Source organism: Pseudoalteromonas sp. RB2-MNA-CIBAN-0110 (genome assembly GCF_040309305.1).
In the GTDB taxonomy this organism is placed as follows: domain Bacteria; phylum Pseudomonadota; class Gammaproteobacteria; order Enterobacterales; family Alteromonadaceae; genus Pseudoalteromonas; species Pseudoalteromonas arctica.
Map to the genome: position 1 here is coordinate 57672 of NZ_JBEOOQ010000011.1, position 45362 is coordinate 103033.

At 38.1% G+C, this 45362-nt stretch carries 37 protein-coding genes (1 of these 37 only partly in view); 6 read left to right on the forward strand and 31 right to left on the reverse strand.

Annotated elements, in window-relative coordinates; genetic code table 11:
* The 4 genes in view from AAEY68_RS07810 to sdhC are tightly spaced (at most 10 nt apart) and all read right to left on the reverse strand, a layout consistent with a single transcriptional unit that may run on beyond the window.
* A protein-coding gene (locus AAEY68_RS07810; RefSeq protein ID WP_007375751.1) for a succinate dehydrogenase iron-sulfur subunit crosses the window boundary here: on the reverse strand, nucleotides 1-188 show its start. 529 nt of this gene lie to the left of the window's left edge; the window shows 188 of its 717 coding nt (coding positions 1-188); the start codon lies at nucleotides 186-188; its stop codon lies off the left edge, out of view.
* 10 nt (nucleotides 189-198) lie between these two features.
* Entirely contained in the window at nucleotides 199-1971 is a 1773-nt protein-coding gene (sdhA, locus tag AAEY68_RS07815) for a succinate dehydrogenase flavoprotein subunit (protein WP_007375750.1), read from the reverse strand.
* Nucleotides 1972-2319: a succinate dehydrogenase, hydrophobic membrane anchor protein gene (gene sdhD, locus AAEY68_RS07820; protein ID WP_007586873.1), complete on the reverse strand. Its 348-nt coding sequence runs from the start codon at nucleotides 2317-2319 to the stop codon at nucleotides 1972-1974. It lies immediately after the preceding gene.
* Nucleotides 2310-2687, reverse strand: coding sequence for a succinate dehydrogenase, cytochrome b556 subunit (sdhC, locus tag AAEY68_RS07825; protein ID WP_076914908.1), 378 nt, complete (start codon nucleotides 2685-2687; stop codon nucleotides 2310-2312). Before sdhC ends, sdhD begins: the two co-directional genes overlap by 10 nt.
* A 420-nt stretch (nucleotides 2688-3107) precedes the next feature.
* Here sdhC and AAEY68_RS07830 point away from each other — a divergent pair, with 420 nt between their 5' ends.
* The 3 genes from AAEY68_RS07830 to AAEY68_RS07840 all read left to right on the forward strand — a co-directional run bounded on the left by AAEY68_RS07830 (nucleotide 3108) and on the right by AAEY68_RS07840 (nucleotide 6186).
* Complete coding sequence (locus AAEY68_RS07830; RefSeq protein ID WP_007586875.1) at nucleotides 3108-4394, forward strand: citrate synthase; 1287 nt, start codon at nucleotides 3108-3110, stop codon at nucleotides 4392-4394.
* A 115-nt stretch (nucleotides 4395-4509) separates the two neighbouring features.
* A complete protein-coding gene (locus AAEY68_RS07835; protein ID WP_024592580.1) occupies nucleotides 4510-5736 on the forward strand; it encodes a SufS family cysteine desulfurase in 1227 nt (408 codons plus the stop codon).
* 33 nt (nucleotides 5737-5769) lie between these two features.
* Nucleotides 5770-6186 (forward strand): SufE family protein, encoded by a 417-nt coding sequence (locus AAEY68_RS07840; protein ID WP_007586879.1) that lies wholly within the window; start codon nucleotides 5770-5772, stop codon nucleotides 6184-6186.
* Nucleotides 6187-6192: 6 nt separating this feature from the next.
* On the opposite strand, the gene tcdA is transcribed toward AAEY68_RS07840, so the two are convergent.
* The 7 genes from tcdA to AAEY68_RS07875 are packed head-to-tail and all read right to left on the reverse strand — an operon-like array spanning nucleotide 6193 to nucleotide 13654.
* Nucleotides 6193-6990 (reverse strand): tRNA cyclic N6-threonylcarbamoyladenosine(37) synthase TcdA, encoded by a 798-nt coding sequence (gene tcdA, locus AAEY68_RS07845; RefSeq protein WP_024592579.1) that lies wholly within the window; start codon nucleotides 6988-6990, stop codon nucleotides 6193-6195.
* Nucleotides 6991-7671: a TIGR01621 family pseudouridine synthase gene (locus AAEY68_RS07850; protein ID WP_024592578.1), complete on the reverse strand. Its 681-nt coding sequence runs from the start codon at nucleotides 7669-7671 to the stop codon at nucleotides 6991-6993.
* On the reverse strand, nucleotides 7668-8429 hold the full coding sequence (kdsB, locus tag AAEY68_RS07855; protein WP_024592577.1) for a 3-deoxy-manno-octulosonate cytidylyltransferase: 762 nt from the start codon (nucleotides 8427-8429) through the stop codon (nucleotides 7668-7670). The genes AAEY68_RS07850 and kdsB overlap by 4 nt, the downstream gene beginning before the upstream one ends.
* The gene (locus tag AAEY68_RS07860; protein ID WP_002961789.1) at nucleotides 8417-8614 is read right to left on the reverse strand and encodes a Trm112 family protein; all 198 of its coding nucleotides are present in this window, start codon (nucleotides 8612-8614) and stop codon (nucleotides 8417-8419) included. The genes kdsB and AAEY68_RS07860 overlap by 13 nt, the downstream gene beginning before the upstream one ends.
* Entirely contained in the window at nucleotides 8604-9584 is a 981-nt protein-coding gene (gene lpxK, locus AAEY68_RS07865; protein ID WP_024592576.1) for a tetraacyldisaccharide 4'-kinase, read from the reverse strand. The genes AAEY68_RS07860 and lpxK overlap by 11 nt, the downstream gene beginning before the upstream one ends.
* Nucleotides 9581-11326: a lipid A export permease/ATP-binding protein MsbA gene (gene msbA / locus AAEY68_RS07870; RefSeq protein WP_033027175.1), complete on the reverse strand. Its 1746-nt coding sequence runs from the start codon at nucleotides 11324-11326 to the stop codon at nucleotides 9581-9583. Before msbA ends, lpxK begins: the two co-directional genes overlap by 4 nt.
* A gap of 60 nt (nucleotides 11327-11386) precedes the next feature.
* Nucleotides 11387-13654, reverse strand: a complete 2268-nt coding sequence (locus tag AAEY68_RS07875) for a DNA internalization-related competence protein ComEC/Rec2 (RefSeq protein WP_024592573.1) — start codon at nucleotides 13652-13654, stop codon at nucleotides 11387-11389.
* On the opposite strand from AAEY68_RS07875, the gene AAEY68_RS07880 reads away from it, so the two are divergent.
* Nucleotides 13634-14140, forward strand: a complete 507-nt coding sequence (locus AAEY68_RS07880; RefSeq protein WP_007586895.1) for a DUF2062 domain-containing protein — start codon at nucleotides 13634-13636, stop codon at nucleotides 14138-14140. The two genes, AAEY68_RS07875 and AAEY68_RS07880, sit on opposite strands and share 21 nt — an antisense overlap.
* 121 nt (nucleotides 14141-14261) lie before the next feature.
* Here the strand turns inward: AAEY68_RS07880 and AAEY68_RS07885 are convergent, their stop codons facing one another.
* The 20 genes from AAEY68_RS07885 to AAEY68_RS07980 all read right to left on the reverse strand — a co-directional run bounded on the left by AAEY68_RS07885 (nucleotide 14262) and on the right by AAEY68_RS07980 (nucleotide 43935).
* Nucleotides 14262-16007: a DUF3466 family protein gene (locus AAEY68_RS07885; RefSeq protein WP_024592572.1), complete on the reverse strand. Its 1746-nt coding sequence runs from the start codon at nucleotides 16005-16007 to the stop codon at nucleotides 14262-14264.
* Between the two features lie 11 nt (nucleotides 16008-16018).
* Nucleotides 16019-17932: an ATP-binding cassette ATPase Uup gene (gene uup / locus AAEY68_RS07890; protein WP_024592571.1), complete on the reverse strand. Its 1914-nt coding sequence runs from the start codon at nucleotides 17930-17932 to the stop codon at nucleotides 16019-16021.
* A gap of 15 nt (nucleotides 17933-17947) precedes the next feature.
* The gene (locus AAEY68_RS07895) at nucleotides 17948-18187 is read right to left on the reverse strand and encodes a glutaredoxin family protein (protein WP_024592570.1); all 240 of its coding nucleotides are present in this window, start codon (nucleotides 18185-18187) and stop codon (nucleotides 17948-17950) included.
* Nucleotides 18180-20297, reverse strand: coding sequence for a bifunctional 23S rRNA (guanine(2069)-N(7))-methyltransferase RlmK/23S rRNA (guanine(2445)-N(2))-methyltransferase RlmL (rlmKL, locus tag AAEY68_RS07900; protein ID WP_170070828.1), 2118 nt, complete (start codon nucleotides 20295-20297; stop codon nucleotides 18180-18182). The genes AAEY68_RS07895 and rlmKL overlap by 8 nt, the downstream gene beginning before the upstream one ends.
* 91 nt (nucleotides 20298-20388) lie before the next feature.
* The gene (locus tag AAEY68_RS07905) at nucleotides 20389-20919 is read right to left on the reverse strand and encodes a cell division protein ZapC (RefSeq protein ID WP_007586900.1); all 531 of its coding nucleotides are present in this window, start codon (nucleotides 20917-20919) and stop codon (nucleotides 20389-20391) included.
* 117 nt (nucleotides 20920-21036) lie between these two features.
* Nucleotides 21037-22047 (reverse strand): quinone-dependent dihydroorotate dehydrogenase, encoded by a 1011-nt coding sequence (gene pyrD, locus AAEY68_RS07910; protein ID WP_010552659.1) that lies wholly within the window; start codon nucleotides 22045-22047, stop codon nucleotides 21037-21039.
* A gap of 120 nt (nucleotides 22048-22167) precedes the next feature.
* Nucleotides 22168-27009, reverse strand: coding sequence for an NAD-glutamate dehydrogenase (locus AAEY68_RS07915; RefSeq protein WP_024592568.1), 4842 nt, complete (start codon nucleotides 27007-27009; stop codon nucleotides 22168-22170).
* Between the two features lie 208 nt (nucleotides 27010-27217).
* Nucleotides 27218-29539 (reverse strand): efflux RND transporter permease subunit, encoded by a 2322-nt coding sequence (locus tag AAEY68_RS07920; RefSeq protein WP_007586903.1) that lies wholly within the window; start codon nucleotides 29537-29539, stop codon nucleotides 27218-27220.
* A complete protein-coding gene (locus tag AAEY68_RS07925; protein ID WP_007586906.1) occupies nucleotides 29539-30534 on the reverse strand; it encodes a WD40/YVTN/BNR-like repeat-containing protein in 996 nt (331 codons plus the stop codon). Before AAEY68_RS07925 ends, AAEY68_RS07920 begins: the two co-directional genes overlap by 1 nt.
* Nucleotides 30535-30660: 126 nt before the next feature.
* Nucleotides 30661-32025 carry a DUF1329 domain-containing protein gene (locus AAEY68_RS07930; RefSeq protein WP_024592567.1) on the reverse strand — a complete coding sequence of 455 codons (1365 nt, stop codon included), beginning with the start codon at nucleotides 32023-32025 and terminating at the stop codon, nucleotides 30661-30663.
* A 13-nt stretch (nucleotides 32026-32038) separates the two neighbouring features.
* Nucleotides 32039-34138, reverse strand: a complete 2100-nt coding sequence (locus tag AAEY68_RS07935; protein WP_024592566.1) for a DUF1302 domain-containing protein — start codon at nucleotides 34136-34138, stop codon at nucleotides 32039-32041.
* 252 nt (nucleotides 34139-34390) lie between these two features.
* A complete protein-coding gene (locus AAEY68_RS07940) occupies nucleotides 34391-34612 on the reverse strand; it encodes a DUF2835 family protein (RefSeq protein ID WP_010552655.1) in 222 nt (73 codons plus the stop codon).
* Nucleotides 34613-37207 (reverse strand): aminopeptidase N, encoded by a 2595-nt coding sequence (gene pepN / locus AAEY68_RS07945; protein ID WP_024592565.1) that lies wholly within the window; start codon nucleotides 37205-37207, stop codon nucleotides 34613-34615. It abuts the gene before it with no gap.
* Nucleotides 37208-37254: 47 nt separating this feature from the next.
* Nucleotides 37255-38718 carry a Na+/H+ antiporter NhaC gene (nhaC, locus tag AAEY68_RS07950; protein ID WP_007586912.1) on the reverse strand — a complete coding sequence of 488 codons (1464 nt, stop codon included), beginning with the start codon at nucleotides 38716-38718 and terminating at the stop codon, nucleotides 37255-37257.
* 181 nt (nucleotides 38719-38899) lie between these two features.
* Complete coding sequence (prc, locus tag AAEY68_RS07955) at nucleotides 38900-40924, reverse strand: carboxy terminal-processing peptidase (RefSeq protein WP_350585771.1); 2025 nt, start codon at nucleotides 40922-40924, stop codon at nucleotides 38900-38902.
* 26 nt (nucleotides 40925-40950) lie between these two features.
* Entirely contained in the window at nucleotides 40951-41601 is a 651-nt protein-coding gene (gene proQ / locus AAEY68_RS07960; protein WP_007586916.1) for an RNA chaperone ProQ, read from the reverse strand.
* A 15-nt stretch (nucleotides 41602-41616) separates the two neighbouring features.
* The gene (locus tag AAEY68_RS07965; RefSeq protein ID WP_002961910.1) at nucleotides 41617-41895 is read right to left on the reverse strand and encodes a hypothetical protein; all 279 of its coding nucleotides are present in this window, start codon (nucleotides 41893-41895) and stop codon (nucleotides 41617-41619) included.
* Nucleotides 41895-42353 (reverse strand): free L-methionine (R)-S-oxide reductase MsrC, encoded by a 459-nt coding sequence (gene msrC, locus AAEY68_RS07970; RefSeq protein WP_007586917.1) that lies wholly within the window; start codon nucleotides 42351-42353, stop codon nucleotides 41895-41897. The genes AAEY68_RS07965 and msrC overlap by 1 nt, the downstream gene beginning before the upstream one ends.
* A 128-nt stretch (nucleotides 42354-42481) precedes the next feature.
* Nucleotides 42482-42862, reverse strand: a complete 381-nt coding sequence (locus AAEY68_RS07975) for a hypothetical protein (protein ID WP_007586920.1) — start codon at nucleotides 42860-42862, stop codon at nucleotides 42482-42484.
* A gap of 287 nt (nucleotides 42863-43149) precedes the next feature.
* Nucleotides 43150-43935, reverse strand: coding sequence for a PRC-barrel domain containing protein (locus AAEY68_RS07980; RefSeq protein WP_350585772.1), 786 nt, complete (start codon nucleotides 43933-43935; stop codon nucleotides 43150-43152).
* A gap of 173 nt (nucleotides 43936-44108) precedes the next feature.
* Here AAEY68_RS07980 and AAEY68_RS07985 point away from each other — a divergent pair, with 173 nt between their 5' ends.
* The gene (locus AAEY68_RS07985; RefSeq protein ID WP_024589178.1) at nucleotides 44109-44294 is read left to right on the forward strand and encodes a hypothetical protein; all 186 of its coding nucleotides are present in this window, start codon (nucleotides 44109-44111) and stop codon (nucleotides 44292-44294) included.
* Nucleotides 44295-44502: 208 nt separating this feature from the next.
* Complete coding sequence (locus tag AAEY68_RS07990) at nucleotides 44503-45066, forward strand: peroxiredoxin family protein (RefSeq protein WP_231621046.1); 564 nt, start codon at nucleotides 44503-44505, stop codon at nucleotides 45064-45066.
* Nucleotides 45067-45362: the final 296 nt, after the last annotated feature.

Sequence of the window (45362 nt, forward strand, 5' to 3'; positions counted from 1 at the left end):
GATCCACACACACCTTCACGGCATGAACGACGGAAAGATAATGTAGGATCTTGTTCTTTTAGAAGAATAAGTGCATCCAACACCATCATGTCGTGACCTTCCTCTGTTTGCAAGGTGTATTCTTGCATACGAGGAGCGTTGTCAACATCTGGATTATAACGATAAACTGAAAATTGTACTTGTGCCATCGTCTATCTCCTAGTAAACACGTGCTTTAGGTGGGAAAGCTTCACGCGTTTTAGGCGCATAGTTTACATCACGCTTACTCATTTCATCCGTTACAGGATTGAATACTGAGTGACATAACCAGTTTTCGTCATCACGATCTGGGTAGTCAAAGCGAGAATGTGCACCACGGCTTTCTGTACGGAAGTTTGCAGCTACTGCAGTCGAGTAAGCTGTTTCCATTAAGTTGTCTAGTTCAAGACATTCGATACGCTGCGTATTGAAGTCTGATGATTTATCATCAAGACGAGCATGTTGCAGACGTTCGCGAATTTCTTTAAGTTCTTGAAGACCTGCAGCCATTGAGTCACCTTCACGGAATACCGAGAAGTTAAGCTGCATACATTGTTGTAGGTCTTTTTTGATTTGAACTGGATCTTCACCTTGGCCAGCCGTTGAATTTTCCCAACGATTGTAACGTGCAAGAGACGCTTCTAAGTCTGATTCTGAAGCAGCTTTAGATATTTCAACGTCATTTAGGTACTTACCTAAGAAGTTACCCGCAGCACGACCAAACACAACTAAATCAAGTAATGAGTTACCACCTAAGCGGTTTGCACCGTGTACAGATACACATGCAATCTCACCTACTGCAAATAAACCTTGAACTACTGTTTCGTTGCCTTGAGCATCGATTTGTAGCGCTTGTCCATTTACATTAGTAGGAACACCACCCATCATATAATGACAAGTTGGAATTACTGGAATTGGCTCTTTTGCAGGGTCAACGTGAGCAAATGTTTTAGCAAGGTCACATACGCCAGGAAGACGTAAGTTAAGTGTTTCTTCACCCAAATGGTCAAGTTTTAACTTAAGATGTGGACCCCAAGGACCATCACAACCACGACCTTCACGGATTTCAGTCATCATTGAACGTGCAACAACGTCGCGAGACGCTAAGTCTTTTGCGTTTGGTGCGTAACGTTCCATGAAGCGTTCGCCATCTTTATTTAAAAGATAACCGCCTTCACCACGACAACCTTCAGTTACTAGCGTACCAGCACCTGCGATACCCGTTGGGTGGAACTGCCACATTTCCATGTCTTGCATAGAAATACCGGCACGTGTTGCCATACCAACACCGTCACCAGTGTTAATGTGAGCATTAGTGGTTGATGCAAATATACGACCTGCACCACCAGTAGCTAATACAACAGCTTTAGATTTGAAGAAGGTAACTTCACCTGTCTCAATCTCAATTGCAGTACACCCTACTACATCACCATTATCGTTTTTAACTAAATCAAGTGCATACCATTCAGAGAATACATTTGTTTTGTTTTTAACGTTTTGTTGATATAGAAGGTGTAATAAAGCATGACCAGTACGGTCAGCAGCTGCTGCAGTACGCGCGGCTTGTTCACCACCAAAGTTTTTCGATTGACCACCGAAAGGACGTTGGTAAACACGGCCATTTTCAAAACGAGAAAATGGTAAACCCATGTTTTCTAATTCGGTAATAGCTTCTGGGCCAGTTTGACACATGTATTCAATAGCGTCTTGGTCACCGATAAAATCGGAACCTTTAACGGTATCGTACATATGCCATTCCCAGTTATCTTCGTGTGAATTACCAAGCGCAACCGTAATACCGCCTTGAGCAGATACAGTGTGTGAGCGCGTTGGGAATACTTTAGATATTAATGCACACGTTTTGCCAGATTCTGTAATTGCTAAAGCAGCGCGCATACCTGCACCACCTGCACCAATTACTACGGCGTCAAATTCACGAACAGAATATTTCACTTAAACACCCCATAATACGATTAGACCAATAGCTACGTAAGCAACGGCCATTAGGTTTAATACAAAACCTAAAACTGCACGAAGCTTTGCGCACTTAACATAGTCTGTAAGAACTTGCCAAAGGCCAATGCGGGTATGAACCATAATGCAAACAAGGGTAATTAACGTAAACCCTTTCATTGCTAGGTTAGAGAAGAGGCCTGTCCAGGCTTCGAAAGTGACTTCTGGCGTCGCTAAAAAATAGCCTATAATAAAAATCGCGTAAGCGCTGATTATTAATGCCGTGGTACGTAAAGATACGAAATCTTGTACACCATCACGTTTTAGAGTTGCTTGATTTAAAACCATATCCACACCCCTGCCAATACGGCAAACACAACACCAAGAGCCATTGAAACTTTAGCGCTGAGGTTACCTGATTCAAGTTCTTCCCAATGTCCCATATCCATAATCATATGACGGATACCACCAATAAGGTGATAACCTAATACAGAAACAGTGCCCCAAGCTATAAATTTGGCAATGAATCCGTTAAACAGACCCTTGACGAATTCAAAACTTTCAGCTGAAGAGAGAGACTCAGACCAAGCCCAAATGACAAACGTTAAAGCAAAAAATAATGCAACACCGGTGACGCGGTGAAAAATTGAAGCTTTAGCCGTTGCCGGCATAGATATAGTTGTTAGATCTAGATTTACAGGTCTTTGCTTTTTCACAGTTACTTGCCCATCTTTGCTCACAGTGGAGCTCATCTACTTGTTTTTCTAAAAACCCACCAAATATTACTGATGGAACTATCAAAATAAACGTACCAAAACAATTAAAGTTCACAAACCTGTAAATTTTAAGCTGTTAAGAATATGTTTACCCAAATACAATACGGTTTAAAACCACCGTTAGTATATATACCCACAGGGCTTTTTACAATTCTTGTTTATTTAGAGATGTTTGCGAATTAGCCAATAGTATTATATTTAATTAATACCGAATATTTATTATACATATATGCATAATGTTTATAAAAATTGACTTTAACCCCCTCTTTCACGTTAAAATGAGAAGATGTGCTTAAAACAGATTTCAGAACTTTAAAATCTAAAAATCAGAATAGATATCTTAATAGGAGATACATAACGATGGCAGATAAAAAAGCCACAGTCCAAATTGATGGACTAGATCCAATCGAACTTCCAATTTATCAAGGCACTGCTGGCCAAGATGTAATCGACGTACGTACGTTAGGTTCACACGGTCACTTTACTTATGACCCAGGTTTCATGTCGACTGGTTCTTGTGAATCTGCAATCACCTATATTGATGGTGGTAAAGGTGTACTACTTCACCGTGGTTACCCAATTGAGCAATTAGCTGAAGACTCAAATTACATTGAACTTTGTTACTTACTTTTAAATGGTGAGTTACCTTCTAAAGAACAATATGAAGTTTTTAAGAATGAAATCACTACAAGCACTATGCTTGACGAGAAGATTGCTAACTTTTTCCAAGGTTTCCGCTTTGACGCTCACCCAATGGCAATGCTTTGTGGCGTAGTAGGTGCATTATCATCTTTCTATCATGAAGACCTTGATATTACTGATGCTGAACAACGTAAAACAAGCGCAGTTAAGCTTGTTGCTAAGTTACCAACAATCGCGGCAATGGCTTATAAAACAAATATCGGCCAACCGTTTGTATACCCACGTAACGATTTAAGCTACGCAGAAAACTTCTTACACATGATGTTCTCTGTACCTGCTGAAGAATATAAAGTTAATCCAGTAACTGCAAAAGCGATGGATAAAATCTTTATGCTTCATGCAGATCATGAACAAAATGCATCAACTTCAACAGTTCGTCTTGCTGGTTCATCTGGTGCTAACCCGTATGCATGTATTGCAGCTGGTATTGCATCTTTATGGGGCCCTGCTCACGGCGGCGCTAATGAAGCATGTTTAAACATGTTAGAAGAGATTGGCTCTGTTGACCGTATTGATGAATACGTAGCTAAAGCTAAAGATAAAGCTGACCCGTTCCGCCTTATGGGCTTTGGACACCGTGTTTACAAAAACTTTGACCCACGCGCTACAGTAATGCGTCAAACGTGTCACGAAGTTTTAGCTGAGCTGAATATCCAAGATCCACTTCTTGATATTGCTATGAAGCTTGAGCAAATTGCGCTTGAAGACCCATACTTTGTAGAGAAAAAACTATACCCTAATGTAGATTTCTACTCTGGTATTATCTTAAAAGCGATTGGTATTCCAACAAGCATGTTCACTGTAATCTTTGCAATGGCACGTACTGTTGGTTGGATCACTCACTGGGATGAGATGCTATCTCAACCTGGTCATAAGATCAGCCGTCCTCGTCAACTTTATACTGGTTACACTCAACGTGACTACGTATCAACTGACAAGCGTTAATTAACGTTGGTTAGTTTAAAAAGGCCGCATTTTGCGGCCTTTTTTATTAACAACACTTGAGAATTATCATAAACCGATTACAATTCCTGCCTTAAAAACACTATGTAGATGAGCCATGCTTGCTTTAAAGTTTGATATAAATAAAATTAGAAACGACTTCCCAACATTAAATCAAACAATAAAGGGCTGCCCGCTTGTTTATTTAGACTCAGCAGCAACCTCACAAAAGCCTCAATCAGTTATAGATACAATTACTGAATTCTATACGTTTCAAAACGCTAATGTACACCGTGGACGCCATACACTTAGCGAGCAAGCAACTTATGCATATGAACAAGTACGGGATAAAACTGCAGAGTATTTCAATGTATTTAGTAAAGAGATTGTATGGACTAAAGGCGCTACAGAAGCCATTAACTTGGTCGCTAACGGATTAAAAAAGCGCTTAAATGAAAGTCATACCATAATGATATCTCCGCTTGAGCATCATGCAAACATAGTGCCTTGGCAAATAGTGAGTCAACAAACGGGTGCTAAATTAATAGCGCTTCCACTAAATAAAAATGGCACGCTGAACACCAAAGAATGCTGTGAATTTATAAAAGAAACAAAACCTGCCCTATTAGCTATTACACAAGCATCTAACACACTGGGTAATATAACCGATTTAAAACCACTAATTAGAGCTGCAAAAGACGTCAATTCTCTTGTTTTAGTCGATGGTGCACAAGGTGCACTGCATTTAAAACCCGATTTACGTGAATTAAACTGTGACTTTTATGTCTGCTCAAGCCATAAAATGCTCGGCCCAACAGGATTAGGTGTGCTTTATGGTCGATATGAGCAATTAAATACCCTTGAGATTTACCAATCAGGTGGGGAAATGATCGATAAAGTGTACTTAACTCACAGTACTTATCGTCCTGCGCCTGCAAAATTTGAAACTGGAACACCAAATATCTCTGGAGTTTTAGGCTTTGGTGCCGCATTAGACTATTTAAATGAATTAGATCACGCAAAAATCCAGCAATATGAGCAAAAATTGTTTAGTTATGCCGCTCAAAAATTGGTAAAGGTTGATGGTATTACAATATATAGCAACCTATCTGACAATATTGGTACACTCTGCTTCAACTTAAATGATGAACATCCTTATGATTTGGCAACTTTACTTGACGGGTACGGGGTTGCAGTAAGGAGTGGACACCATTGTACACAGCCATTAATGACACATTTAGGGCTTAATGGAACGCTAAGAGCGAGCTTTTGTTTTTATAATACCTATGAAGATGTAGATATATTCATTGATTCACTTAAAAAATGTATCGCTTTACTGGACTAAACGTCACTTTAATAGAATTAATTAGGATAACTCATGACAAATACGTTTAACAAAGTCACAGAATCTATAAAAAATGCGCCCGCTTGGCAGCAAAAATATCGTGAGATAATGCTTTTAGGAAAAACTTTACCTGTTTTAGCTGATGTTTTGAAGACTGATGATGCACTTGTACCAGGCTGTGAAAGCAAAGTATGGATGTTTGTTGAATTTGATTTAACAGAAAATACACTTGTTGTAATTGGTGACTCAGATACACGTATAGTAAAAGGATTATTAGCCATTATTTTAGCGCTTTACAATGGCCTCACACCAGAGCAAGTAGTGAATAAAAATGCGTATGAAGAATTTGAAAAGCTCGGCCTTATAAGCCACTTAAGCGCATCACGTGGTAATGGTATTAAAGCCATGGTTGATAAAATACAAACCATGGCACAACAAAAGCTTAGTTAGCAAAAACTAAGCTTGCGAGCGTTGTTTTTTATCTAGATATTTACGCACCGCTTTTGCCGCAACAAAAAAGCCGAAGCTTCCTGTGATCATAGTCACAGATCCAAAACCATTATTACAATCCATATTCATCGAGCCATCAGCACTTTGCTTAGCATGACATACGCTGCCATCGCTTCCTGGGTAAACCAATTGCTCTGTTGAGTAAACACAATCAATATTAAACTTACGTTTAGGATTATTACTAAAATTATACTGCTTACGCAAAATATAACGTACTTTTGCAAGTAATGGGTCTTGCGTAGTTTTAGCTACATCACCAAAAGTTATTTGGCTAGGATCTGTTTGCCCGCCAGCACCACCGGTAGTAATTATAGGAAGTTTATTACGTTTACAGTGAGCAATTAATGCTGCTTTTTCTTTAACTGCATCAATACAATCAATCACATAATCAAAACCTTGAATATGCTCTTGAATATTATCAAGTGTAATAAAGTCATCTATTACATTAACTTGGCACTGTGGATTAATAAGCTCGCAGCGCGCTTTCATTGCATCTACTTTAGCTTGACCAATAGTGCCCGTTAACGCATGAATTTGTCTATTGACGTTAGTCGCGCAAATATCATCCAAATCAATCAATGTTATTTTACCAACACCAGTACGTGCAAGTGCTTCTGCTGTCCAGCTCCCTACACCACCAATCCCTACTACACAAAAATGTGCTTCTTGAAGCCAATCAAACTGTTGATGACCATATAAACGTTTAATACCACCAAAACGTATATCTGTAACTTTTTCGCTCATTTACCAATCCAGTTGCCATGGCGATTGCCATGCTTGAAAATCTTGATGTTTAATTAACGCCAAATACTCATCACCACTATCGGGTAATAAAGTTAGCTGTATTTGTTCACCTTGCCATAAAAAGCTTAACGCATATGCATGTAAATAGGTACGATTTGAAGGCGTGCCTGAATACATAGCATCGCCAAAAATAGCTGCGCCCACACTTTTTAGTGCCACTCTTAATTGATGCGTCTTTCCTGAATAAGGTTTTAAAATATACCCTCTAAATCCTGGCTTATAACTCAGAGAATAGAATCGGGTGATTGCAGGGTTAAGTGTACTCGTTAGTAACTTAAATGAGCCACGGCGAGATTTAGCCATATCGCCTTTTATCCACCCTTGCTTCTTTTTAGGTTTAGCATCACTAATCGCTAAATAAAATTTATTAATCGCATGCTCAGTGAACATAACAGTAAAGGCGGCTGCAGAGGCTTTGTTTCTTGCTAAAATAATAAGCCCTGATGTCACTTTATCTAAACGATGAACGGCATAAAGCTTTTGAGATAATTGTTGTTCGGCTAACACAACAAAGCCGGGACCATCTTCTGAATGAAAATTAAGACCTGCTGGCTTTTCTAAAATATAAAAATCGTTATGTGTATAAACAACGTTTAATATCTTACTTACTTGTTCACTCACACGTTTTTACTTTTAATATGCGCTATCACTTTAGCTAAGTCATCGGGCGTATCGACACCTGCATGAGGGGCTATTTGAGCTTGCTCTATTTTGATTTTATAACCATGATACAACACACGTAACTGCTCAAGCGATTCAAGTAGCTCAAGTGGCGATACGCTCAATTCTATATATTGTTTAATAAAACCCGCTCTGTACGCATAAATACCTACGTGGCGCTGAAATGGCGCTAAATTAAGAGCACTGCTGTCATTCATCATTGTGCTTCTATCAAACGGAATACTTGCACGAGAAAAATACAGCGCATTTTTATTTATATCGCTAACCACTTTAACGGCATTAGGATTAAATACTTCATCACGCTCTTCAATAGCAACACTTAACGTTGCCATTGGTGCTGTTGAATCACTTAATAGTGCAGCAACTTGGGATACATTTTCTGGCGCAAGTAAGGGCTCATCGCCTTGTACATTAACCACAATTGTATTGCTGTCGAGATCAAGTAAATCAACTACTTCGGCTAAACGCTCAGTACCCGATTGGTGATCTTCGCGAGTCATTACAACATCACTAGTAAATAAACTTACTGCATCAAACACTTTTTGATGATCGGTTGCTATAACCACTTTACTTGCACCTGATAAACATGCTTTTTCGTAAACATGTTGAACCATTGGCTTACCGCAAATATCAGCAAGCGGCTTACCCGGTAGTCGAGTTGATGCAAAACGTGCAGGAATTACAACTACGAATTCCACTTTTCAACCTCTTCTAAAGATAACTCACGTGCTTCGTTTTCAAGCAATACTGGAATATCATCTTGAACGGGGTAAGCAAGCTTAGCTGCAGTACTAATTAGTTCGTTGTTTTCTCTATCAAAGCGTAATTTACCCTTACAAACTGGGCAAGCAATTATCTCGAGTAATTTTGTATCAAAGGCCATTGAGTATTCCTTTTTCTTTTAATAATGAATTTAATGTGTTTATTACGCTATCGGAAGGCTCTGCATCTACAGGTAAATAATACCAATTAGGTTTTGCAAAGGACTTACATTTAACCGCGTCTTTTTCGGTCATTATAATGCAATCATCACCAAACTGGGTAAAATCATCTGCTGTATAAGCATAATGATCTCTAAAATGATGAGTCGACAATAGCTTAATATTTTGTGCTTCTAATGAGTTTTCAAACCGTTTAGGGTTCCCAATTGCACTTATTGCATGTGCCTCGCTTACGTTACTTTTTGCGTCATCACTTGAATTAACTAAGCGAAGGTTACTTACTTGCAGCACGTAGCTATTATTAGCCTCACCGCCATTTTCAATTACTATATCAACACTTTGTAAGCGTTTAGTTGTTTCGCGTAGTGGCCCTGCGGGCATAACAAAACCATTACCAAAGCGGCGTTCACTATCAACAATACAACACTCAATGCTACGAGGCATTTTATAATGCTGCATCCCATCATCAGAAATAATGACATCTAGCGTATAATTTTTTTCTAATAAATCGATATTGTGTTGTCTATTAGGGCCAACAGCTATTGGGCACTTTAAACGATGGTATAAAAGCACAGGCTCATCTCCAGCCTGTTGGGCGTCAACAACTGAAGTGACTAACAGCGGGTAATTATCTGATTGCCCACCATAACCTCTACTAATAATACCCACTGATAAACCTTGCTCGGTCAGATACTCATACAACCACAAAACAAAAGGTGTTTTACCATTGCCGCCTACGCTTATATTGCCGACTACAATAACAGGCGTTTTGCACTCAAAAGGTTTAAGTATTTTAGCGCTGTACAAGAGTTTTCGAAATGCCGATACAACCCAAAACAAAGCACTTAATGGTAATAACAATAAAGTAATTAGACCAAATGGTTTATACCAGCTTTGCTCTATTTTGCTCATGCCTGATCACCAAACTGCATTTTACAAAGTGCTGAATAAGTACCGTCATTTGCTAATAAGCTACTATGATCGCCACTTTCTATCACACGACCGTTATCAATAACATAAATTCGGTCACTGTTTTCAATAGTAGATAAGCGATGTGCTATAACAATAGAGGTTTTATCTTTCATTAACGTTTCTAATGCTTGCTGAATAAGCTTTTCAGATTCGGTATCAAGTGCTGACGTTGCCTCATCTAAAATCAAAATAGGTGCATCTTTTAATATTGCACGCGCTATCGCTATTCGCTGGCGTTGACCACCTGAGAGCATTACCCCATTTTCGCCTACCATGGTGTTTAATTGCTCTGGCAGGTCTTTAACAAATTCCCACACGTGCGCTTGTTTGGCAACTTGTTCTAACTCTTCAACAGAGACATCGTGCTTTATGCCATAACAAATATTATTGGCAATCGTATCGTTAAATAACACAACTTGCTGAGACACTAAAGCAAATTGGCGACGCAGATCAGTTAATTTATAATCCTGCAGTGCTATGCCATCAAGTAAAATTTCACTCGGTAGTTCTAAATCATAATAGCGGGGTAACAAGTTAGAAATTGTTGACTTACCAGAGCCTGAGCGCCCAACTAAGGCAATACTTTCACCCGCCTCAATCGTTAGCGACAAATCGTTTAATACGGCTTCATCTTTCGTTGGGTACTTAAAGGTTACGTTCTTAACTTCAATTAAACCTTTAACTTTATCAACCGAAACAGTGCCTGTATCTTTTTCCATTTCTTCGTCTAAAACTAAAAATATACTTTGCGCTGCAGAGATACCACGTTGCATATCACTATTCACATTGGCAAGTTGTTTTAGCGGACGCAGTAACATCATCATTGAGGCAATTAATGCCATGAAGTCACCAGATGTAATCGTATCAATCATTGATGGCAACGACACCGCCCACAAAATAACTGCCATGGCACTTGCCGCTAAAATTTGAATTATAGACACACTAAGCGCTTTAGTTGCGTCCATTTTAATACGTTGCTGACGATTATGATTATTAATTTTCGAGAAGTGATTAATCTCTTGATCTTGACCACCAAAACCATGAATAACTTTATGTCCGCTCAGCATTTGTTCTGAGCTACGGGTAACTTGCCCCATGGCAGATTGAATGTTTTTAGAAATGTGGCGAAAACGTTTAGAGACGACGGCGACAATAATAGCAACAAGTGGGATGATCACTAAAAATATCAGTGATAGTTGCCAACTGGTATAGAACATTACCGCAAGTAAAAATACAACAAATGCCCCTTCACGTACAACTATTAGCAAGGCTTTAGTAATCGCTTGTTGAACTTGTTCTGTATCAAATGTGATTTTTGAAATTAAATCTCCCGTTGAGTTTTTGTCATGAAAAGAAACGGGTAAGTGCAATATGTGCTCAAATAACTCTTGGCGTAAAGAACGTACAACTTGGGAGCCTACATAACTTAAGCAGTAAGAAGACATAAAGTTAAAAACACCACGCCCTAGAACTAACGCGATAACGACAAAAGGAGCGTACTTTAAAACTTCTGTATTACGCTGGTTCAAACCTTGATCAATAAACGGCTTCATTAATTGAATAAATAAAGCATCCATTGCTGAATAGCCTATCATCCCAATAATTGCGACAAATGCGACGCTTTTGTAGGTGCCAACATATGAGACAAGACGTTTATAAATTTGTGTAGTACTTTGATCCATAACACTCTCTAAATACAGTAACAATCTGTATTGTATCCTCCGATGAGATAAAACTAAACGTCAATCTTTGATAAACCAGTAACTTTCCTGCCCTCTTGCTGTTTCTATAGCCAAATTCTTTGCATAAAATTTAATACTAATTTGCCCTTCAACGCCTGTCGTAAATTGCTGAGCGTTTATTTGGTTATAACGTTCGACGACAAGAGGCTTGGGGAATTCCCATTGTCCTTTATAGGCACTTGAATGAATGACTACTTGGGGAGCAACGTTATATATAAAATTAACACTTGATGATGTATCGCTGCCATGATGCGGGCTTAACATTACTGTACTTTTCAACGATTTATTATCCGCTAATAGCGATGCTTCACGCGCCTTTGATATATCACCGGTAAATAACACGCTATGAGTATTATCTGATACCCTAACAACGCATGAATCATCATTTTCATTTCCAAACCCTTTTGTACTAAAGCTTTGTACTTTTAATCCAGCAAAATCAATGTTTATGACTTCACATACATTATGTGTATTTTTAGGATGAAATTGTTGTAATGTTTCACCAAAGCCAGCATCTATGAAATGTTGTAATCCTCCAGCGTGATCATTATCTTCATGACTTAGAATCGCCGTTTTCACTGTTAAATCATTTGCTTTAATATAAGGCAATAAAATACTTCGCGTACGGCTAAAGCGATTGAAATAACTGGGGCCAAAATCATAAATAAGCACTTGTTTATCTTTTTCAATTAATGCCATAAGTCCATGCCCTACATCAAATACATGTAGTTGCCACTTAGACTTTTCTATTAGCCAATAATTTAATAAAAGCGTTATTGCTGGAATAAAAGCGAGCCATTTATAAGGAAGAAAATAAACCATCAACATAATAATATAAGTAAAAACGACAAATATTGAGTCAATTCTGCCAGTCGTTATCCACCTTAACGATTCTGGTATTTCATTAAGCAATTTAAATAGCGCATATAAGCCAGTATCAAACAGGTTTATTAAAATACTTATATCTAAGAAAATACTCAGTAATGTAAAAACAATTAAAAAAGGTAAGATAATGATTGAAAGCAGCGGTATAGCAATTAAGTTTATTATCAAACCTGCAATACTTACCCCATTAAAAAAATAGAGTGAAAGTGGCAATAAACCAATAAATAACGCTATTTGAATAACAAACAGTGAAATAACTTTGTTTTTTATGCGAGTGTTTAATATTGGTAATTTATTAATAACTGTAAAAATGATAGCAACCGCTAAAAATGAAAAGTAGAGACCTGGATTGAGTAAATTAAATGGGTTAACAATAAGAACAATAACCAAGGCAAATAAAATGCTCCGCCAACGCAGCGGCTGCTTAGCAAGAAAATACAATAATAAATAACAACCCAGCATGATAAGCGCTCGCGTTGCCGATACTAAAAAGTCACTTAAGTACACATAAACCAAGGCTACTAAAAATCCGCATGAACTGTAATAAAGAGTCAGGTTGAATGATTGCCAGATCGAAGAATTAATTTTTGCAAAAATGAATCGAGTAAATAGATAACCGAAGCTAAAAATCAAACCAATATGTAACCCCGATATAGCAAGTAAATGACTTAGCCCAAGAGATTGCATTAATTGTTTATCAGCGTAGCTCATCAAAGATTTTTCACCGCTAAGCAATGCATAATAGAGCCACTGTAGTTTTGTATCCGTATAAGTGTTTTTAAGGAAGTGTTGATAATCTAAAATTATGCTTTGTTTGTCGCTATTTATAATATTAAGATTTTTATTAAGCACTTTACCTTTAAATAATATTCTACTTATAAAAGCATAACGTTCATTATCAAATACATTAAAATTTTTATTACTACGAAAATGTTTTAAATGAATTAAAGCAGAAAATTCATCACCTACTATTAAAGGCTGTGCAGAATTAACACTGAGCATTGCTTTGGGTGCTCTAAAATCCGAAAAATTACTCCCTTCTAATGCCACTATTTTAACTTTAATATATTGAGGTTTTTTGTCAGAAATAACCTCTTCAACAATTAATGTAGAATCAAGTGCATACTTTTCATCCGGTTTTGGTATTTCAAAACTATAAAAAACGTAAAAATGCAGACCAACGAAGCAAATTGCACAAATAAAGCCTAACAATACATTTAAAAACGGCTTAAAATAAGCGCTCACTATAACAATGAAAATTGTGAATACTGTAAATTCGAGAGTTTGATAATAAAATACGGTTGCTATACAGCCAATTACAAACCCAAGACTTATCCACACTGATGTAAATGGTTGCTTTAAATGGCTAAAAAAACGATCCAAAGATTTTTACCTGATCCAAATAAAATTAGACATCATAAATCACTAAGAATATTTGGACGCCTTTTACAAGATGCAAATCTTTGGCATTTAAATAGACGTTCTGCTCGAGGTGCATTTGCAGTCGGGTTATTTTTTGCTTTCATCCCTGTTCCTTTTCAAATGGTTTTAGCAGCAGCCGGCGCTATATTATTTAGAGTTAATTTACCTATCTCAGTAGCATTAGTATGGCTTACAAACCCTCTAACTATGCCACCTATTTTTTATGGCTCATACTTAGTGGGTACATTAATACTTAATCAGCCTGAGCAACACTTTGTATTTGAAGCTAGTTGGTCTTGGTTTCTAGAGAGCATAGAAACTATTGGCCCTGCATTTTTACTAGGTTCGTTAGTATGTGCTTCTATTGCATCAATTATCGGCTATTTTGGTATTGATATTATTTGGCGCCGTTCTGTTAAAAAGGCATGGTTATCGCGAAATAATTAGTAGCGTTAAAGCTAAATAATAATTATAAGATTCATGGCAATCCTAATCTTATAAAATATTATAGACGAAAAAAAACCAACTTTATTAAGTTGGTTTTTTTTATAATCAATATTAGTAAACTTTAAAAGCGAAATATACGTCTTAAGCCAACTAATGGTAATAGCAATAATGTATACCAAGGAAAGCTAGCAGAGTTACGCTCATACACTTCTGCTTCTACTGGAGCACAGTTTTCTACTTCACCATTTGCAATTGGCGTTAACTTAACTGCAACTGCGATACTTTCGTATTCAATTTCACCATTGATATCAGTTACAACACCGCCTAAAGAATCAAGTTTTTCAACTGTCTTAGTCGCAGTACCAAATATTTCATTATTTTCATTAATAGCTGTTGCTTCAACCATTGAGTAAGCGTAGTCAGTTTCGCCATCAGTGTCATAACAAGGCAGTAAATCATTTAGATTAGTTATTTTGTCTTCACCAATTTTGTAAATAAAGGCTTCTTTGAGTCGTGAGCTATCAGAAACACCTACTTCCCCTTCGCCTACAATATATCCTTGATTATTTATATCGTTGCCATAAGAACTTGAGCTTGAAAAATAATCAGTTGGGAAAACTGTATTACCCGTTTCGATGTCATGATAGAAGAATTTATTACGAAGAGTACCTTCAATACGCTTTGTCGCATAACCTGTAATTACATCATTATCATTAATAGCGATTGATTTACCAGCCTGCCAATCGTCTTCTTGATCAATAAAATCAGTAACTGCACCGTCTTTAAAATAAACTGGCATTGTAAGAATCGTATCATCATTTTTGTAATAACGCGTATTTGATGAACCAACTACAGTGCCTATTGCATTAATAGCTAAAGCTGTACTTGTAAATGCGTCATCTTCCGTTTCACCTTCATCAGGTGTAAGTGCCATACCAAGCTCTTCAACAGAAATAACATTCAGTGATTCGTCAAGTTCCCATTTAACAGCACGCTTATTAAATAAGCCTCGTGAAATATTAGAATTTAATAAATTGATACACACTGATGTTGGTTCGTCTTCATTATCACAGTTATCATCAATATTATCTTGTCTGTCATCAGGAGTACTTGTAGAGATATTACCTACAACAGTGTAACCACTATTTGTTTTGACTATATCGTTAGCGCGGCTTGTGCCACCGTATTCATTAAACTCTGGTTCTAATGGAACTTTGATCATGCCATCAGCACTTATTACAATCCCACGTTCTATAAACTCATGTGTGAACCACGTTTCTGCATCATCTTCACCATCAGGTGTAAAAGACACTTTATCGTAAGGAGCACCGCCCCAACCAACAGTAACGCCGTCTTCACTTACAGCATTAAAAAGGTTAATAGTTGAACGCGTTAAGCCATCATAATCAACAGATGCAACATCAAATAACGGTTGCTCTGTTACTTGTGTGTCATTGTACTTTATGCCAACTAATGAGCTTAATTTTTGATATTCAAAATTTGTAGAAATTGAAGATAAAAAACTAACCATGAAAGTATGTGCATCAGAATTAGTAAGTACTGCATCATTATTTTCAATGTCATCAAGTGTAAAGGTAATCTCTTTATCACTTAAATCAAATGCAGCCTCTGTATTATCGTAGCTATTTTCAATAATATTTTCAGTAAAATCTATATAGCTGATATCAATAGGTAAATTGTATAAACCATTTGCGAAACCAATAATGTGCCCGCTTTCGCTTACATCTGTTACATAAGAATATTTAGCGTCTTCAAGAGTCCCTAATTCACTTAACTGGTACGTCGCACTTGTTGCTGAAGTGCTTAATGTCGCTAAAATACTGGCAGCGAGTAATTTATATTTCATTTTAGTCCTTACTACTGATTCTGTAATTCTTCAAGTTCTTCCCAGCGCTCAAGCGCAGCTTCAAGGTCAGACTCAAGTTGTGCCAAATGGTTCAATGCTTTAGTTGTTACATCACTCTCTTGTTTAAAAAAGTCTGAGTCACTAACTACAGCTTGTTGAGCTTCAATTTCAGCTTCTAGTTTTTCCATTTTATTCGGTAGTTGCTCTAATTCAAGTTTTAATTTGTAAGAGAGTTTATTTGTCTTAGCTGCAGGTTTAGCAACTGGAGCGACTACTTTTTCAACTTTTTTTACTGGTTGTTGTTGCGTTTTTTTTTCTTGTTCAGCTAAATAGTTAACGTAAGCCTCATAGTCGCTATAGCCACCTACAATATCTGTAACTTTACCGTTACCTTCAAACGCCCATACACTTGAACAAGTATTATCAATAAATTCACGGTCATGGCTTACAATCAGCACTGTACCTTGGTATTGATTAATGATGTCCTCTAGTAACTCTAACGTTTCAATGTCTAAGTCATTTGTTGGCTCATCGAGAACAAGGATATTAGACGGTTTTAAAAACAATTTAGCTAATAGTAATCTGTTTTTTTCACCACCAGAGAGTGCTTTAACAGGAGTTCGAGCACGTGCTGGCGGGAATAAGAAGTCTTGTAAATAACCTAAAACATGACGTGAGCGTCCGCCCATCATCACTTCTTGTTTACCTTCGGCGACGTTATCTTGAACTGTTGCTTCTTCATCAAGTTTTTCACGATATTGGTCAAAGTAAGCAAATTCTAAATTAACACCTTGCTTAGTTATGCCGCTATCAGGTGCTAAATTACCAAACATTAGTTTTAACAGTGTGGTTTTACCAATACCATTTGGACCTACAAGGCCTATTCTGTCACCACGCATTACCAGCGTAGAAAAATCATCAGCAATAACTTTGTCTTTAAATGCATGACAAAGATGTTGAGCTTCAAATACTAACTTACCAGAGCGATCTGCTGTTTCAATATTGAAATCAGTTTTACCAACTTGGTCAACACGTTGCTTACGCTCTGTACGAAGCTGTTTTAACTCACGAACTCGACCTTCATTACGGGTTCTTCGCGCTTTAACACCTTGGCGGATCCACGTTTCTTCTTCGGCTAAACGCTTATCGAACAATGCATTTTGGCTTTCTTCTACTTTTAAATCATGGGCTTTTTGCTCTAAGTACGTAGCGTAATCACCAGGATACGAAATAAGCTTACCACGGTCTAAATCTAAAATACGCGTAGCAACAGCACGAATAAACGCACGGTCATGCGATATAAATACGATTCCGCCTTTAAACTCTTTTAAAAATTGCTCAAGCCACATAACACTTGCCATGTCTAAATGGTTTGTAGGCTCATCAAGCAATAATAAATCAGGCTCACTAACAAGTGCACGTGCAAGTGCTACTTTACGTAACCAACCACCAGAAAGAGACTCAAGTTTAGCCTCTGGCGTTAATTCTAATTGTGTCAAAACTAATTGAATTCGGCTATCAAAGCGCCAGCCATCAGCCGCCTCTAGTTGATTTGATAAACGTTCAAGTTTGTTTAATAACTTATCGTTACACTCTGTTTGAAGCTCATTACTTACATGATGAAAATCAATGAGTAAGTTTGCAATCTCAGGCATACCTTGCGCAACATAATCAAATACAGTGCCATTTGCGCCTTTTGGTGGATCTTGTTCTAAACGAGAAATTCTAATCCCGCCTAGCTGATTTATTTCACCATCATCTAAAACAACTTCGCCATCAAGCACTTTTAATAGAGTTGACTTACCCGCGCCATTTCGACCAACAACACACACTCTTTCGCCACTTTCTATAACGGCATCTGCTTTGTTAAGCAAAGCATGTGTACCAAAAGCAAGCTGTGCTTTTAAAATTCTAATTAAATCCATAGTTCTTATTTGCTCTTATTCTGCTTGTGCTAAAAATTCGCGCACAGTGTGTAAAGTAAAAGGCCAAAATAATTGCTCGCCTTTTTCACTTTTTAATACAGGAATAGTAATTTGATACTCAGCTATAAGCTGCTCATCAGTCATAATATCGATTAGTAATAACTCACTCGTATTACCAAGTACCTCAGTGATAAGTTGCTCAGCTTGCTCGCACAAGTGGCAACCATCAGTGTGGTATAAAACCCATTTAGCCATGCGTGATTAGCCAGCTATTATGGATTTTTTTATTACGTTTAAAGTCTGGTGATAACGTTTTATCTGAAATATTAACGGCTTTTAAACCTAGACCAATCAGGCCAACTTCATCTATTACAAAGCCACGTTTGTTATTAGAGAAAATTAAGGTACCTGATGGGCTTAAAATCTTTTTAACCCACGTTAATAATTTAATGTGATCGCTCTGCACATCGAATGCATCTTTCATACGTTTTGAGTTTGAAAACGTTGGAGGATCTAAAAATATCAGATCATATTGCGCCGTTGCGTGCTCTAACCATTTTAAACAATCTGCTTGTTCAAAGCGGTATCGTGTATTACTAATACCATTTAAATCAAAGTTATCTTGGCCCCATTTTAAGTAGGTCTTTGATAAATCGACTGTAGTAATGGCTTTAGCACCACCAAGAGCAGCATGTACAGAAGCTGTACCTGTATATGCAAAAAGGTTTAAGAAACGTTTATCTTTAGCATTTTCTTGAATATAACGGCGCATTAAGCGATGGTCTAAAAACAAGCCTGTGTCTAAGTAGTCAAATAAATTAACTTTGAACTTAGCACCAAACTCTTCAACAACCATAGTACGGTTTTGTTTAGACATAGCGGTGTATTGATCTTCGCCCTTCTGCTTTTTACGTACTTTTACAGCAATGTTTTCAGGTGAAATCTCAAGCTGTTGAGCCGTTAAACTTATTACATCTTGCAGGCGTTTTTCTGATGTTTTTTCGTCTATTTCTTTAGGCGCTGCATATTCAAAAATTACAGCAGAGTCACCGTAAATATCTACAGCAACATTGTATTCAGGAATATCCGCTTCATAGACGCGATAAGCGTCTATTTTATTTTGTTTAAGCCAGTTTTTTAAGCCTTGCTTATTTTTTTTCAATCTATTTGCGAATGACGTTGAGCCTTCAAAATTGAGTGCTTTTTTATCATCTGTAGTCAAGCTTACTTGCTTATCATCTAGTTGATATAAGTTAAGCTCAACATCTAATGGGCCATTTTTAAATTTATAGCGCTTAAGACGCACAAGTTTTAAAAGTTTAAATAAGCTCTCGTCCATACCAAGTAGGGCAAGTTTCCAGTGATTAAAGTGCTTTTTAAAGCCAACACCTAAATTACGGTGTAAATCAACAAGCTCAGCCATAGAGCCAATACGCTCACCATACGGTAAGTTTGAAATTACAACACCCGGTAATTTTGCAACAGCTGTAAGTTTAGTTGCATCACTTTGCTTAAACTTAATCACGTCGTCAAGCTCTGCACGTTTAGCATTATCAATCGCTTTACTTAATACTTGCTCATCGTAATCGTGGCCAATTAACCACAATTTAGGATCGGTGATATTAGCGAGTAACTCTTCTTTAAGCTCTTTAAACTTAGCGGCTCTAAAACTGGGTAAACGCTCAAAAGCAAAACCTTCACGGAATAATCCTGGCGCTTCGTTTCGCGCCATACCGGCAGCTTCTATCAAAATAGTACCCGCACCACAACATGGATCGAATAAAGGCTGTTTTACATTTTCAAGCCAGCCACTTCGCTTAATTAATGCAGCAGCTAAGTGCTCTTTAATTGGCGCTTTACCTTGGCCTTGGCGGTAACCACGTTCTGACAAACGAGGACCTGAATAGTCAATATACATCGATACGCCGTAACGATTTAATCGTGCAACTACGCGCACGTTAGCATCTTGCTTATCAACGTTAGGACGTTGCTCGTATAAATCATTAAAATAGTCAACAATTGCATCTTTGATTACAAGACCCGAAAATTGCGTGTTTTTTAATGAGTCATTGGTACCATTGAAGTCGACAGCGAATGTTTGCGTAGGCCCAAACCATTCTTGCCAAGGTTGCGAGCGCGCAAAATTATACAGGCTATTTTTGTCATCTACGCCTTCTTTTTCTTCAATAAGCATAAGCACACGCGTTGCAAAACGAGTTGATAAACAAACCTTTTGCGCAAGTAATGAGTCAGCCTCAAAACGAACAGAACCAACAGTTTGCTTAGACACGGTTGCGCCAAGTTCTGTTAGTTCATCAACCAATAAATTTTCGATTCCGATAGAAGTAAGTGCGATAAATTGCAAAGTAATAACCCTTAATAGCTAATTGCGCAGGATTATAACATAGGTTGGGCGACAAACACGCCATAAAGACACGCTTAAGACTTAAATTTGGTTAGGCGGTTTGACTTTGATATTGCTGATTTAGGATGGGGTGGACTCGATTATTCAAAATACGGATTACCTCAAATTGCGCTAAAGATAAGTTTTCGTCTAATTTAAAGGTTTCACTTAAATTCAAACAAATAGATGCATCAGGACAATGCTCTACAATTAAAAAATCACCTGACTGCGCTTTAGATGTTAATTTTACTATTGCCTCTACGCTTGGTTCTGTCCCTGTGTATTCTTCAAAAAACCAACTTTTTGCTAAAACGGGTTTTAAGTGATACTTAACAGCAGTCGCATTTAATGATATTTGACAAATTTGTGCCGCAGACCACAATTCAAATCCATCCAGATAATTATAAACTTGTTCGTAAAATGCAGCATCTTCGAGACTAAAACGTGGATTTTTAAAAACAGAATCGGTGAGCTGTCTTAATTTATAAGGCGTGCATAGTTGCATGTCGTCATTTAAATCAAGTAACAAACGATTTTTATCAGGACAAGTAATCCACTGCCATTGCTTTGATGCTTGTAACATTTACTCCTCCTTGGGTATGTTGAATAATTATTGCTCAGAGTATAACCGCTTTTGACCACTTTTAAAATGTTTGCTTAGAACATTTAGCTAACGATCAAAAGCTTAGATAACTGATCCTTATAAGCCGTTAACGATCGACTTTACCAATTGTGGACCTTTGTAGATGAACCCAGTATAAACCTGAACTAAATTTGCGCCTGCATCTAACTTTTCTTTTGCAGATGTAGCATCATCAATACCGCCGACTCCGATGATTGGTAGCTTACCTTGTGTTAAGCGTTTTAGTTCACTTACTACCTCTGTAGAGCGCATTCTAACAGGGTGACCTGATAAACCGCCCGCCTCTTGTGCATATTGCTGCCCCATGACTGCGGCTCGTTCAAGCGTTGTGTTTGTGGCAATTACACCATCAATTTTATTATTTAAAAGTGACTCACTTACTTGCTCTATTTGTATTTGATCGAGATCCGGTGCAATTTTTACAAGCATAGGAACTTGCTTATTATGCTTTGCAATTAAATCTAACTGTTCATTTTTAAGACTTTGCAATAAATCGTCAAGTGCAGCACCATATTGTAAATCACGAAGCCCTGGGGTATTTGGTGATGAAATATTTACCGTAATGTATGAGGCATGCTCAAATACTTTACGCATACAATGAATATAGTCATCTTTACCTTGCTCGTTAGGTGTATCTTTATTTTTACCAATATTGATACCGAGTATGCCACTGTACTTTGCTGCTTTTACATTTTCGACTAAATTATCAACACCTTTATTATTAAAACCCATACGGTTAATAATTGCGTTTGACTCTGGAAGTCTAAAAATACGTGGCTTGTCATTACCAACTTGAGGACGCGGTGTAACCGTTCCAACTTCAATAAAACCAAATCCCATTTGACTAAATGCATCTATACATTCTGCATTTTTATCCAGGCCAGCGGCAAGCCCTACTGGATTTTTAAATTCAAGACCTAAAAAGTTTACGGGTTTATCTGAAACACTTTGTGACCAAGCTATATTTAGAGGCGTATTAGCAAAACGACGAAGATTATTAAGTGCAAACTCATGCGCCCACTCCGCATCACGGGTAAACATAAAACGGCGAGCTAAATCATAAAACATCAATATAATCCTCTTTTTAAATTTCAGACAAAAAAATACCTCAGACAAGGCTGAGGTATTGTATAACAATTTTAACAATCAGTTATTTATTTACTAAACAAATAACTGATTAAAGCTAAATTATTTTCCTGATGTATCACAGTTGTGACTTAATAACATAAGTTCACGAAGTGCAACTGAGAACTTAGCAAAGTCGTGGCTTTGTGATGTTTTAAACTCAGCCAACATTTGTTTCCAACGCTGAAGTAATAAATCTTGGCTATCCATCCACTCATCTATTTGACTATCAACATCGCTCTCGTCACCTTCAAAGCTATTTAGCACCACTTCAGATAACGTACGTTGCTGCCAATCAAGCTCTTCACGGTAAGATGAACGAGCAAGTGCTTGCCAATGATTTGCTACTGGTTGCTTAGTTATTTGCTCTAAGAACCAATGCAGACCCATTCTCGCGCCTAGTTTAAAGTAAGTATTCGATACCATCGAAATACTCTTACCTGAATTATTAGCAACCTCAGCTAAATCCATCACAGAGAATAAGCTTGATAACGAAACAATACGCTTAGCTATATCTGCAGGAACGCCGGCATCAATTAACTTATTAGCTTCAATTACAATACGATCATTTTCTTTTTCAATCATGTACGAATTTAAATTATCGCTTAAATCTTTAAATGTTGGCGCAAAGAATTCAATTCCTTGTTCAATCGTTTGTGACTTATTACGATGACGTAAGAACCAGCGCGTAGTACGGCGAACAGTACGACGAAGTTGGTAAAGCATTTCAGTTTGTACCGCTGCTGGTATTTTATTATCCAGTGCGCTGATAGAAGACCATGTATCGCGCATTTCAAATATTTCGCTAGCAATTGAGTAACACATTGCAATTTCAGCTTCGTTGGCACCGGTTTCTTCATGCATACGTACCATGAAGTTTAAACCCATATCATTAACAATGCTGTTAGCGAGCTTAGTAGCGATAATTTCTTTGCGTAATGGGTGATTATCCATCGCATCGTTAAACTTCTCACGTAATGGACGTGGGAACGATTTAACTAATAACTGACGGTAGTAAGGATTCTCAGTAATTTCATCACTGACTAAAGACTCTTTCAATACCATTTTAGCGTATGAAACAAGCACTGAAAGCTCAGGGCGAGTTAAGTCTTTACCCGCTGCTGCGCGCTCTGCCAACTCTTCATCACTTGGAATGAACTCGATAGCACGGTTCAATTTACCATCTTTTTCAAGAGCATGGATGAAACGAATCTTCTCTTTAAGCGTTGAAGTGCCCTTAGATTGCGTAATTGAAATAGTATGTGTTTGACGGTAACAGTCCTTTAATACTAATTGAGATACTTCATCAGTCATTGAGTAAAGTAGCTCATCACGTTGCTTACGCGTTAAATCACCTTCAGCTACTAGGCCATTAAGTAAAATCTTTATATTTACTTCGTTATCTGAACACGCAACACCACCAACATTATCAATAAAGTCCGTGTTTACGCGCCCGCCTTTAGCTGCAAATTCAATTCTGCCAAGTTGAGTAGTACCTAAGTTACCCCCCTCACCTAAAACTTTAGCGCCTAAATCTCTACCATTAATACGTAACGCATCGTTTGCACGGTCCCCTACATCGGCATCAGTTTCTTTAGAGTTTTTGATATACGTTCCGATACCGCCATTCCACAGTAAATCAAACTCCATCATTAACGATGCTTTTATTAATTCGTTTGGCGTCATACTCGCTTTTTTAGTGCCCAACATTTTTTTCATTTCAGGGCTAAGCGTAATTGATTTAGCTGCACGAGAGAAAACACCACCACCGGCAGAAATTAACTCTTTGTTATAATCATCCCACGATGAACGCGGCATATTGAATAAACGTTCGCGCTCAGGGTAAGAAGTAGCAGCATCTGGGTTTGGATCAACAAAAATGTGCATATGGTTAAAGGCAACTTGTAAACGAATATGCTTAGATAACAACATACCATTACCAAATACGTCACCCGCCATATCGCCAATTGCCACTGCTGTAAAGTCAGTCGTTTGACAATCGATGTCCATTTCACGGAAATGACGTTTAACTGATTCCCATGCACCTTTAGCTGTAATACCCATTTTCTTGTGATCGTAACCAACCGAGCCACCTGATGCGAATGCATCACCTAACCAGAAATTGTATTCATTAGCTATGCCGTTTGCGATATCAGAGAAAGTCGCGGTTCCTTTATCGGCAGCAACTACTAAGTAAGCATCATCTTCATCGTGGCGAACAACATCACGAGCTGGCACTACTTCACCGCGCTCTATGTTATCTGTAATATCTAGAAGACCACGGATAAAGATTTTGTAACACTCTTGGCCTTCTTTGATAAACGCTTCGCGCTCACTAGGTAGTTGTTTACATACAAAACCACCTTTAGAACCAACAGGTACAATTACTGTATTTTTAACTTGTTGTGCTTTAACTAGGCCAAGTACTTCAGTACGGAAATCTTCACGACGGTCAGACCAACGCAGACCACCACGCGCTACTTTACCGTAACGTAAATGCACACCTTCAACGCGCGGAGAGTATACAAAAATCTCAAACGCAGGAAGAGGAAGCGGTACGTCAGGAATTAAGCTAGGGCGTATTTTAAACGATATATACGCTTTAAACTGACCTGCATCATCTTTTTGGAAATAGTTAGTACGTAGCGTAGCAACAATCATATCTACGTATAAACGTATAATGCGGTCATCATCAAGGTTTGCTACATTTTCAAGTTCTAAGTAAATTTGCGTACTTAACTTTTCAAGTGTTTTAGCACTTGCTGGGCTCTTAACTGAGAACTTTTTAGCAAATAAATTAACAATTTGCGCAGCAATGTTTGGATAATTTGCAAATGTACTTTCTATGTAACTTTGTGAGAACGTTACACCAATTTGACGCATGTACTTAGCGTAAGCACGTAAAATAGAGGCTTCGCGGCCAGTTAGGCCACCCATTAACACTAAACGGTTAAAACCATCATTTTCAAGGCGGTTGCCCCAAACATTTGTTAATGCAGCTCGAAAACGCGCTGAAATTTTATCAAAGTCTGCCATCCCTTTGCTGTCAATAAGCATCGAGAAGTCCATGATCCAGTTAATACGACCATCGCTAGTTTTAACTGAATATGGTGTTTCACCAACAACGCGCAGACCAAAGTTTTCAAGCATTGGCATAACATCAGATAAGTGAATTGGCTCATCTTTATGGAATAAGCTTAATCGTACAATATTACTGTTTGCTTCTTCTTGAGGACGGTAGAACAGCATTTCTAGCTTGTTTTCATCGCTAAGTAGTTCTAACTTTTCGATATCAACAACCGCTGCACTTGGAAGCACTTCGTCTTTGTATGAGCGTGCAAACGCATTACAGTATTTACGATTTAAATCGTTACCACGTGCTTCACCCGCAGACTCTAAAAGTGCAGATTGAAGTTTATCTTCCCACGTACGTGCAGCTTCTACTAAATTGTTTTCGATGTCTTTCACGTTATATTCGATCTTGTTGTCGGTCACACGAACGGTGTAATGAGTACGCGCCAGTGTTGACTCAGAGAAATAAGTAGTAAATTCGACTTTATCGTCAGAATTAAATGCATTAGCTAATATATCTTGCGTTTCACGACGAAGAGCCGTGTTATAGCGTTCGCGAGGAACATAAACCATGCAAGATAAAAAGCGACCATACGCATCTTTACGTACAAACAAGCGACACATATCGCGCTCTTGTACTTGTAAAACACCCATAGCAACTTCAAGTAGCTCACTTTCGCGCGCTTGAACTAGCTCATCACGTGGGTAGGTTTCTAAAATATTTAAAACAGCTTTGTAAGCGTGTGTACCTTTAGCAAAATCACACATTTCCATAATGCGGTTGATTTTACTTTTTAAAACAGGCACATCAGTAGCACTGTTATTGTAAAAGCTTGATGAGAACAAACCAATAAAGCGGTCTTCACCAATTACATTGCCTTCATCGTCAAAACGCTTAATACCTACGTAATCAATGTAAGCTGGACGGTGAACGCGAGAAACAGAGTTTGTTTTTGTCAAGATCAGTAGATTGCTGCTGCGTGCTTCTTGGCGAGCAACTTCTGGTAATTCTGATAATAATCGTGTGTGTTCTTCAGTCGAGTTTTTCATCAAGCCAAGGCTTGATTCCATTTTACCTTTTAATTGGTAATCACCTTGAACTGGGCTTAGCTCATATTCACGGTAACCCATTAGAGTAAAGTTATCTTTCGCTAACCAATCTAAAAACTCAGTTGTTTCTGAAACTTCTTCTGTCGTTTTATTATGATGACGTTTAGGTAACTCTTTGGTTACTGCAATCAATTTTTTACGAATTGGCTGCCAATCATCAACAGCAACTGATACATCAACAAGAACCGACTCTAACTCTTTCTTGAAAGACTCAATCACAGAAGAATCTGTTTGACGGTCAATTTCAATAAAAAATACTGTTTTAGTAGATGAGGATTCTTGCTCTGCTTTTAAATTTGATAATCCAGAAATTTTAGCGTTTTCATCGCGCTTAATTTTTAATGGGCAGTGAAGTAATAAGTGAGAGGCGATATTTTCACGAGTCATGGCCATACGAACAGAATCAACTAAAAACGGCATGTCTTTAGTAATAATCTCTACGATTGTATGTGATGACTGCCAGCCATCTTTTGCCACTTCAGGGTTGAAAACGCGGATAACAGCGTCGTCGGTAGTATTTTTTTCTAGCGAGTTCCAAAGGCTTAATGCTGCGCCATATAGGTCACTATCGTTGCGGTTTGCCAAATCCTCTTTAGACATATTGCTGTACAAGGCTTTGGCGAATTTCTCAACGAGTAACACATTATCAGCGCGAACTTTTTTCTGGATCAGCTTACAGACATTATCTAGGATAACCGAGGCTTGGCCTTCATTTCGTGTCATTGTATGTTCCTTAATCTATTACTGCTCAGGAGCAGGAATTTGTACAGCTATTCATTAGCGTGGAGTCAACCAAATTCTAACCCTTTTACAGTTAATAAACAGCCCTTTCGATGAAAACATTTTAACCATTTCAGCTATTTGGTCATCTATTCACAAATTGTAGATATAAATGGCCTTTACAGGCCATTTAGGAGCAAAATTATTCACATTATTTTTTCTGGTCGGTCCAGAGAAGGCTACCAATAGCGGGTAATAACAACACTGCACCTAACATATTTACTAAAAACATGAAGGTTAACAGTATACCCATATCAACTTGGAATTTAAGATCTGAGAATATCCACGTACTCACACCAATCGCAAGTGTAATACCGGTAAATAGAACCGCACTGCCACGTTCAACAAGCGCATTTCGATAAGCAACACTTAATGGTACATTTTGCTTAAGCTGCCCCATCATCGACGACAGTATATAAATGCCGTAATCGACCCCAATACCTACACCTAGAGCAATAACTGGCAAAGTAGAAACGGTTAAGCCTATTTCTAATTGCACCATAAGTGCTTGTGCAAGTGTTGATACGATATAAAGCGGCAATACCACAGCAATCGTTGCTTTTACGCTTCTAAAGCTCATTAAACATAAGATGATAACGGCACCATAAACATAAAGCATCATTGGTATTTGCGCTTCTGCAACTGACTCATTAGTCGCGGCCATTACACCAACAGGTCCTGACGCTAATTTAAATGCTAATTTATCAGTGCCCTCTTCTTGCGCAAATTGCTTAACACTCTTAATTACAGTATCGATAGTTTGTGCTTTATGATCATCTAAAAATATAATCACTGGCATAACTGAACAATCACCGTTAAGTAAACCTGTACTAGTTTCAACTCGAGACGTTGACTGCACTAAACTTGCTGAATTTCGTGGCAAGCTTTGCCATTTCAAATTACCTTCGTTGTAGCCTGCGTTAACCGATTGAGCTACAGAGCTCAAACTTACAGCAGACTGCACACCTGCTACATTCTCTACTTTGTATTGAAAACGGCTTATACGCTCCATCACATCATGCTCAGTACATGCTGCAGGATACGCTTCTACAATTACCTTTAAGATATCAGACGAGATAGTGTACTTGTCTGATATTAAAAACGTGTCTTGATTATAACGGGCATCTTGATGCAGTGATGGCGCGCCTGCATGTAAGTCACCTATACGCATTTTATCTGCTTGCCAGTAACCTAAAGCAAATAGAACAAGGGTAAAACCAATAATCATTTTAGCTACTTTAGGATCAGTCGCTTTAACAAGTAAGTCGCGGATTTTATCGAGCATGTTTGGTTTTGCTGCATCACCAGATTGAATATGTACACTGTTTTCAAAGTTCATGTACGAAGCCCAAACTGGCAATAAGATTAAATTAGTAAATATAATTACTGCTACACCTAAACTCGCTGTAATGGCAAGTTCACGGATAATACCAATATCGATGGTAAGTAATGTTAAGAAGCCTACGGTGTCTGAAAGCAGTGCAATACCGCCTGGCACTAATAAAGCCCTAAAACTTGACTGACAACAAATACGTGTTGTTTTACCTTCACCTACTTTTTTACCAATCGCATTTATCATCTGCACACCATGGCTTACACCAATAGCAAATACTAAAAACGGTACCAAAATAGACATAGGATCAAGGCCAAAACCTAAACTTGAAAGCAGGCCTAATTGCCAAATAACAGCAATAATGGAACATGCGATAGGCAAAATAGTTAGCTTTAAACTGCCACAAAATAGCCAGACCATAATAAAGGTAAAAGCGATAGCAATGGCAAAAAATACAACCACCCCTTTTGCACCTTCAGCTATATCACCAGCCATTTTTGCAAAGCCAATAATATGAATACTTACTTTGTCCGTACTTAAAGGTTCTCTTAAATCACTTTCTAGCTTTTGTGCAAAAGCTAATGTGTCTAATTTTTGTTGTGTTTGAGGATCAGTTTCTAAAAGTTGAGCAGTTACCATTGCACACGAATAATCGCTGGCAATCATACGTCCTACAACTTTTGCTTTTTCAATATTTTCCTTTACTACACCTAAACCACGCTTATCTGCTTTAAAGTTAGCAGGAATAATTGGACCGCCTGCAAAGCCATCCTCGACTACTTCAACAAAACGAGCACTGGGTGAAAATATTGAGTTAACTAATGGACGATTTACGCCAGGAATGAAATAAAGCTGATCGTGAACCGCTTTTAATTGAGTAAAGAACTCTGGATTAAATATATCACCACTGTCATCACACACTGAAATCAAAATACTGTTTGCACCACCAAACTGCTTTTCATGCTTGGTATACACTTTCATATAATCGTGGTTTAACGGGATATTTTTATTAAACGATGCATCTAATTGAATTTGAGTCGCTTTGAATACAAGTAAACAGGTTATAAGTGCAAAACTTATAAGCATAATTAAGCGATGTCTAAAAATCGCCTTTTCAATAAAATCGAGTAGTTTATGCATTAAGGGGTTAACTCCTTCACTTTAATGCCATCTTCTGTAGCCATGATCAGCCTGTTATCTAAAATTACACCATCAAGAATCGCTTTACCGTCAGCAAGCTGCTCATGGGTGAGTAACCCATCTTGAAGATGAAAAATAACGCCACTGTTGGCAAGCATAAGCCATTGTTTGTTATTATAATTAATGATGTTGTTGATCGTCGCTGTTTTAACATTTTCGAAATGCTGCCACTGCTGTTCACCATTTTGCTTTGCAAAAACATTACCTCGAAGCCCTGCCACAATTTCTTGTGTGCTATCTGATGCAACTGCAAAAAATGAGCCAGGATAAATTTCTTCTATCCTTTGCCAAGTTTGACCATCATCAATGCTTCTGGCCATCAAGCCCATCTCACCAACCAGCATTAAACCATTATCTGTTTTTTCGATTCGATTAAAGTGCGGTAAAATTGAAGCAGTTTCGGCTTCGTATCCTTCGGGGTCATTTTCTTTTAAATCGTTCAAGTAATCACGATCATCACTAAATAATAGCGAATCTAAAAAGCGTTTTTGCCAATGTTTACCACCATCGGTGGTTTGATAAAACATGCCATATGCGCCCACTGCAAAACCTTTTAAATCATCTTCAAATAGAATATCTAAACATGGTTTGTCTAATTTTGGTTGTGCTTGTTGTAGTTGCCAATTAACACCACCGTCAGTAGTATTTATTATTGTTGCATCGTGGCCACACGCCCATCCATTATTTTCATTACTAAAATCAACGGCAGTTAATAGCACTTGAGTTGGGACTAGCTCAGCTTGTTGCCATTTATCACCCGAGATACTTTTAATAACAGTACCGTGTTTACCTACTGCAATTAGACCATTGCCTGTGTTGGTTATGTCGGTGAGTAAGGTTTTAGCTGCATTTGTTGCACTGATTGCATTGTTAGGGGCTTCTTGTGCAACACTCGCACCGCTTATTATCAGGCTGGCATATACCAAATACTTCATAAATTTTAATCGCCTTGTACGAGAGAGTTGTTTGTCTTTTTACTGGGGAAAGCGTTGCGCGCTGTAAGACAAACGCGATGAGAAAGGAAAAGGCACTTAACAAATTGTTAAGTGCCTAGTTTAATACTATCTACCTGCGCGACGTAAAGCGCTTGAAGTAAATTCGTTATCGTTAAATGACTGTGAAAAATCGTACATTTTTTCTTGATTATCTAAACCAATTGCTAAATAACGACGAGAATTCAAATCATGATAAACCTCAAGCGTACTCCACTGTGTAGGTACTTCGTAGTAGTTAAGGCCATAAGCCATTGCTACACGGTAAAGTTGGTCGCGGTTATCATAAATATCAGTAACCTGTACTTGCCAGCTATCTTCATCGATGTAAAACACACGTTTTTTATAGATATGACGTGTATCATCTTTTAAGTTAGCTTCAACAACCCAAACACGGTGTTTTTCGTAACGTGTATGTTCTGGGTTAATATGGCCAGGCATTAAAATATCATCGTACTCTAGCTTATCACTATGAAGTTTATAGCTGTTGTAAGGTATATATAACTCTTGCTTGCCTTTTAGTGTCCAGTTGTAACGATTTGGCGAGCCATTAAACATATCAAAATCATCGGTAGTACGCAGGCTATCTGCAGCTGTGCCTGGTGCATCATATGCAACATTAGGTGCACGACGAACACGACGTTGTCCCGAGTTATAAGTCCATGCTTGGCGCGGCGTTAATATTTGATCCATTGTTTCATGAACTAATAATGCAGTACCCGCTAAACGAGCCGGTTCTGTAACGCTTTGTTTAAACTTAAACAAAATATTTGAGTCTTGCAGCTCTGCTGGTGTTGCACTAGGGTCTGAGTATTTAACTAATAACTGCTCATCAAAGCCAACATAGTTATAAGAACCAGATGCAGTCGGTGCAGCTTGACCACCAAAACGCTCAATAGACTGGCCACGGTAACGTAATAAGTGATTCCAAATTGCCTCTAAACCCGTTTTAGGAATAGGGAAAGGAATACCAATCGCCGTATTTTTAATACCGTTACCGCCTTCGATTAATTCAGCAGTTGGTGCAAACTTTTTAGTCGCATCATATACAAACTGAGGGTAAGACGCAGAACGACGTGTTTCATACACAGGCATTTTAAATGTGTCTGGATATGCTTCAAATAAAGCAATTTGACCCGGACTTAAATTGGCTTTGTACTTTTCAATATTACTTTTATCAATAGTGAAAAGCACTTTATCAGCTGTAAATGGGTCAAGGTGATGCATACCAGCTTCATAACCTGCTGGTGCAGAAGTAATGCCATTATTCCATGCTGGAATAGAGCCATCAGCATTAGCTGCTTTTTCTGCGCCCATTGGCGTTAAGTTTTGACCTAATTGAGCAACTTCATCAGCGTTTAATTTAGCTAAAGCTGCGCTGCTTGCAAACAAGCTACAAAAAGCTGTAGCGATGAGGGTAGGTTTTTTAATCATAATAATGTTACCCCTAAATAGAATATTTTAAGTTAAAAGAAACGTAATCGCGATCCGAGAAAGTATTAATATCGCCGCCGCCCCAAAACGAGTTATAGCTCACATCAAGTGACCACGCATTTTGGTAGTTAAAGTTCATGGTTGCACCTAAAGATTTACGATCTTCAATAAATAAGAACATAGGATCTGGTGTATTACCATTTACGTCATGAGAAAATACAAAACGTGGAGAGAAGTTAATACCTTTGTAAAGGTTAAAATAATCACCTTTAGCAATTAGGCGGTAACCCCAAGAAGATGCTGTGGCGAATGATTTTTCTTCAGCGCCATTTGATAAACCAAGTTGCAATGTTGAATAATCAGTAGTACCTGGGCCTGTAATTGTGCCACTACGGCCAGTACCGGATACATTTAAACGCATTTCGTCATATTCTGGCATGTTATGAATTTTTACAGCACCCACTTCACCAACAACAGCCCAACTATCAGCCCCTAATGAAGGTCCAAATAAATGAGTAGCCGTAAATTGAATTTGAGATGTATCACGTTCAATATAACCCTTGGCAACTTCACCCGCTCCAACAGAGCTTATAGCATCGCCAAAACTCATTTGCGAAATACCCGCAAAATCAGGACGAATACCGGCAAGCGCCAATTGCTCAGGCATAGCTGTATAAAGTAACTCTACGTCATCAATTTGCAGTGGTTCATCTTGACGAAACGCAAACTCACCCGCAAAAGCTGTTTCACCAATAGTGGTGTTAAAGCTTAAACCGTATAGTTTAATATCTTCAGGGTAGTCGTTTTCAGCTTTAGAAAAAGCAGTTAAATCAGCAACATTATCTGACGTAATTTCTGTTGTCATAATCATCGCTAAATCTTGAGCTATTGCTGCCTGCGAAAAGTTTGATACACGACCAGATATAAGCGGACGACGACTGTGGTAGTTCACGTGGTATAACGCAATTTCAGTATCATTAAATTCAGGTAAAAATATACCTAAACGTAAACCGTACTGGCCGCCATCTTCAGGTTCTGTTTTACCATTATCCCCTTTGCCTTTTAATGCAACCTTAGTTGGGTAAGCAAGATACATTTGGGCTAATAAAGCGCTTCCTTCAGCACTTGAAGGATCAATACCTTGAGCAGCTGCTGCTAATGCAAAATCAGATGTTAGGTTATTTAAACTATCCGTTAAAAAAGCAACATCAATATCAGGATTAGACGTAAAGCCTAATTGAACATTCTGCTGATAACCATTTTCTGCTGCAAAGTCATTAGTAGAAAAGTATGTACCTGCTGCTGGTAAACGTGTTTCTTGCCATTGATATTGGTAGAAACCTTCAAGCGTAATATTCTCAGTAATTCCGAGCGATGCCCAAAGCATACCGATTGGTATAAATGCTTCTTTTAGCTCAGCGCCAGGTGCTTTTAATCGATCTATATCAACTGGGTTTACGTTAATACCATGAGATATAAGCGTACTTTCACCCCAGTTAACTACTTGCTGGCCTAAACGGACAGATAAAGGGTTATTACCATCATTTAAATCAAAATCGGCCCATACAAACGCGTCTAATAAACGTATGTCGGCACAACTTTGTGCTTTGGTGTCTTTATCGTCACATGGATCAACACCCTGCCCTGATGTAGGATTTGAATATGCATGATTGCCATCCATCAACGCAAAGTCATAAAAATACATGAAGCGAGTGAACAAACCGTAGTTATCTTTATTTATTGAAAGGTCGTGTGTGCCCTTCAATAGTTTTGAGAAGGAGTCACCACTATCAAAATTTAAATTACCCGCATCACCATTGTTTGAGTAAGAGCCCGGTTGTGCCCATACATCTTGTGATGAGTAAATAGTATTACTTAGCGCTGGGTTGTATCCTGTCCAATCAAATGCTGGGTTATTACTTTTGCCAATTAGGTTAAAGTCTCTGTCTTCTACGCGAACACTTTGCCCATATGAAAAGGTTGAATCGAAGGTAATATCAAAACCTCCAGCTTCAAATGTTACAGCTTGAGTACTTGCTGCAGATAAACCTAAACTAGCGGCTGCTAAACCTATAGCGATTCTATTTTTAACAAAAAGCGATCTTCTTATCATTTTGGTTCCCCCCTGTCGCGGGTCATTTTGTGTGATCAAGTTATTGTTTTTAGTGTAATCATAACGATAGAAGCGAATCAGTGAAATTACAAATACTCGCTTTAATCTGTCATATACTTTTTATTCTGGTTAACGCTTACGTATTGGTAAGACGTCGTACCAGATAATTTATACACGTAATTTAACAATAGGACAAATTGAAATTAACAAAAATACAATATTTTTATGTATATATAACATAAAAACCGAGTGTCAGGCCACTCGCTCTAGGCGGATGAACTTGTTTTCGGGGGTTAATAAGAGTCTAAAACGGCCACGTACACCCAAGCTCGAAATGAAGGGCCTCAAATGCGTAGCAGCAAAACGAATTGTTTTACCGCCATCCTCTACAACTTGTAAAGAGCTAAAACGGCCATGGTAGTAATCCATGCACTCGTTATAGCTCAATCTTAAGGTAAAATAATACTCAATCATTTATGCGAGCGCTTTTTCAACCTTTTCATACAAGTCAGCACTTAGGCCATCTAAGTTGGCTAAGCGTTGTAATTGCAGCTTCATTGCTTGTGAGCGTACATCATCGTAACGCTTCCACGACATAAACGGTGTTAACATACGAGATGCATTTTGTGGATTAATTGCATTAAGTTTTATTAATAAATCACCTAATAACGCATAGCCTTGAGCATCTGCTCGATGAAATTGTGCTGTATTAAAGTGGCTAAAACTTCCTACAAGTGCACGTACACGGTTAGGATTTGAAAAATCAAAACACGGGTGTTCGTAAAGTGCCTTAATATCATCTATAGCAGTACTGCCTGATTGCATAGCTTGTAGTGCAAACCACTTATCCATGACTAAAACATCATGACGCCACTGACTATCAAAATGACTCAAAAGCTCATCTCTAACAGGGTGTGAAGCTTTTACCACAGCGCTTAAGGCACCAAGTACATTAGTCATATTAGTCGAGCTTGCAGCTTCTTGAATAAAGGTTACAGCTTCTGGACTTTGTGTTTTAGCAAGGTAGTGCAGACATATTTGCTTTAAAGCACGATTCGCAACAGCGCTTGCACTTATACTGCCATCATCTTCAAGAGATTCGTAACAACTAAGCAGCTCATCAGCAAGTTCATCAGCAATTTGTTGCTCAAACTTTTCTGTTATTTCAATAATGTCATCTACAGGTATTACATCAAATTCAGCAGCTAACGTGTCAAAACTCGGCAATTTAAACAGCTCTGCAATTAAAGCTAAATCGCCCTCTTTGGTGTTTATAAGTACACGTAGCGCATTTATAATTTCGCTGCTTAATACGCTATTCGTTGCATCGGTGATTTGAGATTTAATCGCCTTAATGAATAGCTGCTGTTGTGCATCCCAACGTGAAAAATCACTGCGCGCAAAACGCATAATATGCAATAGTTCGGGCTCTGTTGTTTGCTGGTTTAAAATACAAGGTGCAGAAAAGTCTTCGAGTAAAACCGCAACAGGCTTTTCTAAAATATTATCAAAGCTAAATGTTTGAGTCGCATTAGTTACATCGAGTACATGATCTAGCTTTTTACCTTTATATTGCAGAGCAATACTTTGTCCATTGGCATCAAGTAGTTCAATAGCAAAAGGTATATGAAGCTTTTTATTCTCTGGCTGATTAGCTGGCGCTGTTTGCTCGATTGTCAAAGTGTATGTATTTGAGCTGCTATCAAATTCTTGAATTGCATTTAAACGCGGTGTACCTGATTGGCTGTACCATTGTTTAAATTGCTCTAAATCAACACCTGATGCATCGCTCATCGCACTTACAAAGTCATCACATGTAACTGCTTGCCCATCGTGGCGCTCAAAGTAAAGCGTCATCCCTTTTTGAAAGTTAGTTTCACCCAGTAATGTGTGCATCATACGGATAACTTCAGCACCTTTATCGTATACAGTTACTGTATAAAAGTTATTCATTTCAATAACTTTCTCAGGGCGAATTGGGTGAGCCATAGGGCCTGCATCTTCGCTAAACTGATGCGTACGCATAACTTTGACCGCATCAATTCGGTTAAGTGCACGAGAGCCTAAATCACTACTGAACTCTTGGTCTCTAAATACAGTTAACCCTTCTTTTAGCGATAACTGAAACCAATCTCTACAAGTAACTCGGTTACCTGTCCAGTTATGAAAGTACTCATGCCCTACAATGGATTCAATCGTATGGTAGTCTTTATCTGTGGCTGTTTCTTGATTAGCTAATACGCATTTACTATTAAAAACGTTTAGCCCTTTATTTTCCATCGCGCCCATGTTGAAAAAATCGACGGCTACAATCATATAAATATCAAGGTCATACTCTAAATTAAAGCGTTCTTCATCCCACTGCATTGCCTTTTTGAGTGAGGCAATAGCATGGGGGGTTTTAGATAAATTACCTTTATCAACAAACAATGCTAATTCTACATTTCTGCCGCTTTTAGTCGTGTACGTATCTTTTAAAACATCAAAATCGCCCGCTACAAGTGCAAATAAATAGCTCGGCTTTTTAAATGGGTCTTGCCATTTAACAAAATGACGACCATCTTGTGTTTCACCACTGTCTACTTGATTACCATTAGAAAGAAGTTGTAGATACTTTTTATCGGCAATAATAGTTACATCAAACGTGGCAAGTACATCAGGGCGATCCATGTAATAGGTGATCTTTCTAAAACCCTGCGCTTCACACTGTGTACAATACGCACCGCCAGATAAATACAAACCCTCTAAAGAAGTATTCGTCTCAGGCGATATCTCGGTCACAATACTTAATTGGCAACTATCCGGTAGGTTATTAATTATTAGCTGCTCGCCAATAATTTCATAATCAGTTATATCAACCGTATCAATAGATAAAGACAGTAAGCGTAAATCAATACCATCAAGCACTAAAGGTGCTTTTTTATCACCAACACGCGTAAGCGTTAGCAAAGAGCTTACTTTTGTTGATAATGGCTGTAAGTCAAAGGTTAGCTCTGTGTGGTCAATTAAAAAATCAGGAGCTTTATAGTCTTTAAGATATTGTACTTGAGGTTTACTTGATTCAGTCATAGATACTCCAAAACAGCTCCTTTTAAGTTAAAAGGAGCTGTTTAAAATTAGGCGGATTGTTTTGGCTTAATACGTAAAATTTTAATGCCCAAATAGGCATAAACCACCGCTAAAACAGGGTTAATTAAGTTAAAGAAAGCGTAGAGTGCATAATCAAAAGGATTTATTAGTAAAACGCTTTGCATATATGCGCCACACGTGTTCCATGGAATTAGTGGGCTGGTAATTGTACCGCCATCTTCCAATGTACGAGATAAGTTAACAGGCTTCAAACCACGTTTTTCATATTCATCTTTAAACATACGACCAGGTACAACAATTGCAATATATTGATCGGCCGCTATCACGTTAGTACCAATACACGTTGCTATTGTTGCCGCAATTAACGATCCCGTACTTTTAGCTATTTTCAGTATACTTTTAACAAAAATATCCAAAAGGCCTGTTTTTTCCATAATGGCACCAAACATCAGGGCAGTCATAATAAGCCATGTGGTTGTAAGCATTCCGGACATACCGCCACCACTGAGTAGGGAGTCCATTTTGTCATCGCCTGTACTTATGCTAAAACCATCAAAAAACGTCGTCCAAACAAGCTTAAAATAGCCAACTAGCTGCCCTTGAGAAACATCAATTTGGCTAGCAATTAAATCAGATTGAAACAACATGGCCCAAACAGCGCCCACAACAGCACCGATAGAGATAGCAGGAAAGGCTGGCATTTTTTTAATCGCTAAAACTAAAAGTACAATTAGCGGGATTAGCATTTCAAAACCAATATTAAAGTTTTGCTGTAAAATAGCCGTTATTTCATCAATGCGCCCCGCTTCGCTTGAAGCAGTTGCGTTAAAGCCCATGAATATAAATATAATCAGTGCAATTACAAAACTTGGTACTGTCGTCCACAGCATATGTTGAATATGCTCAAATAAATCAGCGCCTACAACTGCTGGCGCTAGATTGGTTGTTTCTGACAGCGGGCTTAACTTATCACCAAAGTACGCGCCAGATATAACAGCGCCTGCTGTAACTGTTTGTTCAAGTCCAAGACCCGTTGCAACGCCTAATAAAGCAACACCTATCGTAGCGGCAGTAGTCCAAGAACTACCTATACTCATAGCTACAATGCCACAAATTAAACAACTCGCTGCATAAAACCAACTTGGGTTTATAACTTGCAAGCCATAATAAATTAAAGTTGGTACAGTTCCAGAAAGTAGCCAAGTGCCAATTAACGCACCTACCATAAGTAAAATTAGGATAGCGCCAAGTGAAAGCGTTATACCTTCGATCATAGCTTGTTCTAATTTTTTCCATGTATAACCGTTTTTAAGCCCAATTAAAGCCGCTGCAAAAGTAGCAAATAAAAGTGCAATTTGGTTAGGGCCTGATGAAGAGTTATCACCAAATAAGTAAACTGCAGCACCAAGTAAACAAATTAATACAGAGATAGGAATTAATGCATCAAAAAACGAGGCGGGCTTGATTGGTTTGTCATCCAATAGCTTCAAAGTAGAGACTCCTAGACACACTTACTGTGTGTTTAATTATTATTTTTAGCACGTAAAGCGCATTAATTGAGCATGATTGATCTAGCTCAACTTTATGTAATCAAGGATTATAACAATTTAGTAAATTTTAGGTAGTAAAAAAGGCGCTAAAGCGCCTTTTTTATAGAGGTAAAACCAGTTGTTACTTCTTAGCTATACGACCATAATTAATATAATCTTGAGTAATTAATGCAGCTTCTTCCAAAAATGGGTCAAGCTCTTCAATTACTTCAGGTAAATCGTCTAAGTTTTCTACCGGATCTTTACCTAAACGCTTAAGACGTTCGTTAGTACGTACAAGTGCACGTGCTTCACCTTCATCTTTTTCTTTAATACGCGTAGCTTCAACTAAAGAGATAGTTTTACGGTCTTTCTCTTCGTTGTATAAGGTAATGTCATTAAATACATAACCAAATTCTGGTTCTGATTTAATTCGTACTTCGTGTTGTTTCTCAAGGTACGTAATAATAGGTGTTAAATTACCTAATTTTTTGTATTTCGCTTTAACAATGCTGTCCCAAGGAAGTGCATTATCTTGCTTACTTTCGCCCCACTCTGCAGGATCGATTGCTGATGGAAACGAAATATCAGGGATCACACCTTTATGTTGCGTACTACCACCGTTAATACGATAAAACTTAGCAATCGTATATTGTACGCTACCCAGCGCATTATCGTATAAATCGTAAGCGCGGCCTAAGCCTTTGTGCTGCTGTACTGTACCTTTACCAAAAGTTTGTTCGCCAATAATAACTGCACGACCATAATCTTGCATAGCTGCTGCAAATATTTCAGAAGCAGAGGCACTGTAACGGTCAACTAAAACAGTTAAAGGACCATCGTAATAAGTTATACCATCACGATCTTTTTGCTCTTCAATACGGTTATTTAAGGTATGAATTTGAACAACTGGACCTTGGTCAAAAAACAAACCAGACAGTTGTGTTGCTTCATATAAAGAACCACCACCATTTTGGCGTAAGTCGATAATAATACCATCAACTTTTTCTTCTTTAAGCTTAGCCAGCTCAACTTTTACATCTTTCGAAAGATTATTGTAAAAGCCTGGAATTTCAATCACGCCAACTTTACTTGTTAAATCAGAGTATTTTGCTTCAAATACTTCTGATTTAGCCGCTCTATCTTCAAGTCGAATTTTATCACGCGTGATTTCAACAACTTTAGGTGCGCCGTGAGCGTCAACACCTTTTAAATACTGTAGACGTACTTTAGTCCCTTTAGGACCTTTAATTAAATCAACTACGTCATCTAAACGCCAGCCAATTACGTCTACAAATTCTTCGCCATCTTGGGCAACACCAATAATGCGGTCATCAGCTTTAATTTGGTCTGTTTTATCTGCAGGGCCTCCCGGCACTAAGCTGCGAATAACAGTGTAGTCTTCATCTGGGCTTAGTACGGCACCAATGCCCTCAAGCTCTAAGTCCATATCCATTTTGAATTGCTCTGCACGACGTGGCGATAAATAAGACGTATGCGCCTCAATACTACGTGCTAGCGAATTCATAACAATTTGAAAAGCATCTTCTGAATTAGATTGTACTAAACGTTTTTCTGCATTTCTATAGCGTTTGGTCAGCACTTCTTTAATGCCTTCCCAATCTTTACCCGTCATTTTTAAACGCAGTGCGTCGTACTTTACACGCTCACGCCAAATTTCATCAAGCTCAGCTTGTGACACAGGCCATGCTGAATCTTCACGGTCAAAAAAGTATTCATCTTCTTTATCAAACGTCATTTCTTTTTCAAGTAAAGTAAGTGAATACTCGTAACGTTCAAAACGGCGTTTAAGACTTAAGTTAAAAATATCAAACGTAAAGTCTAATTTACCGGTAGTAATAGCGTTATCAAAGTCATCACGATATTGCTCAAAAGAAGCAATATCGCTGGCTAAGAAAACGCTTTTATTAAAATCAAGGGATTCGATATAACGATCGTACACTTTACTAGAAAGCTCATCGTTAAATCGAACCGGTGTATAGTGTGAACGAGCAAATAAGCTAGCCACTCGTTTGCTAGCAGTACCATGTTGACTCTCTTGCTTAAGCTGGGGTAAATCGTCAATTGTAACGGCTTCTACAGCAGCAAATAATGAACCTGAAAACAGGGCAGCAACTAACGGAATGAGCGTAAACTTTTTACTCATACACAACTCCTTAATTTATTTACAACTTAAACGATGTATAAGCTGTCAGCTTTGGTTTTAACTTGCATACCTGTCACTAATTCAACATGAACGTCATCTTTGTTCACTTCAGTGATTACTGCATTTACAAGTGCTTGGCCAAGTTTAACCTTAACCTTATTATTAACCTTGACCTCAGTTGCTGGTAAAGGTTCAATTTTTCCTGAACGTTTAACTGGCGCTGCTTTAGCAGGTTTGTTAGCTGCAGGTGCGTTTTTATCGCCTGCTTTGCTAGCATGAGCTGGTTTTTTCTTGAAAGATTTAGAATCAGAATCTTGGCGAGGACGCTGTTGTTTTTTGCGTTTTGCCATTTTAGCGCGGCTTTCTTCCAATGCTTTTTGTGCATGGTCGATATGCTCTTGCTCAACTTTTTCACCTTGATTACCATCAAGATCAATACGAAACTCTGACTTTGTCACAGCTTCTAAATAACGCCAATTAGACGTGTATTTTCTAAGCGCTTGACGAACTTGAGTCTTACTTACTTTTTCAGACCCTTCAATACGCTCAGCAATATCTTTAAAAATACCTACTTTAAGCGGCTTGATGCCATCTTTTTGTTTAAAACATTGTGGGAATTCTTGATATAAAAATTCCAACACTTCATTAATATCTTTTAGCTTGTTTGTGGTTTCCATTTTAGAACCTATTTTTCACATCTTTTCATCAAGGGACGAATCGACGTAGTGTGTTACCCAGTCGACCAACTCTTCGAAATCGGCTTCTATTACAGCCATATCACCCCGAAGGTGTTCCCAAATACCATTAATTGTTTCATCAATAAATTCACATTCTGAATCATCTGGAAGACGATCCCATGCAATATGAATTAAATCATTGAGCGTTTCCGCTACATGCTCTTCTTCGCCTTCCCAGTCGCCAACATCTTGCACAGCAAATAGGTAGTCTTGAACATTTAGCAAATCTTTCATTACAGGCTCGCCTCTAAGCATTTCACTAATGCTTCAAGGCCAGCTTTATCATCAGCATCAAATCGGCCAATACTTGGACTATCAATGTCTAGTACTGCGAATACTTTACCATGTTTCATGATAGGTACAACTACTTCAGAGTTAGACGCTGCATCGCAGGCTATATGCCCGTCAAAAGCGTGAACATCTTCAATTAATTGTGTTTCAGCGGTTGCCGCAGCTGTTCCACATACCCCTTTCCCAACGGGAATACGGATGCATGCAGGATTACCTTGAAACGGACCAAGTACTAATTCAGTAGGAGAATCCATAAAGTAAAAGCCCGCCCAATTTACATCTTCTAAAGAGGTAAATAACAGCGCGCTTATGTTTGCCAAATTGGCAATTACATTAGATTCACCAGCTATCAGCGATTCAGTTTGCTTAACTAATGACTGGTAAAAATCGTGCTTTTGCATACCAAACTACTTCTTATTAAACATACAGTAGCTAAAGGTACTCTTTGTCGTGAAAAATTGGAACCTTTTGGAGGTAAAAAAAAGGAAATCGCACCGTTTATCAGCGTGCTTGGTTAATAATGCTGCGATTATTTTTTTACCGATTTGCGAAGACCAAATAAAAACAGTCCGGCTGCAAATGCTGACATAACACTATTAATCAAAAATATCTCGCCAGTTGAGGCACTTAATAAGTAACTAAATATAGCGCCACCTAACAAACCAAGCGTTAATACACCTGAATAATTAACTTTAGAATACTTAAACATTAGTAAATACCCTGGCACAACAAAGGCCGCCATCGTTAAGCCTACAATATGTGCATTTGAGATAGCAGTCATCAACAGTTGAAAAAATACGGATAAGAAATCCCCCTGTAGCGTTAGTGCATAATACAATCCTAACAAGCTGCCAATAATTACCGGGGACAATAATGAAAGCGCGACGCTTTTTGCGAGTTGATGTTTCATCTAATAATCCTTAATACAGAGTATAAATTTTAATGTATTAAGCATGCACCAAGATCTAAAGCTTAGAAATAGAGACTATGGTCGTAATTTATGATGATAAAACATACAACATATAAGCTAGGTAATTTAATAAAGACAAGCACTAGACTTTTTTGTTAATGGATCAAGAGGTCGGGATTTGAACCAACACTCTCGAATTAAATAGTTGAATTAAACGACTTACTACAAGAATACTTATTTAATAACGTAAACAAACCAATCAAAGACCTCATTTAAAGGTAATATTGTTATTCAACATTACAACCATAATGAGTTTGCAAATTTTGTTCATGTTCTAGATTAAAAGGCACTGAGGGGTCAAAAGTGGGGGCATCTTTCACTTGCTGCTGCGTCATATCAACATAAATTTTAGAAGTAGGCCAACTCACCTCTTTAATCCATTTGGGAGCAATCAAAACCAGATGACCCAACCACCAATTACTGGTGTTAATAATAAAATAACGAATTTCCCAGGTGTCGGTATCTATCAACATACCTTGTAAGTGACCTAGATCACCGTCTATGACATCAAGTTTATAACCCGTTACTGCATTACTACTGCGTAGATGATGATCATTATCTTGAGATAATGCAGCATCAACATCTGCGAAATTATCTGGTGCATCTAAGTTATCAGGCTTTGGTGCGACACTATAATTACCAGGTGACATCATATTAGGGCCGGGATCACCTTCCAAAATATCAGTGTTATCCCAATAATGTGAGTAACCATAATATCGCATGTATTCTAGCTCATACTGCCTAGAAACTGGCTTTTCGCTATCCATATCAGGGCAATTTTTAACTTGTTTTCTTGAAATTGTAACAGTGAGCGTCTGTGGTTTCTGATTTAACTTTTTAATTGATATAGGTGAAAGTAATATTTTTTTGCTCAATAGCCAAGTGCCAGTTTCAACCACCAAATATCTGATCACCCAGTGTTTATCATCAAAATAAAAATCTTTGGTAAGCCCAATATCTCCATCCGATGCATCAATGGCTAAATTTTTTAAATCATTCAGAGTATGTAACATGACGTATTTGCTCCAAGTTAAAGATGGCAAACAATAAATCATTGTTTTGTTAATAGAGTTTATATTTAAAAGCTTGCAGCAATATTCTCATTCAATCTGTTCGCTATCGCACCGAAGTAGCATGAATACAAGGCTAATCTAGATTTATCTATACATTTTAAGGTGAATTGAATATGGCTAAAATAGAAAAACTAGAGTTAGCAGCCCATCGCAACGATATTATTGAAGACGTCAGTAATTTGATTGAGAAATATCGCACTATTTTTGGCTGGGATGTGCCCGATATCGATGAAAAATTGGCAAAAAATTTAATTGTGAATGAAGTTCGCCAAGCGCTTGATAATATCAACAATGAATAAATTACAACGACCTACCAAGCTAGCTAAAAGTTCGAATACAAACAGATGAAATCTCTGCAATCGCTTATTGTATATTTGCTGTTTGCTTATTGGATCTGAGAGCTAAGATAATTTGAAAAAGAGTCTGCTCTGAATACTACTGCTTATGTGTTTGAATTTTGCTTGCTCTGATATTTTGCGCCCCACCACTGACCTGAGGAATACTATAATGCCCAGACCAATAAAGCCCAAAACACTTTACCACTCAACATTTAAACTTATTTTTAAGCTCCCGCTTATTGCGATACTAACACTATGCGGGCCGTCCGCTTTTGCAGGCGATGGACCATGGCCGTCGTTTACAGCGACAACACTCAATGGCGAAAAAGTAGACAGTAACAAACTGATAGGTCAACCAACACTGCTCATACTTACGCCGTCTCGTAATGCCGCAAAATCTACTCGGGAGTGGGTTAACACATTACGTTCAAAAATCGATCATGATAAATATCGGATTCGGGACGTCCTAGCTGTCAATTTACCATTCTTTATGTCGGAAGAGGATGCCATTGGTCGGGCAAAAGAAAAAGTACCGCAACGCTACCACGATCAAACTTGGATTCTGAACTCACAGGTCATGGAAGAAGCGTTAGGTGTGCCCTCAGATAGTGATGAAGCAGTCATTGTTGTTTTGGATAAGAACGGTGATCTGATATCGCAGGTTCATGGTAAAGTTACAACAATCCGAATGAATGAGATCACCAATGCCTTGCAGAGCCTCGCAAGTAGCTAACAACTCCACTACTGACCATTAACGTATCAAATAAAATCGTTCAGTAGTTTAGCGCGTGATTTAATTCGTTGAATTGCTTAAATACTTATGCAAATTGGTATAACATTTCAATTAAACGATATGTTCTCTTTTGAGTTTTAGAATGAATCTCAAGCATGAGCAAGTGCAGTACTTTTTTTGAACACAAAAAAACCCGCTAAATTAGCGGGCTATTTTGTTATATGGTGGAGAGATAGGGATTTGAACCCTAGATGGGCTATAAACCCATGCCGGTTTTCAAGACCGGTGCATTCGAC

What these genes read in the sequence shown, in the direction of transcription:
- AAEY68_RS07895 (WP_024592570.1), bottom strand. Translation starts at nt 18,187, where the DNA reads ATGGCTAAATGGGTTTTATACCACACTGATGGTTGCCACTTGTGCGAG.
- AAEY68_RS07905 (WP_007586900.1), bottom strand. Translation starts at nt 20,919, where the DNA reads ATGTTACAAGCATCAAAGCAATGGCAGTGGATTACTTGTCCTGATAAA.
- AAEY68_RS07840 (WP_007586879.1), top strand. Translation starts at nt 5,770, where the DNA reads ATGACAAATACGTTTAACAAAGTCACAGAATCTATAAAAAATGCGCCC.
- AAEY68_RS07860 (WP_002961789.1), bottom strand. Translation starts at nt 8,614, where the DNA reads ATGGCCTTTGATACAAAATTACTCGAGATAATTGCTTGCCCAGTTTGT.
- uup (WP_024592571.1), bottom strand. Translation starts at nt 17,932, where the DNA reads ATGGATTTAATTAGAATTTTAAAAGCACAGCTTGCTTTTGGTACACAT.
- pyrD (WP_010552659.1), bottom strand. Translation starts at nt 22,047, where the DNA reads ATGTTTTATGATTTAGCTCGCCGTTTTATGTTTACCCGTGATGCGGAG.
- msbA (WP_033027175.1), bottom strand. Translation starts at nt 11,326, where the DNA reads ATGGATCAAAGTACTACACAAATTTATAAACGTCTTGTCTCATATGTT.
- AAEY68_RS07930 (WP_024592567.1), bottom strand. Translation starts at nt 32,025, where the DNA reads ATGATTAAAAAACCTACCCTCATCGCTACAGCTTTTTGTAGCTTGTTT.
- AAEY68_RS07920 (WP_007586903.1), bottom strand. Translation starts at nt 29,539, where the DNA reads ATGCATAAACTACTCGATTTTATTGAAAAGGCGATTTTTAGACATCGC.
- pepN (WP_024592565.1), bottom strand. Translation starts at nt 37,207, where the DNA reads ATGACTGAATCAAGTAAACCTCAAGTACAATATCTTAAAGACTATAAA.
- AAEY68_RS07940 (WP_010552655.1), bottom strand. Translation starts at nt 34,612, where the DNA reads ATGATTGAGTATTATTTTACCTTAAGATTGAGCTATAACGAGTGCATG.
- AAEY68_RS07915 (WP_024592568.1), bottom strand. Translation starts at nt 27,009, where the DNA reads ATGACACGAAATGAAGGCCAAGCCTCGGTTATCCTAGATAATGTCTGT.
- AAEY68_RS07990 (WP_231621046.1), top strand. Translation starts at nt 44,503, where the DNA reads ATGCCCAGACCAATAAAGCCCAAAACACTTTACCACTCAACATTTAAA.
- AAEY68_RS07975 (WP_007586920.1), bottom strand. Translation starts at nt 42,862, where the DNA reads ATGAAACATCAACTCGCAAAAAGCGTCGCGCTTTCATTATTGTCCCCG.
- AAEY68_RS07985 (WP_024589178.1), top strand. Translation starts at nt 44,109, where the DNA reads ATGGCTAAAATAGAAAAACTAGAGTTAGCAGCCCATCGCAACGATATT.
- AAEY68_RS07925 (WP_007586906.1), bottom strand. Translation starts at nt 30,534, where the DNA reads ATGAAGTATTTGGTATATGCCAGCCTGATAATAAGCGGTGCGAGTGTT.
- AAEY68_RS07965 (WP_002961910.1), bottom strand. Translation starts at nt 41,895, where the DNA reads ATGAAAGATTTGCTAAATGTTCAAGACTACCTATTTGCTGTGCAAGAT.
- msrC (WP_007586917.1), bottom strand. Translation starts at nt 42,353, where the DNA reads ATGCAAAAGCACGATTTTTACCAGTCATTAGTTAAGCAAACTGAATCG.
- AAEY68_RS07935 (WP_024592566.1), bottom strand. Translation starts at nt 34,138, where the DNA reads ATGATAAGAAGATCGCTTTTTGTTAAAAATAGAATCGCTATAGGTTTA.
- tcdA (WP_024592579.1), bottom strand. Translation starts at nt 6,990, where the DNA reads ATGAGCGAAAAAGTTACAGATATACGTTTTGGTGGTATTAAACGTTTA.
- AAEY68_RS07885 (WP_024592572.1), bottom strand. Translation starts at nt 16,007, where the DNA reads ATGAAATATAAATTACTCGCTGCCAGTATTTTAGCGACATTAAGCACT.
- prc (WP_350585771.1), bottom strand. Translation starts at nt 40,924, where the DNA reads ATGAGTAAAAAGTTTACGCTCATTCCGTTAGTTGCTGCCCTGTTTTCA.
- AAEY68_RS07880 (WP_007586895.1), top strand. Translation starts at nt 13,634, where the DNA reads ATGGCTAAAAAAACGATCCAAAGATTTTTACCTGATCCAAATAAAATT.
- AAEY68_RS07830 (WP_007586875.1), top strand. Translation starts at nt 3,108, where the DNA reads ATGGCAGATAAAAAAGCCACAGTCCAAATTGATGGACTAGATCCAATC.
- lpxK (WP_024592576.1), bottom strand. Translation starts at nt 9,584, where the DNA reads ATGAGCAAAATAGAGCAAAGCTGGTATAAACCATTTGGTCTAATTACT.
- AAEY68_RS07835 (WP_024592580.1), top strand. Translation starts at nt 4,510, where the DNA reads ATGCTTGCTTTAAAGTTTGATATAAATAAAATTAGAAACGACTTCCCA.
- proQ (WP_007586916.1), bottom strand. Translation starts at nt 41,601, where the DNA reads ATGGAAACCACAAACAAGCTAAAAGATATTAATGAAGTGTTGGAATTT.
- AAEY68_RS07980 (WP_350585772.1), bottom strand. Translation starts at nt 43,935, where the DNA reads ATGTTACATACTCTGAATGATTTAAAAAATTTAGCCATTGATGCATCG.
- sdhD (WP_007586873.1), bottom strand. Translation starts at nt 2,319, where the DNA reads ATGGTTTTAAATCAAGCAACTCTAAAACGTGATGGTGTACAAGATTTC.